At 56.5% G+C, this 40,885-nt stretch carries 36 protein-coding genes, 2 tRNA genes and 1 rRNA gene; 19 read left to right on the top strand and 20 right to left on the bottom strand.

Annotated elements, in window-relative coordinates; all coding sequences use genetic code 11:
* The first annotated feature begins 1 nt into the window (after nucleotide 1).
* Both FS690_RS17600 and rrf read left to right on the top strand, forming a co-directional pair.
* Nucleotides 2-77, top strand: a tRNA-Thr gene (locus FS690_RS17600).
* Nucleotides 78-114: 37 nt separating this feature from the next.
* Nucleotides 115-230, top strand: a 5S ribosomal RNA gene (gene rrf / locus FS690_RS17595).
* 122 nt (nucleotides 231-352) lie between these two features.
* On the opposite strand, the gene FS690_RS17590 is transcribed toward rrf, so the two are convergent.
* The 4 genes from FS690_RS17590 to FS690_RS17575 all read right to left on the bottom strand — a co-directional run bounded on the left by FS690_RS17590 (nucleotide 353) and on the right by FS690_RS17575 (nucleotide 4,510).
* Entirely contained in the window at nucleotides 353-1,114 is a 762-nt protein-coding gene (locus tag FS690_RS17590; protein ID WP_071669154.1) for an amino acid ABC transporter ATP-binding protein, read from the bottom strand.
* A gap of 8 nt (nucleotides 1,115-1,122) precedes the next feature.
* Complete coding sequence (locus FS690_RS17585) at nucleotides 1,123-2,223, bottom strand: amino acid ABC transporter permease (RefSeq protein ID WP_145340018.1); 1,101 nt, start codon at nucleotides 2,221-2,223, stop codon at nucleotides 1,123-1,125.
* 14 nt (nucleotides 2,224-2,237) lie between these two features.
* Entirely contained in the window at nucleotides 2,238-3,416 is a 1,179-nt protein-coding gene (locus tag FS690_RS17580) for an amino acid ABC transporter permease (RefSeq protein WP_071669156.1), read from the bottom strand.
* Nucleotides 3,417-3,484: 68 nt separating this feature from the next.
* Nucleotides 3,485-4,510, bottom strand: coding sequence for an amino acid ABC transporter substrate-binding protein (locus FS690_RS17575; RefSeq protein WP_071669157.1), 1,026 nt, complete (start codon nucleotides 4,508-4,510; stop codon nucleotides 3,485-3,487).
* 377 nt (nucleotides 4,511-4,887) lie between these two features.
* Between FS690_RS17575 and FS690_RS18610 the strand changes: the two genes are divergently transcribed.
* On the top strand, nucleotides 4,888-5,019 hold the full coding sequence (locus FS690_RS18610; RefSeq protein ID WP_255402078.1) for a hypothetical protein: 132 nt from the start codon (nucleotides 4,888-4,890) through the stop codon (nucleotides 5,017-5,019).
* Here the strand turns inward: FS690_RS18610 and fis are convergent.
* The 10 genes from fis to msrP form a co-directional block, all read right to left on the bottom strand.
* Nucleotides 5,016-5,312: a DNA-binding transcriptional regulator Fis gene (gene fis / locus FS690_RS17570; RefSeq protein WP_003855228.1), complete on the bottom strand. Its 297-nt coding sequence runs from the start codon at nucleotides 5,310-5,312 to the stop codon at nucleotides 5,016-5,018. The genes FS690_RS18610 and fis overlap by 4 nt on opposite strands.
* A 24-nt stretch (nucleotides 5,313-5,336) precedes the next feature.
* Nucleotides 5,337-6,302: a tRNA dihydrouridine synthase DusB gene (dusB, locus tag FS690_RS17565; protein WP_039380734.1), complete on the bottom strand. Its 966-nt coding sequence runs from the start codon at nucleotides 6,300-6,302 to the stop codon at nucleotides 5,337-5,339.
* A gap of 371 nt (nucleotides 6,303-6,673) precedes the next feature.
* Complete coding sequence (prmA, locus tag FS690_RS17560; RefSeq protein WP_145340017.1) at nucleotides 6,674-7,555, bottom strand: 50S ribosomal protein L11 methyltransferase; 882 nt, start codon at nucleotides 7,553-7,555, stop codon at nucleotides 6,674-6,676.
* Nucleotides 7,556-7,566: 11 nt separating this feature from the next.
* On the bottom strand, nucleotides 7,567-9,012 hold the full coding sequence (gene panF, locus FS690_RS17555) for a sodium/pantothenate symporter (RefSeq protein WP_104085371.1): 1,446 nt from the start codon (nucleotides 9,010-9,012) through the stop codon (nucleotides 7,567-7,569).
* On the bottom strand, nucleotides 9,002-9,244 hold the full coding sequence (locus FS690_RS17550; protein ID WP_071669160.1) for a YhdT family protein: 243 nt from the start codon (nucleotides 9,242-9,244) through the stop codon (nucleotides 9,002-9,004). Before FS690_RS17550 ends, panF begins: the two co-directional genes overlap by 11 nt.
* Nucleotides 9,245-9,315: 71 nt before the next feature.
* Nucleotides 9,316-10,665 (bottom strand): acetyl-CoA carboxylase biotin carboxylase subunit, encoded by a 1,350-nt coding sequence (gene accC, locus FS690_RS17545; protein ID WP_071669161.1) that lies wholly within the window; start codon nucleotides 10,663-10,665, stop codon nucleotides 9,316-9,318.
* Between the two features lie 11 nt (nucleotides 10,666-10,676).
* Nucleotides 10,677-11,141, bottom strand: coding sequence for an acetyl-CoA carboxylase biotin carboxyl carrier protein (gene accB, locus FS690_RS17540; protein ID WP_039380716.1), 465 nt, complete (start codon nucleotides 11,139-11,141; stop codon nucleotides 10,677-10,679).
* A gap of 21 nt (nucleotides 11,142-11,162) precedes the next feature.
* Complete coding sequence (gene aroQ / locus FS690_RS17535) at nucleotides 11,163-11,615, bottom strand: type II 3-dehydroquinate dehydratase (protein WP_039380711.1); 453 nt, start codon at nucleotides 11,613-11,615, stop codon at nucleotides 11,163-11,165.
* 232 nt (nucleotides 11,616-11,847) lie between these two features.
* Nucleotides 11,848-12,450 carry a protein-methionine-sulfoxide reductase heme-binding subunit MsrQ gene (msrQ, locus tag FS690_RS17530; RefSeq protein ID WP_113655509.1) on the bottom strand — a complete coding sequence of 201 codons (603 nt, stop codon included), beginning with the start codon at nucleotides 12,448-12,450 and terminating at the stop codon, nucleotides 11,848-11,850.
* Nucleotides 12,451-13,455, bottom strand: coding sequence for a protein-methionine-sulfoxide reductase catalytic subunit MsrP (gene msrP, locus FS690_RS17525; RefSeq protein ID WP_071669248.1), 1,005 nt, complete (start codon nucleotides 13,453-13,455; stop codon nucleotides 12,451-12,453).
* 297 nt (nucleotides 13,456-13,752) lie between these two features.
* Here msrP and csrD point away from each other — a divergent pair, with 297 nt between their 5' ends.
* From csrD to FS690_RS17460, 13 genes are all read left to right on the top strand, one after another.
* Entirely contained in the window at nucleotides 13,753-15,699 is a 1,947-nt protein-coding gene (gene csrD / locus FS690_RS17520; RefSeq protein ID WP_094111842.1) for an RNase E specificity factor CsrD, read from the top strand.
* 309 nt (nucleotides 15,700-16,008) lie between these two features.
* Nucleotides 16,009-17,052: a rod shape-determining protein MreB gene (gene mreB, locus FS690_RS17515; RefSeq protein WP_003855260.1), complete on the top strand. Its 1,044-nt coding sequence runs from the start codon at nucleotides 16,009-16,011 to the stop codon at nucleotides 17,050-17,052.
* Between the two features lie 212 nt (nucleotides 17,053-17,264).
* Complete coding sequence (gene mreC, locus FS690_RS17510) at nucleotides 17,265-18,299, top strand: rod shape-determining protein MreC (protein ID WP_145340016.1); 1,035 nt, start codon at nucleotides 17,265-17,267, stop codon at nucleotides 18,297-18,299.
* Entirely contained in the window at nucleotides 18,296-18,784 is a 489-nt protein-coding gene (gene mreD, locus FS690_RS17505; RefSeq protein ID WP_039380697.1) for a rod shape-determining protein MreD, read from the top strand. The genes mreC and mreD overlap by 4 nt, the downstream gene beginning before the upstream one ends.
* 8 nt (nucleotides 18,785-18,792) lie before the next feature.
* Entirely contained in the window at nucleotides 18,793-19,386 is a 594-nt protein-coding gene (locus FS690_RS17500) for a nucleoside triphosphate pyrophosphatase (RefSeq protein ID WP_039380695.1), read from the top strand.
* Nucleotides 19,376-20,845, top strand: a complete 1,470-nt coding sequence (gene rng, locus FS690_RS17495; protein WP_071669165.1) for a ribonuclease G — start codon at nucleotides 19,376-19,378, stop codon at nucleotides 20,843-20,845. Before FS690_RS17500 ends, rng begins: the two co-directional genes overlap by 11 nt.
* 47 nt (nucleotides 20,846-20,892) lie before the next feature.
* Complete coding sequence (yhdP, locus tag FS690_RS17490; RefSeq protein ID WP_145340015.1) at nucleotides 20,893-24,687, top strand: AsmA2 domain-containing protein YhdP; 3,795 nt, start codon at nucleotides 20,893-20,895, stop codon at nucleotides 24,685-24,687.
* 64 nt (nucleotides 24,688-24,751) lie between these two features.
* The gene (gene tldD / locus FS690_RS17485) at nucleotides 24,752-26,197 is read left to right on the top strand and encodes a metalloprotease TldD (RefSeq protein WP_039380688.1); all 1,446 of its coding nucleotides are present in this window, start codon (nucleotides 24,752-24,754) and stop codon (nucleotides 26,195-26,197) included.
* 377 nt (nucleotides 26,198-26,574) lie between these two features.
* Complete coding sequence (aaeX, locus tag FS690_RS17480) at nucleotides 26,575-26,778, top strand: p-hydroxybenzoic acid efflux pump operon protein AaeX (protein ID WP_065648072.1); 204 nt, start codon at nucleotides 26,575-26,577, stop codon at nucleotides 26,776-26,778.
* A gap of 8 nt (nucleotides 26,779-26,786) precedes the next feature.
* Complete coding sequence (aaeA, locus tag FS690_RS17475) at nucleotides 26,787-27,716, top strand: p-hydroxybenzoic acid efflux pump subunit AaeA (protein WP_039380683.1); 930 nt, start codon at nucleotides 26,787-26,789, stop codon at nucleotides 27,714-27,716.
* Nucleotides 27,717-27,727: 11 nt separating this feature from the next.
* Nucleotides 27,728-29,680 (top strand): p-hydroxybenzoic acid efflux pump subunit AaeB, encoded by a 1,953-nt coding sequence (gene aaeB, locus FS690_RS17470; RefSeq protein WP_094111847.1) that lies wholly within the window; start codon nucleotides 27,728-27,730, stop codon nucleotides 29,678-29,680.
* Nucleotides 29,681-29,785: 105 nt separating this feature from the next.
* Nucleotides 29,786-31,240: an NAD-dependent succinate-semialdehyde dehydrogenase gene (locus FS690_RS17465; RefSeq protein WP_104085375.1), complete on the top strand. Its 1,455-nt coding sequence runs from the start codon at nucleotides 29,786-29,788 to the stop codon at nucleotides 31,238-31,240.
* A 14-nt stretch (nucleotides 31,241-31,254) separates the two neighbouring features.
* Complete coding sequence (locus FS690_RS17460; RefSeq protein WP_094111849.1) at nucleotides 31,255-31,524, top strand: hypothetical protein; 270 nt, start codon at nucleotides 31,255-31,257, stop codon at nucleotides 31,522-31,524.
* A gap of 60 nt (nucleotides 31,525-31,584) precedes the next feature.
* On the opposite strand, the gene yhcN (FS690_RS17455) is transcribed toward FS690_RS17460, so the two are convergent.
* The 3 genes from yhcN (FS690_RS17455) to argR form a co-directional block, all read right to left on the bottom strand.
* A complete protein-coding gene (gene yhcN / locus FS690_RS17455) occupies nucleotides 31,585-31,851 on the bottom strand; it encodes a peroxide/acid stress response protein YhcN (RefSeq protein WP_039380672.1) in 267 nt (88 codons plus the stop codon).
* A gap of 93 nt (nucleotides 31,852-31,944) precedes the next feature.
* Nucleotides 31,945-32,208, bottom strand: coding sequence for a peroxide/acid stress response protein YhcN (yhcN, locus tag FS690_RS17450; protein ID WP_039380669.1), 264 nt, complete (start codon nucleotides 32,206-32,208; stop codon nucleotides 31,945-31,947).
* A 465-nt stretch (nucleotides 32,209-32,673) separates the two neighbouring features.
* On the bottom strand, nucleotides 32,674-33,144 hold the full coding sequence (gene argR, locus FS690_RS17445) for a transcriptional regulator ArgR (protein WP_039380667.1): 471 nt from the start codon (nucleotides 33,142-33,144) through the stop codon (nucleotides 32,674-32,676).
* 419 nt (nucleotides 33,145-33,563) lie between these two features.
* Between argR and mdh the strand changes: the two genes are divergently transcribed.
* Nucleotides 33,564-34,502: a malate dehydrogenase gene (gene mdh / locus FS690_RS17440; protein ID WP_039380662.1), complete on the top strand. Its 939-nt coding sequence runs from the start codon at nucleotides 33,564-33,566 to the stop codon at nucleotides 34,500-34,502.
* A gap of 47 nt (nucleotides 34,503-34,549) precedes the next feature.
* Here mdh and mscM read toward each other — a convergent pair whose 3' ends face one another.
* From mscM to rsgA, 3 genes are all read right to left on the bottom strand, one after another.
* Entirely contained in the window at nucleotides 34,550-37,885 is a 3,336-nt protein-coding gene (gene mscM, locus FS690_RS17435; protein ID WP_071669169.1) for a miniconductance mechanosensitive channel MscM, read from the bottom strand.
* Between the two features lie 16 nt (nucleotides 37,886-37,901).
* On the bottom strand, nucleotides 37,902-38,798 hold the full coding sequence (gene asd / locus FS690_RS17430) for an archaetidylserine decarboxylase (RefSeq protein ID WP_071669170.1): 897 nt from the start codon (nucleotides 38,796-38,798) through the stop codon (nucleotides 37,902-37,904).
* 95 nt (nucleotides 38,799-38,893) lie between these two features.
* Nucleotides 38,894-39,943: a small ribosomal subunit biogenesis GTPase RsgA gene (gene rsgA / locus FS690_RS17425; RefSeq protein WP_039380655.1), complete on the bottom strand. Its 1,050-nt coding sequence runs from the start codon at nucleotides 39,941-39,943 to the stop codon at nucleotides 38,894-38,896.
* 102 nt (nucleotides 39,944-40,045) lie between these two features.
* Here rsgA and orn point away from each other — a divergent pair, with 102 nt between their 5' ends.
* Nucleotides 40,046-40,594, top strand: coding sequence for an oligoribonuclease (gene orn / locus FS690_RS17420; RefSeq protein ID WP_039380653.1), 549 nt, complete (start codon nucleotides 40,046-40,048; stop codon nucleotides 40,592-40,594).
* A gap of 216 nt (nucleotides 40,595-40,810) precedes the next feature.
* Nucleotides 40,811-40,883: transfer RNA gene (locus tag FS690_RS17415), tRNA-Gly, on the top strand.
* The last annotated feature ends 2 nt before the right edge of the window (nucleotides 40,884-40,885 follow it).

The raw sequence follows: 40,885 nt of genomic DNA, 5'->3' as shown, positions 1-40,885 counted from the left end.
TGCTGATATGGCTCAGTTGGTAGAGCGCACCCTTGGTAAGGGTGAGGTCCCCAGTTCGACTCTGGGTATCAGCACCAGTTTTAAAAAAAGCATGAGTTCGGGTAAAAGAATTTGCCTGGCGGCACTAGCGCGGTGGTCCCACCTGACCCCATGCCGAACTCAGAAGTGAAACACCGTAGCGCCGATGGTAGTGTGGGGCCTCCCCATGCGAGAGTAGGGAACTGCCAGGCACCAAACACAGAAGCCCTGAACGAAAGTTCAGGGCTTTTTTGTTTTTGCCTGGCAGGATAAAAACGCGCAGCCATAAAAAAGCCCCTGCTGCATGGCAGGGGCAGAGCTAAGGGCGCTGAGATCAGTGAATAACCTGCGACAGAAACGCGCGGGTACGCTCTGAGCGTGGATTAGCGAAGAACTCCTCTGGCGGCGCCATCTCTACGATCTCTCCCCGATCCATAAAGATCACCCGGTCAGCCACCGTACGTGCAAATCCCATTTCATGCGTCACACACAGCATGGTCATGCCATCTTCTGCCAGGCCAATCATGGTATCCAGCACCTCTTTTACCATCTCAGGATCAAGGGCTGAAGTCGGCTCGTCAAACAGCATAATTTTGGGTTTCATACAGAGCGAACGGGCTATCGCCACACGTTGCTGCTGACCACCAGAGAGCTGTCCCGGAAACTTATGTGCATGTTCGGCGATGCGCACCCGCTCAAGGTAGTGCATCGCCAGCGCTTCCGCCTCCTTCTTCGGCATCTTTCTCACCCAGACAGGGGCCAGCGTGCAGTTCTGCAGAACGGTAAGATGCGGGAACAGATTAAAGTGCTGAAACACCATGCCGACTTCGGTGCGTACCCGTTCGATGTTACGCACGTCATCGTTAAGATGAATACCGTCCACGACGATACGTCCCTGCTGATGCTCTTCCAGATGGTTGATACAGCGAATAGTGGTCGATTTTCCTGAGCCTGACGGGCCGCAGAGTACAATGCGCTCACGCGGTTTAACCTGCAGATTAATATCCTTAAGCACGTGAAACTGTCCGTACCACTTGTTCACGTTTTCGAGCGTAATCATCATAGCGTTAGCCGCCGTCGTTATTGTGGATGTCATAGTAAACCTCAGTGCGCTTTACGCCCGGTGTGAAAACGCTTCTCCAGATACTGGCTATAGCGCGACATGCTAAAACAGAAAATCCAGTAGACCAGTGCAGCAAAGACATAGCCTTCTGTGGACATGCCCAGCCATGCAGGATCGACCGTGGCCTGCTGCACGCTGCTGAACAGATCAAACAGGCCGATAATGATCACCAGACTGGTATCTTTGAAGAGTGCGATAATGGTATTCACCAGTCCGGGGATCGTGAGCTTAAGCGCCTGCGGCAGGATCACCAGCGCCTGCGTCCGCCAGTATCCCAGTGCCAGCGATTCAGCCGCTTCATACTGGCCTTTTGGCAGTGCCTGCAGACCGCCGCGCACCACTTCCGCCACATAGGCGGACTGAAACAGAATCACGCCAACCAGCGCCCGAACCAGTTTGTCGATAGTCGTGCCTTCCGCCATAAACAGCGGCAGCATGACAGAGGACATAAACAGCACGGTGATCAGCGGTACGCCACGCCAGAACTCAATAAAAATAACGGATAGCGTACGCACCACAGGCAGGTTTGAGCGCCGGCCCAGTGCCAGCAGAATACCCAGCGGTAATGCGCCGGCGATACCAACGGATGCGATAATCAGCGTCAGCGTCAGGCCGCCCCACTGACGGGTTTCCACCCGCTCCAGACCAAAATAGCCGCCATAAAGCAGTAGCCACACCGCGATCGGATAGAGCACCGCCCAGCAGGCCAGATAGCGGCCACGGCACGGCATGGCGCGGATAAAGAGCGGAATGACTGACAGTAAACCGATAACCAGAGCCAGGTTGATTCGCCAGCGCAGTTCGTGCGGATAGAGTCCATACATAAACTGACCAAAGCGCGCATGGATAAACACCCAGCAGGCCCCCGCTTTAGTGCAGTCAGCACGGGTTTCACCCAGCCAGTTTGCCTGAAATATCAGCCAGTTCAGTGCCGGTGGAATAACACTCCAGATGAGCCACAGACTGACCAGCGTAAGCAGGGTATTCAGCCAGCCGGAAAAGAGATTTTTGCGCGCCCAGCTCCAGCTCTTCTGCAGCAGATTACTGCTTACCGGCGGCGTTTCATGCGTTGTCACAGACATAGTGTTTCGTTCTCTTAACGCTCAACCAGCGCAATTTTGCGGTTATAGAGGTTCATCAGCAGGGAAATGGTCAGGCTGATGATGAGATAAACCGCCATGGTAATCGCAATGGTTTCTATTGCCTGGCCGGTCTGATTAAGCACCGTACCGGCAAAAAGCGACACCATATCGGGGTAGCCGATAGCGGCGGCCAGCGACGAGTTTTTGACTACGTTTAAATACTGACTGGTCAGCGGAGGAATAATGACGCGCATCGCCTGAGGAATAATGACCTGACGTAGCGTCACGGGATTCGGCAGTCCCAGCGAGCGCGCTGCTTCACTCTGGCCATGTGGTACTGACTGAATACCGGCGCGGATCACCTCAGCAATAAATGAAGAGGTATAAATAGAGAGCGCCACCGTCAGCGCCGCCAGCTCCGGGATCATCACAAAGCCACCGCGGAAATTGAATCCGCGTAGCTCAGGCACATCCCAGTGCACGCCCGCGCCGAACAGGGTATGAGCAATCAGCGGCAGCAGCACAATGAGCCCGGCTGCAGCGGGCCAGGTACGACGCAGCTGACCGGTTTTCAGCTGATGTTTACGATTAAAGCGAAACAGCGCCAGGCTGGCGATAATGCTTAACGCCAGCGCAACCAGAAACGGCAGCGTACCAGGTGCATACTGGGGCCATGGAATATACAAGCCACGATTGCTGACAAAGGCGAGGTCAAAGGCGTTTAGCGCCTGGCGCGGACCCGGCAGATTACGCAGTACGGCAAAGTACCAGAAGAAAATCTGCAGCAGCGGCGGAATATTACGGAACGTCTCAATATAAATGGCAGAGAGCTTACGCAGCAGCCAGTTATCGGACAGGCGCGCCAGGCCTACCGCAAAGCCAAGCAGGGATGCAAAGACGATGCAAAGTGCAGAGACCAGCAGGGTATTGGTCAGCCCGACCATAAAGACCCGGGCGTAGGTATCTCCCTCGGTGTAGTCAATCAGATGCTGAACAATACCAAAACCGGCACTGCGCTCCAGAAAGCCAAAACCTGACGTAATGCCGCGGTTAGCCAGATTGATAATGGTGTTGTGGATTAAATATCCCACCACGGCCACTACCGCAATAATCGCGACAAACTGGTAAAGCCAGGCGCGAACCGCAGGGTTACCGAATGAAAAATCCCTTTTCACGGTTGGGCGTTGCGACATGTTGAAACCTCAATGATAGATACGCGTGGGCACCGCAGGACGCGGTGCCCGACTGGCACAGCAGTAAATCAGCGCACCGGCGGTGCGTACTGAATACCGCCCTGATTCCAGAGCGCATTCTGTCCGCGTGCGATTTTCAGCGCGCTATCTTTACCGACGTTGCGGTCAAAAATTTCCTGATAGTTGCCCACCTGCTTGATGATGTTATAGGCCCACTTGTTATCAAGTTTCAGGTCTTTACCAAAGTCGCCTTCTGCACCCAGCAGATGCGCCATGTCAGGCGTGGTCGGTTTTGCTGCCATCTGATCGACGTTCTTTGAGCTGATGCCCATCTCTTCGGCATTCAGCATGGCAAACAGCGACCACTTAACAATCGTAAACCAGTCATCGTCACCGCGACGTACCAGCGGCCCGAGCGGCTCTTTGGAGATCACTTCCGGCAGTACAATAAATTCGTCAGGCTTGCCCAGCTTGATACGCAGCGCATAGAGCTGGGATTGATCGGAGGAGAGTGTATCGCAGCGGCCGCTATCAAGTGCTTTGGCTGACTCATCGGAGCGGTCAAAGGTGACCGGGGTGTACTGCATTTTATTCGCTTTGAAATAGTCGGCGACATTGAGTTCGGTATCGGTACCCGCCTGAATACAGACCGTTGCGCCATCCAGCTCTTTGGCACTTTTCAGTCCCGCTTTCTTATGCGTCAGGAAGCCAATGCCGTCATAGTAGTTTACGCCGGCAAACAGAAAGCCCATTCCGCCATCGCGTGAAGAGGTCCAGGTAGTATTACGCGACAGGATATCCACTTCGCCCGACTGCAGCGCAGTGAAGCGCTCTTTAGCCGTCAGCGGGGTATATTTAACTTTGCCGGCATCGCCAAACACGGCAGCGGCGGCGGCGCGGCAGACATCCACATCAATACCCGTGAATTTGCCGCTGGCATCTGCGTACGAGAAACCAGGCAGTCCATCACTGATCCCACACTGCACAAACCCTTTCTTTTTAATTGCGTCCAGAGTGGTACCTGCATGCGCCTGCTGAGTCACGCTCAGCAGCGTGGCAGCGGCAATCAGGGTGGAGAGCATCATCTTTTTCATAAAGCATCCTGTGTGGCGGTTCGTCTGTTGTTATTGTGGTGCGCACTTTGTAGTGCACTGCTGTCTGTCGGTGGCAATTAGCCATCCAGCCTGTTGCAAAGCTGATGCCAGGTTTGCAGCGGGCTGAATTCTTCAGGAAAGAGCGTCAGAAAAGGGCAGGAAGTAACGTGCGGTTACTATCGCGCACCAAAAGGCGGCATGACGAGTCGCCGCGATCACAAATAGTGCAAATAGTTTCACTATTGGAGCGCAGTGTGAGCTACCGCTCATTAGCCGGACCAGTTAATGCCGCTATGGGTAAACGCAGCAGTGACCGGGGATAGTGGCAGGCACGTGTGAACAGCCCGCAGATTTACGCAGGAGAGGGAGCAGGAAAAATGACGCAGGAGATTGCAACGATAGTTACCATTCAGGCGGTAACTGTTTCACCTGAGGTGATGAGCGGAAGCGGCGACAGAAACAAAAACGCCAGCCCGGAGGCTGGCGTTATCGCAGCAACGAACAATTAGTTCATGCCGTATTTTTTCAGCTTCTTACGCAGAGTACCACGGTTGATACCCATCATCAGGGCTGCACGGGTCTGGTTGCCACGGGTATACTGCATTACCATGTCCAACAGAGGCTGCTCAACTTCAGCCAGTACCAGCTCATACAGATCACTAACATCCTGACCATTCAGTTGAGCAAAATAGTTCTTCAGTGCCTGTTTAACCGAATCACGCAGTGGCTTTTGGGTCACCTGATCCTGTGAGTTAACGGTAGAAACGGTCAGTACGTCAGAATTTACGCGTTGTTCGAACATAGTTCTTTCAGCTCTTTATTTCGTTTACGCAAGATTTTCGAAGTATGCCTCCAACGCCTCCAGCTGTTCGCTGGCATCCTCAATGGCGTTGAATGTGCGCCGAAACTGGTCGTCAGGGGCACTTTCCTGCAAATACCAGGAAACGTGTTTTCGGGCAATACGGTATCCCTTGCGCTGACCGTAAAAGTCGTGCAGCTCCCGTATATGTCCAATCAGCATTTGCTTCACCTCTGCCAGCGGCTTTGGTGCAAGCAGCTCCCCTGTGTCCAGATAATGCTGGATTTCCCGGAAGATCCACGGTCTTCCCTGAGCAGCACGTCCTACCATCAGAGCATCTGCCCCGGTGTAGTCGAGCACTGCCCTGGCTTTATGCGGGTCAGTTATGTCCCCATTCGCGATAATCGGAATGGAAACGCTCTGCTTAACTGTCCGAATGCTGTCGTATTCAGCCTGCCCCTCAAACAAACAGGCGCGGGTGCGTCCATGAATGGTGAGAGCCTGAATGCCACAACGTTCAGCCAATTGGGCAATCTCTGTACAATTACGATTTTCTTTGTCCCAGCCGGTGCGAATCTTCAGCGTAACCGGTACGTCTACTGCATTAACGACCGCACGGAGAATCGATTCTACCAGTTGCGGATGCTGCAGCAGCGCGGAGCCAGCCATCTTACGATTCACTTTTTTAGCCGGACAACCCATATTGATATCGATAACCTGCGCGCCAGACGCAACGTTAATTCGCGCGGCGGCAGCCATCTCATCGGGATCGCAGCCAGCAATTTGCACGGCACGAATGCCGGGCTCGTCACTATGCACCATACGCAGCCGGGATTTGTCACTAGCCCAGACTTCCGGGTTAGATGACAGCATCTCGGAGACAGTCATACCGGCGCCGTTCTCGTAACAGAGTGTGCGAAATGGCTTGTCGGTTACTCCGGCCATAGGCGCAGCAATGAGGCGATTACGTAGCTGGTGGTGTCCAATGCGCATGAAAAAAGAAGTGACCCTAACTGTTCGCAAGGCGGCGTATATTACGCATTTTTTCCGGAAGATGAAAGGCCAAACTTTGAACAACAGCCTCTTAACATTAAAGCGTCTGCGCTGCCATCAACCCGCCTCTCATAATAGTCTTTTAAAATCATTAGGTTAAATATTTAAGGCGAAATTGTGAACAAACATTTTTCTGAATTCAGACCGCAAAACGCGATATAAAAGCCGCGATTTTAACGAATTAACCACAGAATTAACGGCTATTTGCGCAAATTTAATACAAAATTATTCTGTCCGAAGGCAGTGCCGGTACCGCATGCTATCTGTTCCGAAGAAACCCCAGGCTTGCGCTTGCAGACCTGGGGTAAAAACTAACGCAGGCGTCCGGTAATACGGCACCACTCTTCTTTCTCCGCGACCGGATCAATTGCGAAGCGCTCAGCATAAGCTTCACAAACGCTTTCTGCCTGACTGGCCAGTACGCCAGAAAGACCAAGGTAGCCGCCTGCTTTTGGCAGAACGCCAATCAGCGGTGCCAGTTCGCGCAGCGGGCCCGCCAGAATGTTGGCGACCACCACGTCAGCCTGCAGGTTTTCAGGCTGCTGATGTGGCAAGTAGAGCGACAGGCGATCTGCCACGCCGTTGCGTTCAGCATTATCACGGCTCGCCTGAATGGCCTGCGGATCGATATCGATCCCAATCGCCTGTGCGGCACCCAGCTTGAGCGCGGCGATCGCCAGAATGCCGGAGCCGCAGCCAAAGTCGATCACCGTTTTGCCCTGCAGATCGAGACCATCCAGCCAGCTCAGGCAGAGTGACGTGGTAGGGTGAGTTCCGGTGCCGAAGGCCAGGCCGGGATCGAGCATGACGTTGACCGCGTCCGGATCGGGAACATCACGCCAGCTTGGACAGATCCACAGGCGCTCACCAAAGCGCATCGGATGGAAGTTGTCCATCCACTCGCGCTCCCAGTCTTTATCTTCGATCTGCTCGATCTTGTAGTGAAAGGTCGATCCCGGCACCGGCTGCAGACGCAGTGCGGCTACCACCTCATCCATATCACTTTCGGCGTCAAACAGGCCAATGACATCAGTATCACCCCACAGTCGGGTTTCACCCGGAAGAGGTTCATACACCGGATTGTCGTGCGTGTCCTGAAACGTCACCGAGACGGCACCCACTTCCATCAGAGCATCGCTCAGCGGCTCAGCCTGTTCTCCGGTGCTGTTAATCTTGATTTGAATCCATGGCATAGCGTTTCTCTTTATTTCAGTGCAGCGTCGTGCGTCGCAGACGCGCTGCCAAACAGGTTACCTGCCAGAAAAGCGAGCAGGCTCAGGGTTAGCGAGGGAACAATAGGGTGGAGTCCCCACCACTCAATATTCAGGCTGGCGAGCAGCGTATAGCTTACGGCGCCGGCGATCATACCGCTGATGGCTCCGGCAGCATTGGCGCGCTCCCAGTAGAGACCCAGCACCAGCGGCCACAGAAAGACCGCTTCCAGCCCGCCAAACGCCAGCAGATTAAGCCAGATGATCATATCCGGCGGATTCCAGGCCGCCAGCAGCAGCAGGATGCCCAGCACAAAAGTAATCGTGCCGGAGAGCATGCGCAGCCGCGCTTCATTTTCACTCTGCCGGGGCGCAAGACGCAGATAGAGATCTTTGATCAGCGTAGCGGATGCCTGCAGGAGCTGCGCGTTAATGGTCGACATAATGGCCGCCATCGGCGCGGCAAGAAAAATGCCGGCTGCCATCGGCGGCAGTACGGTAATCATCAGCGTCGGGATCACCTGGTCAGGTATGGTCAGGTCAGGCAATACCACACGTCCCAGCGCGCCAGCCAGATGCATCCCCAGCATCAGGATCACCACCACGATGGTGCCGAGAATGATCCCGCGATGCATCGCCTTGCTGTCTTTGTAAGAGATGCAGCGTACGGCGGTATGTGGCAAACCGATAACGCCAAAGCAGACCAGTACGGCGAATGAGCTGAGGAAGGCAGGTGTAATCACATTGCCTGCCCCTTCCGGCGACACCAGTTGCGGATCGATAGCGCGCAGCGTGCTGACCGCGTGACTCAGCCCGCCGGCATGATGAATAACAGCAAACAGCAGCAGAAACGTGCCAGCCAGCATTACCAGCCCCTGCATCGCATCGTTCAGCACGCTGGCGCGAAAGCCCCCGAAAGCCGTATAAAGGGCGATAGTTCCGCCAAAAATCAGCAGGCCCGTATCGTAAGGAATGCCCGCCGCCGTTTCCAGCAGGCGAGCGCCGCCGATAAACTGCACGGTCATGGCACCGATAAATGCCACCAGCAGGCTGATACTGGCCAGCCAGATCAGCAGCGGGCTGCGATAGCGACCATAAAGCATATCGTTGAGCGTTACTGCGTTATAGCGCCGGGCCAGAATGGCAAATTTCTTGCCGAGCACGCCCAGTGATAGCCAGACGGCAGGCACCTGAATCATCGCCAGCAGTACCCAGCCCAGACCATATTTATAGGCGGCACCGGGCCCCCCTATAAATGAGCTGGCGCTGATATAGGTTGTGGTCAGCGTCATGGCCAGCACAAACCCGCCCATGGAGCGGCTGCCGAGAAAATATTCGGTCAGAAAACTGCCCTGGCGCTGTTTGCGCATGGCGATTACCGATAGCACGGCGATCAGAACCAGGTAAGCCAGCAGCGGCAGAAGGATCTCACTCTCCATCACGGTCCTCCAGTGACATATCACGGAAAATGACGCGGACCATCAGCGCACAGAGTCCGGTAAACAGTAGCGGTGCAAATATGCAGGAGAGTTCGAACCAGCGGGGCAGGCCAGATATTCCGCTTTGCGTCCCGCCGAGCCAGGCAGACAGGGCCCACACCAGCAGATATGCGAGAGCGAGGCCCAGCGACCAGCGCGCCTCTTTGTTCGCTTGTAGAAAACGCCCATCCATCAGATAACCTCACAGGCGATAACAATAAAAAAGGCCGGATTAACCGGCCTCTGTCGTGCTCTGCGCTGCGATTACTTTTCGTGCAGGCCGAGTTTTTTCTCCAGATAGTGGATGTTGGTGCCACCCTGCTGGAAGTTTTCGTCGGACATGATTTTCATCTGCAGCTCGACGTTGGTTTTGATGCCGTCGATGATCAGCTCAGCCAGAGCATTTTTCATGCGGGCGATCGCCACTTCACGGGTTTCGCCGTAAGTAATGAGTTTGCCAATCATGGAATCGTAGTACGGCGGCACGGTGTAGCCAGCGTAAATGTGCGATTCCCAGCGTACACCAAAGCCACCCGGCGCGTGGAAACGCGTAATTTTACCCGGGCTTGGCAGGAAGGTATTAGGATCTTCGGCGTTGATACGGCATTCCACCGCATGACCACGTACGACCACATCTTCCTGTTTGATCGACAGCGGCTGACCGGCAGCAATACGCAGCTGCTCTTTGATAAGGTCAACGCCGGTGATCATTTCGGTAACCGGATGTTCAACCTGAATACGGGTGTTCATCTCAATAAAGTAGAACTCGCCGTTTTCATACAGGAACTCAAAAGTACCGGCTCCACGATAGCCAATTTCCACGCAGGCGTTAGAGCAGCGCTCGCCGATGAAGCGACGCAGTTCCGGAGTGATGCCTGGCGCAGGTGCTTCTTCCACCACTTTCTGGTGGCGACGCTGCATGGAGCAGTCGCGCTCCGCCAGATAGATGGCGTTGCCCTGGCCATCGGCCAGCACCTGAATTTCGATATGGCGCGGGTTCTCGAGGAATTTTTCCATGTAGACCATGTCGTTATTGAAAGCCGCTTTGGCTTCCGCTTTCGTCATGCCGATGGATTGCTCAAGATCTTTTTCATGGCGTACAACGCGCATACCGCGTCCGCCGCCGCCGCCAGAGGCTTTGATGATAACCGGATAACCGATACGCTTCGCGATAGCGCGGTTTTTATCCATATCATCAGTCAGTGAGCCATCTGAACCCGGAACGGTCGGTACGCCCGCTTTTTTCATCGCGGTAATAGCAGAAACTTTGTCGCCCATCAGGCGGATCGTATCCGCTTTCGGACCCACAAAGATAAAGCCTGAACGTTCAACCTGCTCAGCAAAATCAGCGTTCTCAGACAGAAAGCCGTATCCCGGATGGATCGCAACTGCGCCGGTAATTTCAGCGGCAGAGATCAGAGCCGGAATATTCAGGTAACTTTTGACCGACTGCGCCGGGCCGATGCAGACAGTTTCATCTGCCAGCAGCACGTGCTTGAGGTCGCGATCTGCCGTGGAGTGGACCGCTACGGTTTTGATGCCCAGCTCTTTGCAGGCACGCAGAATGCGCAGCGCGATTTCACCACGGTTAGCAATGACAATTTTATCCAGCATGCTTCGCCTCGTTATTCGATGACGACCAGCGGCTCGTCAAATTCAACCGGCTGGCCGCTTTCTACCAGGATCGCCTTCACAACGCCGGATTTATCGGCTTCGATCTGGTTCATCATTTTCATCGCTTCAACGATGCACAGGGTATCGCCAGCGTTCACTTTCTGACCCACTTCCACAAACGCTTTTGCGTCCGGGCTTGGGGTGCGGTAGAAGGTGCCGACCATCGGTGAACGGACAATGTGACCGCTGACTTCAGGCTTAGCGGCTTCAACCGGAGCGGCAGCAACCGGTGCAACGGCAGCGGCCAGTGCAGGCTGCGGAGCAGGTGCAGCATAAGCCTGCTGCATCATAGGATAACCGACATTGGCAGGTGAACGGCTGATGCGAACTGACTCTTCGCCTTCAGAGATTTCCAGCTCAGCAATGCCGGACTCTTCAACCAGTTCGATCAGTTTCTTAATTTTACGAATATCCATGAGTGTGGTTCCGTACTCTGTTTAATTGGAATGTGACAGGCGTTTTATCGCCGTTTGTAAAGCCCACGCGTACCCATCCGCGCCAAGTCCACAAATGACGCCGGCAGATACATCGGAAAGATAGGAGTGGTGCCGGAACGGCTCGCGTGCATGCACGTTGGAGAGATGCACCTCGATAAAAGGTATGCTTACCGCCAGCAAAGCATCACGCAGCGCAACGCTGGTGTGCGTGAACGCAGCCGGATTGATGATGATGTAATCCACATCGCTGCGCGCGGCGTGAATACGATCGATCAGCTGATATTCTGCGTTCGATTGCAAATGACTCAATTTCACATGGTGCTGGTCAGCCTGCTGCACCAGATCGCTGACGATATCAGCCAGCGTGGCGTGACCATACTTGTCAGGCTCGCGCGTTCCCAGCAAATTCAGGTTGGGACCGTTCAACAACAGTATGTGAAATTTATGCGCCATCTTGCGGCTATCTCCTGCAATCATTAGGGCATCGCGTAAAATACCGCGACATCCTTCATTTGTCACCCTTGAGAGTGAAAAAGAAGGGTTTGCTTGCAATAAAGCCGGGCATTATATCCGTTTCGGGACAATTCGCAGCAAAATACTGGTCTTATCTGCGAAGTTGATCCGGTGCGGCCCGAAGGCCACACGTTTTAACAGAAAGCGGGGGGAGAAAACAACCTCAGGAAAATCAGCGGCTGAAGCTTTTGCGTAACTTTTTGTAGCGCCACGCCAGCAGCAGCGCGGCTGCCAGCGCATAGAGCCACGGCTGTGGTGACAGGACTTTGACTGACCAGAGATAGTGAATGGGAACGAGGATCGCTACCAGATAGATAGCGTTATGCAGCGTTTGCCAGCGTCTGCCCAGCTTGCGCTGCGCGCGCTGAAATGAGGTTATCGCCAGCGCAAATAGCACCACCCAGCTGATCATACCCAGCAGCAGATAGGGGCGGGCGAAAATTTCACTGCCGAGCAGGCGCAGATGCGTAAAGCCCAGCTCCAGCAGCCAGTAGCTGATCAGATGTAGCGTGGCCCAGGCAAAGCACCAGAGACCCAGCATCCGGCGGGTGCGGATCAGCAGTGGCTGTTTGAGATAGCGCGTCAGCGGAGTGACCAGCAGCGTTGCCAGCAACAGCTTCAGCGCCATTCTGCCGGTAAAGTGCTGAATATCTTTGGCCGGATCGGCGCTCAGCCAGCCCTGAGCAGCCGAAAGCACCAGATAGATCAGCGGCAGCAGGGCGGCCAGGTGCAGCACCACTTTGAGCCAGGTAACCTGTCGCAGGGTCAGTCGCATTTAAAAATTCTCCCGCAGATCGAGCCCGCGATAGAGTGACGCAACCTCACGTGCATAACCGTTAAACAGCAGCGTAGGCTGCCGCTCTACGTTGAGCAGGCCGCCCGCGCCGATAAAACGCTCTGTCGCCTGTGACCAGCGCGGGTGGTCAACGTGCGGATTCACATTGGCGTAAAACCCATATTCGCTGGCGGCAATCTGGCTCCAGGTGGTCGGCGGCTGTTCAGCGGTCAGCGTGATTTTCACAATCGATTTAATGCCTTTAAATCCATATTTCCACGGCACCGTCAGGCGTATCGGGGCACCATTCTGCGGCGGCAGCGCTTTGCCGTAGACACCGGTGCTGAGCAGCGTCAGCGGATGCATCGCTTCATCCAGCCGCAATCCTTCAACATAGGGATAGTCGAGCCCGCCGCCAATAAAGCGATCTTTCTGACCTGGCATCTGTTCAGGGTCGTAGAGCGTCTGAAACGCCACATAGCGTGCGCGGCTGGTGGGTTCAGCCAGCTTCAGCAGCTTACTGAGTTCAAAGCCCACCCAGGGCACGACCATTGACCAGGCTTCAACGCAGCGCATACGGTAGATACGCTGCTCCATGGCAAAGCGTTTAAAAATGTCATCCATATCCAGCGTCATGGGCTTAGCCACTTCGCCATCAATACGCAGCTGCCAGGGTTCAGTCTTTAGTGAGCCGGCGTTAGCTGCGGGATCGGCCTTATCCAGGCCAAACTCATAAAAGTTGTTGTAGCCCGCAACCTTATCGTAAGGCGTCAGGGGCAAATCCGCCTGCCACTGTGCGGGTTTAGTGAACGTCAAATCGCGTCCTGCGGGTGCCGGCGGTCGATCATTTCCTTTAAACCAGCTCAGAATGTCCGCCCGCGCGCTACCCGGCAGCGTCGCAGCGGCAGCGCCAATCCCCAGCGCCTTCAGCACCTGACGCCGGCGCAGCGCAAAGATGTTTTCCGGGGTAACATCAGCTTCAGTGAGAGTGTGCTTGAACTTCATGGTGTTCTCCGGCAGATAAGCAGTGATCATTAAGATGCGTAAACCCCATCGGCGATGCCACTTTGCCGGGGAAAATATGAAATTTCCTGGCAGACAGCCTCTGTTGAGAATAGGACGAAAAAGTCCGCCCGGCAGTCAGGCGCTGTGACTTTACCGTTATACTCGCGCGACAGCGTGCTTGCCGGAGCATTGGCGCTGATTCAGACAGCTATTTATGGTACTTTGCTCAGGATTGCGTCAGCTGAATGACGCACAGGCTGGCTGCCCGTTTATAACCGCAGTGGTACAGGCACAGGGATGCGATTAACAACGAAGTTTTCTGCGTTTATTACATTATTAAGCTTACTGGCAATGTTACTGATGCTGGTAGGCTGCGCTTTTAGTTTTATCTGGCTGTCGCAGGAGCGCGTTGAGAGCCGTATCGATACGCTGGCGACCGAAGTTGACAAAGCGCTGATGACTCAGTCGCCGCAGGAGGTTGAACAGTGGCTGACGCGGCTGATGCCGGTGATCAACGCTGAGCAGGTCACGCTGCTCAATGACGAAGGCGAAGTATTCCGTCTTACCCGCCATGAGAATCCGATGCTGGAAGATGAGCCTAACCGGTTTATTCAGCTTGAGCTGCCCCTGGTGCATGCGCCCGAAATGCAGCTGCGCGTCGTGGTTCTCGATCCGGCAAAAACCTGGTTCCGCTCCTTTACCGGCGCCTATACGCTGGTGGTGCTGCTGAGCGTGGTTGCCATTATGGCGGCGCTGCTGGCGATGACGCACCACTGGCTTAATCGCCGCTGGCGCAATATGGATCGGCTGGAGGCGCGCGCGGAACGCATTATTGCCGGCGAGCGCATTGCCCGCGTTCCGGGCACCACTGAATGGCCGGCTAAAGCCAGCCGCGCGCTGGATACGCTGCTCAGCGATCTGCAGGAAGCAGGAGAGCAGCGTCTGCGAATCGATACGCTGATCCGCACGTTTGCGGCTCAGGATGCGCGCACAGGTCTCAATAATCGCCTCTTTTTTGATAACCAGCTGGCGACGCTGCTGGAAGATCAGGAGGATGTCGGTACGCATGGCGTGGTAATGATGATCCGCCTGCCTGACTTCGACAATCTGCATGAGATAATTGGTCCGACGCTGGCCGAAGAGTACCTGTTTGATATCATCAATATGTTTTCTACGTTTGTGCTGCGCTATCCGGGGGCGCTGCTGGCCCGCTATTTTCGCAGCGATTTTGCCGTGCTGCTGCCGCACCGGACGCTGAAAGAGGCGAACAGCATCGCCGAGCAGCTTATCAATGCGGTGGACTCGCTGCCGCCGATGCGCAGGGTGGATCGTGATGATTTAATCCATATCGGCATCAACGCCTGGTGCAGCGGACAGAGCGCACTGCAGGTGATGGAGAGCGTAGAGCTGGCCACGCGGCGCGCCGTGCTGCAGGGAGGCAACACCTGGTCAGTGGGCGAGGGTAATCCGCTGGAGATGGGCCGCGGCAGCGTGCGCTGGCGTACGCTGCTGGAGAATACGCTCAATCGCGGTGGTCCCCGTCTTTATCAAAAGCCTGCGGTACTGCTGGATGGTAAAGTGCACCACCGTGAGATGCTGGCGCGCATATTTGATGGTGATAAAGAAGTGGTTGCCGCCGAGTTTATGCCGCTGGTCATGCAGCTGGGGCTGACCGACAGCTGGGATCGCCAGCTGGTGACGCGCATCGCCGCGCTGACAGAAGTGTGGCCGGATGAGACGCTGGCGCTGCCGGTAAGTATCGATTCACTGCTGCAGCGCCCGTTCCAGCGCTGGCTGCAAAAATTGCTGCTGCAGTGTAATAAATCCCAGCGCCGGCGATTTTTATTTGAACTTGCCGAGGCGGATGTGTGTCAACACATCAATCGTTTGCTGCCGGTCTTTCACATGCTCACCACGTTTGGCTGCCGTATCGCAGTCGATCAGGCGGGAATGACGGTGGTCAGCAGCGCCTATATCCGCCAGCTTCCTGTTGATGTGATTAAGCTGGATCCGGGGCTGGTACGGAATATTGACCGCCGCACAGAGAATCAGCTTTTTGTGCAAAGCCTGCTGGAGGTGTGTAAATCCACCTCCAGCTATGTTTTTGCTGCTGGCGTGCGTACCCGGGCTGAATGGCAAACCCTGACTGCACTTGGGGTAGCGGGCGGGCAGGGCGATCTGTTTGCGCCTTCCTTACCGGTTAACAGTAACGTTAAAAAACACTCGCAACGTTACCGCATTTGATGCGCTGGCAGGGTTTGTCCCGGCAATCGATGTTTTTCTGGCGTTAACCAGCGGGAGCGGGCAGAGCCAGAGGCATGAAATGTTAAATTTTATGTCGATAACCCCGCCGCAGGTCCGGGCAATTTGCGTTAAAGAGGGCCGTTTAGCGCTATCTGGCGCTGCCAGTAGCGAACAGTACCGGCCGGAAAAATTATATGGTCTATTTTTTCACCTTAGCCGAACGTTTTTGCGCCTTGTAGCGGCTTCGTGTGGTTGGTAAAGTAAGCGGATTTTATTTTCCGCCCCCAGCTTGCAGGATTATCCCTTAGTATGTTTAAAAAATTTCGCGGCATGTTTTCCAATGACTTGTCCATTGACCTGGGTACTGCGAATACCCTGATTTATGTAAAAGGACAGGGCATCGTGCTGAACGAGCCTTCAGTGGTTGCTATCCGTCAGGACCGCGCCGGCTCCCCAAAGAGCGTAGCGGCTGTTGGTCATGACGCAAAGCAGATGCTTGGCCGTACGCCGGGCAACATTGCCGCTATTCGTCCGATGAAAGATGGCGTGATTGCCGACTTCTTCGTGACTGAAAAAATGCTCCAGCACTTTATTAAGCAGGTACACAGCAACAGCTTTATGCGCCCGAGTCCGCGCGTACTGGTGTGTGTACCGGTCGGCGCGACCCAGGTTGAGCGTCGCGCTATCCGTGAATCTGCGCAGGGCGCAGGGGCACGCGAAGTCTTCCTGATTGAAGAGCCGATGGCTGCGGCTATCGGTGCCGGCCTGCCGGTCTCTGAAGCAACCGGTTCTATGGTCGTGGATATCGGTGGCGGTACGACTGAAGTCGCCGTGATCTCCCTGAACGGCGTGGTCTACTCCTCTTCTGTACGTATCGGTGGCGATCGCTTTGATGAAGCTATCATCAATTACGTGCGCCGCAATTACGGTTCACTGATTGGTGAAGCCACCGCAGAACGTATCAAGCATGAAATCGGTTCAGCCTATCCGGGCGACGAAGTGCGCGAAATCGAAGTGCGCGGCCGTAACCTTGCAGAAGGCGTGCCGCGTGGCTTTACGCTGAACTCAAATGAAATTCTTGAAGCGCTGCAGGAGCCGCTGACCGGCATCGTCAGCGCGGTTATGGTTGCGCTGGAGCAGTGTCCGCCAGAGCTCGCTTCTGATATTTCAGAGCGTGGCATGGTGCTGACCGGCGGTGGCGCACTGCTGCGTAATCTGGATCGCCTGCTGATGGAAGAGACAGGTATTCCGGTCGTGGTAGCGGAAGATCCGCTGACCTGCGTAGCGCGTGGCGGCGGTAAAGCGCTGGAGATGATCGACATGCATGGTGGCGATCTGTTCAGCGAGGAGTAATTCCTCACTGGCTGCGACCATGGTCATATTGCGCAGGGAATCGCGACAATACTCATCATAAACTGAACCGCACGCAGCGTTGTATTATGCAGCGGCGGTTCAGGCATGGGTAAATGGCGCGGCTGCGTATGACGGCATAGTGCGTCCAGCCCTGGAGGCGCGGGTCTGCGGACTGGTGCTTCTTCCCTGATGTCGAGGAATTCGCAGAATTTATGAAGCCGATTTTTAGCAGGGGGCCTTCCCTGCAGTTGCGTCTCTTTCTGGCCGTTATCGTGGCAATTGCGATTATCATCGCCGACAGCCGCGTAAGTACTTTCTCCCGGATCCGCAACTATCTGGACACGTCAGTCAGCCCATTTTATTTTCTGGCCAACGGCCCGCGACAGCTGCTTGACGGCGTGTCGGATACGCTGGCATCCCGTCAGCAGCTGGAGCTGGAGAACAAAGCGCTGCGCCGCGAGCTTTTCCTGAAAAACAGCGATCTGCTGATGCTGGGGCAATATAAGCAGGAAAATGCCCGCCTGCGCGAGCTGCTTGGATCGCCGCTGCGTCAGGATGAGCACAAAATGGTGACGCAGGTGATCTCAACCGGCACCGATCCTTATACCGATCAGGTGGTGATCGATAAGGGCAGCGTAAACGGCGTTTACGAAGGTCAGCCGGTGATCAGCGATAAAGGCGTTGTCGGGCAGGTGGTGGCCGTTGGCCAGCTGACCAGCCGCGTGCTGCTGATCTGCGACGCCTCTCACGCGCTGCCGATTCAGGTGCTGCGTAACGATATTCGCGTTATTGCTGCCGGTAACGGCTGCAGCGAAGATCTGCAGCTGGAGCATCTGCCAGGCAATACTGATATTCGCGTCGGCGACGTGCTGGTGACATCCGGCCTCGGCGGCCGGTTCCCGGAAGGTTATCCGGTCGGCGTCGTGTCGTCAGTCAAGGTTGATACCCAGCGCGCCTATACGGTCATTCAGGCGCGTCCGACTGCCGGGCTGCAGCGTCTGCGCTACCTGCTGCTGCTGTGGGGAGCAGATAAAAATGGCGATATGCCGATGGCACCGGATGAGGTACATCGCGTAGCGAACGAGCGTCTGATGCAGATGATGCCTCAGGTGCTGCCACCGGCGGGCGAAATGGGGCCGCCGGCGCCCGCGGGGATGCAGCAGAGTCAGCAGATAGGACCGCCATCCTCTGCGGCCAGCGGAAGTTCACAGAGCACGCCGGCGAACACGCGTGGGGGCCAGCCTTGAGCCGATATCGCAGTCAGGGACGGTGGGTAATCTGGCTCTCTTTTCTGCTGGCATTAATTCTGCAAATCATGCCGTGGCCGGAGCAGTTCTATATGTTCCGGCCGTCGTGGCTGCTGCTTATTCTGATCTACTGGGTGCTGGCGCTGCCGCATCGGGTCAACGTCGGCACCGGGTTTTTTCTCGGTGCCGTTATGGATCTGATTGCCGGCTCCACGCTGGGCGTACGCGCGCTGGCTTTCAGTATCATCGCCTACCTGGTCGCCTTTAAATTCCAGCTGTTCCGCAACCTCGCATTGTGGCAGCAGGCGTTAATGGTTATGGTTCTTTCACTGGCAGTAGATGTCATTGTTTTTTGGGCTGAATTCCTGGTCATAGACGTCTCATTCCGGCCAGAAATTTTCTGGAGTAGCGTGGTCGACGGCATCCTCTGGCCCTGGCTATTCTTATTGATGAGAAAGATCCGCCGGCAGTTTGCCGTTCAGTAAGGAACACAATGATTACCCTGTATCTGGCTTCCGGCTCGCCCCGCCGGCGCGAGCTGCTTACGCAGCTTGGGCTGCAGTTTGAGCGTCTGTTAACCCATACCGAAGAGCAGCGTCAGCCCGACGAAGCGGCTGAACATTACGTTCGCCGACTGGCGGCGGATAAAGCCCGCGCCGGTGTCGCTATGGCGCCCCGGGATCTGCCGGTACTGGGCGCGGACACGATTGTGGTGCTGAATGGTGACGTACTGGAAAAACCGCGTGATGCGGAACACGCCGCAGAGATGCTGGCAAGGCTCTCCGGACAGACGCATCAGGTGATGACCGCGATAGCGCTGGCTGACAGCGAGACGCTGCTGGATTGCCTGGTGCTTACCGATGTGACCTTCCGCAACGTGACCGCTGATGAAATCGCGCACTATATCGCCAGTGGCGAACCGATGGATAAGGCGGGCGCCTATGGCATTCAGGGTCTGGGCGGTAATTTCGTGCGCACGATTAATGGCAGCTACTACGCCGTAGTGGGACTACCGCTGGTGGAAACCACAGAGCTGCTGAGCCATTTTCAGTCGCTGCGTGCATTAAGGGGACAGAATGACGGCTGAACTGCTGGTAAATGTGACACCTTCGGAAACGCGCGTTGCCTATATTGATGGCGGCATTTTGCAGGAAATTCATATTGAGCGCGAAGCGCGACGCGGCATTGTTGGCAACATCTACAAAGGCCGGGTCAGCCGCGTGCTGCCGGGTATGCAGGCCGCCTTTGTCGATATTGGCATGGATAAAGCCGCCTTTCTGCACGCCTCCGACATCATGCCGCACACCGAGTGTGTTGCCGGCGATGAAAAGAAAAATTTTGTTGTACGCGACATCGCCGAGCTGGTACGCCAGGGGCAGGATCTGATGGTGCAGGTAGTGAAAGATCCGCTCGGCACCAAGGGCGCACGCCTGACCACCGATATCACGCTGCCGTCCCGCTATCTGGTTTTTATGCCCGGCGCATCACACGTGGGTGTTTCACAGCGTATTGAAAGTGAGGCGGAGCGCGAACGGCTGAAAGCGGTGGTTGCTGCCTACTGTGACGATCTGGGCGGTTTTATTATTCGTACCGCTGCGGAAGGCATCGGCGCAGAAGAGCTGGCGCAGGATGCGGCGTTTCTCAAACGCCTGTGGACCAAAGTCAGCGAGCGCAAAAAGCGTAACCAGACGCGCTGCCTGCTCTATGGCGAACTGGCGCTGGCGCAGCGTGTGCTGCGCGATTTTGCCGGCGCCGCGCTGGATCGCATTCGCGTCGATTCGCGTCTGACCTGCGATCTGCTGGTGGAATTTACCAGCGAATATATTCCTGAAATGGCGGGCAAAATAGAGCATTACAGCGGCAAGCAGCCTATTTTCGATCTCTATGATGTAGAAAATGAGATTCAGCGTTCGCTGGAGCGCAAGGTCGAGCTTAAATCGGGTGGCTACCTGATTATCGATCAGACGGAGGCGATGACCACGGTAGATATCAACACCGGAGCGTTTGTTGGCCACCGTAACCTGGATGAAACCATATTTAATACGAATATCGAAGCGACGCAAGCTATTGCCCGTCAGCTGCGGTTACGTAACCTCGGCGGTATTATCATTATCGACTTTATCGACATGAGTAATGACGATCACCGCCGTCGCGTGCTGCATTCGCTGGAGAGTGCGCTGAGTAAAGATCGGGTCAAAACCGGGATCCATGGCTTTTCAGCGCTGGGCCTGGTGGAGATGACCCGTAAAAGAACGCGTGAAAGCATTGAGCATGTGCTCTGTGCCGACTGCCCGGTGTGTAAAGGACGCGGCTCGCTGAAAACCGTAGAGACCGTCTGCTATGAAATCATGCGTGAAATTGTACGCGTGCATCACGCCTATGACTCCGACCGCTTTCTGGTTTACGTCTCGCCGGCGGTAGGCGAGGCGCTGAAAACAGATGAGTCGCATGCGCTGGCCGAAGTCGAAATCTTTGTCGGCAAACAGGTCAAAGTTCAGGTTGAACCGCTCTATACTCAGGAGCAGTTTGACGTCGTCATGATGTAAGGCCTGCGGCCAGACGTTATTATCCAGTGACCAGCAAGGAGAGATGTGTGAGGCGGTTGCCAGGGATTTTGTTACTGCTGATCGCCACAGTGATTGTCATTGTGGCGCTGCTGGTGAGCGGGCTGCGTCTGGTGATGCCGCATCTCAACAGCTATCGCAGCGACATTCTGCAGACGGTTTCACGCATCAGCGGCGTCAACGCAGACGCCAGCGAACTGCAGGGAACGTGGCAGAATTTTGGCCCGACGCTGCAGGTACGCGATCTGCGCATTGATATGAAGCAGGATGGCGAACTGCACATTGGCCGCGTCACTCTTGCGCTGGATGTCTGGCAGTCGCTGCTGCACTGGCGCTGGCAGTTCCGCGATCTCACCTTCTGGCAGCTGCGTCTGGCGACGGAGCGGCCGCTGTTTACCCGCGACAGCGATACTACCAGCATCAAGCCTGCTCAGATCAACGACCTCTTCCTGCGCCAGTTCGATCACTTCGATTTGCGCGACAGCACTATCCGCTTTCTGACGCCTTCAGGCCAGCATGCCGAGCTGGCGATACCGCGCCTTACCTGGCTGAATGAAGCCAGCCGGCATCGCGCTGAAGGCGAGGTCAGCCTCAGCAGCTTTACCGGCCAGCATGGCGTGGTGCAGGTCAGGCTGGATTTAAAGGATACCCGTGGCCTGCTGAACGACGGTCGCATCTGGATGCAGGCAGACGATGTGGATGTGCGTCCCTGGATTGGCCGCTGGCTGCGTGATAACACCAGTCTGGAGAGCGCGCGTATCAGCCTGGCGGCGTGGGCCAGCCTGCGCGATGGCGAACTCTATGCGGGCGATGTGCTGATCAAACAGGGTGGGGCGCGCTGGCGCGGCGAGCAGCGCGATCATCAGCTGCAGATTGACGGACTGACCGCACACCTGGCGCGCTTCCGCGACGGCTGGAGCCTGAATATACCGCAGACCCGGCTCAGCACCGATGGCGTGGCCTGGGCGCCCGGCCGGATTGCGCTGCTGTGGCAACCTCAGGATAAAGCGGCAGCGGAGATCCGCGTGCGTGCTACCCGGCTGGACCTGCAGCGGTTTGCGCCGCTGGTGCCGCTGATTGGCCCGCTCTCGCCGACGCTGCTGGATACCTGGCGTGCACTGCAGCCGCGCGGTTATATCGATACGCTGGCACTGGATATTCCTCTGGCGCAGCCGGAGCAGACGCGACTGCAGGCGACGTGGCGCGATCTGGCGTGGCATAACTGGAAGCTGCTGCCAGGCATCAGCAATCTCAGCGGGCGCGCCAGCGGCAGCGTCAGCAATGGTCAGGTTGATCTCCGCATGGGACAGGCTGAAGTGCCCTATGGTGATATGTTCCAGGCGCCGCTGGATATTCATCAGCTGAGTGGCCAGCTGAGCTGGCTGCGTGACCGTCATGGCCTGACGCTGGCCGGACACCAGCTGGATGTGCAGGCGCGGTCGCTGTGGGCGCGCGGTGATTTCCGCTATCAGCAAAACAGTGACACTGCACCACGGCTCGATATTCTGGCCGGCATTCGCGTAACCGATGCAGGCGATGCGTGGCGCTATCTGCCGGAACCGCTGATGGGGCATAACCTGACGCGCTACCTGAGCGAAGCGATAAAAGGCGGGGAGACGGATAACGCCACGCTGCTGTTCGCCGGCGATCCGCGCCTGTTCCCGTTTAAGCATAACGACGGCATGTTTGAAGTTCAGGTGCCGCTGCGTAATGCCGCGTTTCGCTTTCAGCCGGGCTGGCCAGCTCTGCAGGATCTGGATATCGATCTCGATTTTGTGAATGACGGCCTGTGGATGCGCGCCGATAACGCGCGCCTGGGCAAGGTCGAAGCGCGTAACGTCACGGCCGTTATTCCGGATTATCTTAAAGAGAAACTGCTGATCGCCGGCGATCTGAGCGGGCAGGGGGCGGATATCGGCGCCTACTTTAATGAGACGCCGCTGAAATCGTCGCTCGGCGCGGCGCTGCAGCAGCTGCAGGTTGGGGGCAACGTCAAAAGCACGCTCAACCTGGAGATCCCGCTGGATGGCGAACAGGTACACGCCAGCGGCAACGTGGTGATGAATAACAACACGCTGCATATTAAACCGCTGAAGAGCACGCTGACGCAGCTGACAGGGCGTTTCCGCTATAACAACGGCAACCTTGAAAGCGAAGAGATGCAGGCAAACTGGTTTGGTCAGCCGCTGGGCGTGACCTTCAGCACGCAGGAGAATCCGCAGGATTTTGGCGTTAACGTCCACCTGCTGGGCGACTGGCAGCCCGCGCGTCTCAGCGTGATGCCAGCGGCGGTAGCGCGTCAGCTCAGCGGTTCACTCGCCTGGCAGGGCGATGTGGCTATTACGCTGCCGCATAGCGGAGGTGCGAACTACAGCGTCGATCTCAGAGGCGATGGCAAAGCAGTAAGCAGTCACTTACCTGCGCCGCTGACCAAATCTGCCGGTGAGGCGCTGCCGGTGACGGTTAAGGCTAAAGGCGATCTGAACGGCTTTATGCTCAGCGGCAGCGTGGGCGAGATGCACCGCTTTAACAGCCGCTGGCTGCTGGAGCCGCAGCTGCGCGTCGAACGCGGCATCTGGCAGAACCAGACCACGGCAACGCCTGCGCTCCCGGCGCAGCGCGGTATGGTATTAAACCTGCCGCCGCTGGATGGAGAAGCCTGGCTCGGTGTTCTGGCCGGAGCGGGCGGCAGCGGAGAGGGCGCCACGCAGGTGGGCGGGGTCGGCTTACCTGGCGATGTCACGTTGCATACGCCAGCCCTGACGCTGGGCGGGCAGCAGTGGCACGATCTCAGCGCCACTCTGCTGCAGGGCGCGGGCGGTGATGCGCAGCTGAAGCTGGAGAGTCGTGAAGCGCGCGGCACGCTGACAACAGCGCAGCGTGCACCGTGGCGCATCAATCTGAACTACCTTTATTACAATCCGCAATGGAAAGAGACCGGCAGCAAACAGGCGTCATCACCGTTCAGCGGCGACAGCGGGATCGATTTCAGCCAGTGGCCTGCGCTGCAGCTTAACTGCGATGAGTGCTGGCTGCGCGGACAGAAGTTCGGACAGATGGCTGCGACGCTGACGCCGCGCGGAGAGACGTTAGCACTCACTAACGGAATTGTGGACAGCGGCAGCGCCCGGCTCAGCATCAGTGGCGAATGGGTTAACTCGCCGGGCAATCCGCGCACCTCGCTGAAGGGACGCCTGAGCGGCAGCAATATCAATGACGCCACTAACTGGTTCGGTATGAACACGCCGCTGCGCGACGCGCCGTTTAACGTGGATTATGACCTGCACTGGCGCGCCGCGCCCTGGCAGCCTGCTGAGGCGTCGCTGAGCGGCACGCTGAAAACGCACTTTGGCAAAGGAGAGATTGCCGACGTTAATACCGGACGGGCAGGACAGCTGCTGCGTCTGGTCAGTTTTGATGCGCTGCTGCGCAAGCTGCGTCTGGATTTCAGCGACACCTTCAGCGATGGCTTCTATTTTGATTCAATCAACGGCACCGCCTGGATCGAAAACGGCGTCATGCGCACCGATAACCTGCTGGTAGATGGGCTGGAAGCGGATATCGCGATGCAGGGCCGGATCGATCTGGTACAGCGGAAAATTGATATGGAAGCGGTCGTGGCGCCGGAGATCTCCGCGTCGGTCGGTGTGGCAACGGCGTTTGCAATCAATCCGGTGGTTGGCGCCGCCGTTTTTGCCGCCAGCAAGGTACTGGGACCGCTCTGGAACAAGATTTCCCTGCTGCGCTATCACATCAGCGGCCCGCTGGATAAACCGGAAATCAGTGAAGTGCTGCGCAAAGCGCGCGACGCCGGCAGCAAGTGAATTTGACGCCGTCGGGGAATTGCCGCAGGCTATGACTATCTGAGCACATAATGAGTGAGAAACGATGACTCTGAATCTGGTAAGTGAGCAGTTACTAGCTGCGAACAGCATTAATCAGCAGGACCTCCATTCCCTGTTAGGGCAGCTTTCAGAACGTCGTCTGGATTATGCCGATCTCTATTTTCAGTCCAGCTTCCATGAATCCTGGGTGCTGGAAGATAAAATTATTAAAGATGGCTCCTACCATATCGATCAGGGCGTTGGCGTACGTGCCGTAAGCGGTGAAAAAACCGGCTTCGCTTATGCAGACCAGATCACCCTGAATGCGCTACGGCAGTCTTCGGAAGCCGCGCGCAGTATCGTACGCGAGCAGGGCAATGGCACCGCACATACGCTGCAGGCAGTAATGCAACGTTCGCTCTATGCGCCGGTTAACCCGCTCGACAGCCTGACGCGCGAAGATAAAATCGCCCTGCTGCATCGCGTAGACCGCGTGGCGCGCGCGGCCGACCCGCGCGTACAGGAGGTCAATGCCAGCCTGAGCGGCGTTTATGAACAGGTGCTGGTTGCGGCAACCGATGGGACGCTGGCAGCCGATATTCGTCCGCTGGTGCGTCTGTCAATCAGCGTGCAGGTGGAAGATCAGGGCAAGCGCGAGCGCGGCTCAAGCGGCGGCGGCGCGCGTACCGGCTATGAATTTTTCCTCGCCGATGAGAGCGGTGACGTCCGGGCTGACGCCTGGGCGCGCGAAGCGGTGCGTATGGCGCTGGTTAACCTCTCTGCAGTTGCAGCCCCAGCTGGCGCGCTGCCGGTCGTGCTGGGCGCTGGCTGGCCGGGTGTGCTGCTGCACGAAGCGGTAGGACATGGCCTTGAGGGCGACTTTAACCGTCGTGAAACGTCGGTATTCAGCGGCAAGATGGGGCAGCTGGTTGCTTCGGAACTCTGCACCGTGGTGGATGATGGCACGCTGGAGGGGCTGCGTGGCTCGCTGGCGGTGGATGATGAGGGCGTTCCGGGTCAGTACAACATGCTGATCGAAAATGGCGTCCTGAAGGGCTATATCCAGGATAAGCTTAACGCCCGCCTGATGGGTGTGCCGCCAACCGGTAACGGCCGGCGCGAATCGTATGCGCATCTGCCGATGCCGCGCATGACTAATACCTACATGCTGGCGGGCAAGTCCACGCCGCAGGAGATCATCGAAAGCGTGGAATATGGCCTCTATGCGCCTAACTTTGGCGGTGGTCAGGTCGATATCACCTCGGGCAAATTTGTCTTCTCTACCTCAGAGGCGTATCTGATTGAGAAGGGTAAAGTTACCCGGCCGGTCAAAGGCGCTACGCTGATTGGCTCCGGCATTGAAGCGATGCAGCAAATCTCAATGGTCGGTAACGATCTGGCGCTGGATAAAGGCGTCGGCGTATGCGGTAAAGAGGGACAGAGCGTCCCGGTTGGCGTGGGCCAGCCGACGCTGAAGCTGGACAAAATCACCGTAGGCGGCACCGCCTGAGGTGCTGAACCTCTGTCACTATAAGGGCTGCCTGCGGGCAGCCTTTTTTGTGGCTGCGTCAGCTATAAATGCCTCCGATTCAGCCACTTTGGCAAAAACAGACATCGTGCTAAGTCGTGCGATTATTTATTCGGATTAAAAAGTGATTTATGTCACGATTTGTAGAAAACATATAGTCAGGCACGTTATTATACGCGCGCTGGGTTTATGCACTGCATTCCGTTACGGACCAGACAGGCTGATGATACGCTATGATTAGCGCAGGGCGGCCTGAAGGTTACTGCCATTTTTCTGCTGCCTGCTTAACCATTCCCGGTGCGGCACAGCGTGGGGGTAAAAGCGGTGCGATCCCGGCAAGGTCGAACTAAGGAACCGAAATGAGTGTGCTTCCGGTATTTGTCGTATTCGGGCTATCTTTCCCGCCCATCTTCATTGAACTACTGGTTTCGCTGGCGCTGTTCTGGCTGGTGAAACGTGTGCTGACGCCAAGCGGGATCTACGATCTGGTCTGGCATCCGGCCCTGTTTAACACGGCCCTGTATTGCTGTGTGTTTTATCTTGTATCCCGTCTATTCATCTGAGGTTTTAAGTGAAAGCGCTCATAAGAAAAATCGCGCGTTACGCGATTACGCTCCTGCTGGTTATCATCGCCGTCGTGATTGTCTTCCGCGCCTGGGTGTTCTACACCGAATCCCCGTGGACACGCGATGCTAAATTCTCTGCGGATGTGGTGGCTATCGCACCTGATGTCACCGGTCTGATCACCGACGTGCCGGTACATGATAACCAGCTGGTGAAAAAGGGCGATACGCTGTTTATCGTCGACCGGCCGCGCTATCAGAAAGCGCTGGCGCAGGCGCAGGCAGACGTGGACTACTATCAGGCGCTGGTGAGTGAAAAACGCCGCGAGGCGGGACGCCGTAATCAGCTCGGTACCAGCGCGATGTCGCGTGAGGCGATTGAACAGGCTAACAGCGATCTGCAGACCAGTGAACATCAGCTGGCGAAATCGATCGCTACCCGCGATCTGGCGGTTATCGATCTCGACCGTACCACGATCAAAGCCCCCTCTGATGGCTGGGTGACCAACCTCAATGTCTATGAGGGTGAGTTCATTACGCGCGGCTCCGTGGCGGTCGCGCTGGTACAGCAGCACTCTTTCTACGTGCTGGCTTATATGGAAGAGACCAAACTCAGCGGCGTGCGTCCGGGCTTTCGCGCTGAAGTCACGCCGCTGGGCAGCAATACCGTGTTACGCGGCACGGTGGACAGCGTGGCTGCCGGGGTGACCAACAGCAGCAGCAGCATTGATAATAAAGGTATGGCAACGGTGGACTCTAATCTGGAGTGGGTGCGCCTGGCGCAGCGCGTGCCGGTGCGTATCCGTCTTGATGCCCAGCCTGGCAACCGCTTCCCGGCAGGCACAACCGCGACCGTGGTGATCACCGGTGAGCAGGATCGGCAGACCAACGCCTCGCCGCTGGCGCAATTCTTCAATCGCCTGCGTGAGTTTGGTTAAGCGGGGGCGTGATGATTGAGTTTTTGCGTTTCCCGATCAAGCTGACGTTTGCGCTGGTAGCCGCGCTGATGATTGGCTTTCACTTTCATCTGGAAACGCCGCGCTGGGCGGTGATGACGGCCGGTATTGTCGCTGGCGGTACCGCCTTTGCGGCCGGCGGCGATCCCTACTCCGGCGCGCTGCGCTATCGCGGCGTGTTGCGCATTATCGGCACCTTTATCGGCTGTATCGCTGCGCTGACTATCATGATCACCACCGTGCGTGCGCCGGTCGTGATGTTGCTGCTGTGCTGCATGTGGGCCGGTTTCTGCGTCTGGCTCTCTTCGCTGATCAAAGTCGAAAACTCCTATGCGCTTGGGCTGGCAGGCTACACGGCGCTGATTATCGTCGTAACCGCTGACGCAACCGGCGGGCTGACGCTCGCCCCCCAGTTTGCCGTTGAGCGCTGCAGCGAAATTGTGCTCGGGATCCTCTGTGCGATTCTGGCAGATATGCTGTTTTCACCGCGTTCCATTAAAAAAGTCATCGATGCCGAAGTGGATGCGCTGCTGGTGGCGCATTATAAACTGCTGCAGCTCTGCGTTGCGCATGAAGATAAAGATGAGGTGGACAAAGCCTGGAGCGCGCTGGTACGCCGCACCACTGCCCTGAACGGCATGCGCAGCCAGCTGATGATGGAGTCGTCTCGCTGGCAGAACAGCAGTCGCCGGCTAAAGATGCTTAATACGCTGTCGCTGACGCTGATTACGCAGGCCGCTGAGACGTTTCTTATCCAGAACTCCCGGCCCGACTATATTCCGCCGCAGTTCCGGCTGCTGCTGGAAAAAGAGGCAAACAGCGCCGGTGAGGTGCATAAGCGCATGAAAGTGCTGCGTCGCGTTATCAGCGACAGCAGCAAAACGGTTCCGGTCACGCTGGCGAGCTGGACCGGAGCAGCGACTGAATATCTGCTGCTGATCAAAGGGATTAAATGCAACAGCCGTATCAGCGCCCTTGAAGAGAACATCCTGCAGCGGGAGATTATCGTTCAGGCCCGTTCGGCTGAAACTCACCATGCGATGATCAACGGTATTCGCACCTTTGTCGCCACCGCGCTGGGGGCCCTGTTCTGGCTCTATACCGGCTGGACCTCCGGCAGCGGCTGCATGGTCATGCTGGGGGTGATCACCGCACTGGCGATGCGCATGCCCAATCCGCTGATGATGGCCAAAGATTTCTTTTACGGTATGGCGGTCGCCGTGCCGCTCGGGTTGTTCTACTTCACCTGGGTTCTGCCTGCCACGCAGCAGAGTGCGCTGCTGCTTTGCATCGCCATCGGCCTGCTCGGCTTTGTCGGCGGTATCTTTGTGCAGCGGCGGCAGATTGGCACGCTGGGCGCGCTGATCGGCACAATCAATGTGCTGGTGCTGGATAACCCGATGAAGTTTGAATTCAACGTGTTTCTGGATAACGCGCTGGGGCAGTGGATCGGCAGCTTTGTCGCCATGATGGTGATTTTGCTGATTCGCGATAAATCCAAAGCGCGTACCGGCCGCAAACTGCTGAATCGCCTGATGTATGCTGCTGTTGCAGCGCTGACGACGAATCAGGCCCGGCGCCGGGAAAACCATCTGCCGGCGCTTTATCAGCAGCTTTTTCTGCTGCTCAATCTGTTTCCGGGCGATATCGATAAATACCGTATCGCCCTGACGCTGATTATTGGTCATCAGCGGCTGCGTAATGCAGAAGTGCCGGTCAATGCGGAGCTCTCCGCCTATCACCGGCAGCTGCGACACACCGCGGATCGGGTTATCTCAGCCAGCAGCGATGATAAGCGACGCGACGCGTTCAAAACGCTGTTGCAGGAGCTGGCTGGCTATCAGGAGAAGCTGGCGCATTATAGTGCCCCTGCCAGCGTCACGGAGCCGGTCGCCCGCCTGACGCAGATGCTGGACAAATATCAGAACACCCTCATCCAGATTTAAGCCTGCCGCCCCGGGCGGCGGCGGGTTTATGCCACGCTGACACAAATCGGCTGCGCGTTGCCATCTATACTTTCCTGACGGATGCATACTGACAGGAGAATACTGATGTCCGCTTCTTTGCAGCAACATGAACTCTTCAAAACCGGCTTCTTCGCTGCGGGTCAATGGCATGCCGCCTCCGCGACGTTTGACGTAACCAATCCGGCGACCGGCGAGGTGATTGCCCGCGTCGCCAAAGCGGGTAAAGCGGAAACCGAACAGGCGATCGCTGCCGCGCAGCGCGCTTTCCCCGGCTGGCGGGATAAAACGGCCAAAGAGCGATCCGGGATCCTGATGCGCTGGTATCAGCTGATCGTGGAAAACAAACGCTGGCTTGCAGAGCTGATGACCGCCGAGCAGGGTAAGCCGGTCAAAGAGGCGGAAGGCGAAGTAGAGTATGCCGCGAGCTTTATTCAGTGGTTTGCAGAAGAGGCAAAGCGCGCTAACGGCGAGATTATTCCGCCCGCTAAACCCGGCTCGCGTATTCTGGCCACGCGTGAACCGGTTGGCGTGGTCGCGGCGATTACCCCCTGGAATTTCCCGATGGCGATGCTGACCCGTAAGCTTGGGCCGGCGCTGGCCGCAGGCTGCACCGGGATTATTAAACCGGCGAACAATACACCGCTCAGCGCCTTTGCCCTGATAGCCCTGGCGCAGCAGGCTGGCGTGCCGGACGGCGTGCTCAATGCCGTCGCGGGCGATACCCAGGCGATCAGCGACGCTATCATGGCCTCACGCGCGGTGCGCAAAATCTCGTTTACCGGTTCCACTGCCGTGGGCAAAACGCTGATGCGCAATGCGGCTGAGACGATGAAAAAGGTCTCCATGGAGCTGGGCGGCAACGCGCCATATATCGTCTTTGAAGATGCGGATATTGACGCTGCGGTACAGGGTGCGATTGCCAATAAATTCCGCAATGCCGGTCAGGTCTGCGTGAGCGTGAATCGTTTTTATATCCATGAGCAGATTTACGATCGCTTTGTTACGCAGCTGGCAGAAGCGGTTAAGCAGCTCAAAGTCGGGAACGGTATGGATGAAGGCGTAATCGTCGGCCCGCTGATCGCTGCCTCCGCGCTGGAAAAAGTTGAAGAGCATGTGCAGGATGCGGTGCGTAAAGGTGGCCGAATTGTCACCGGTGGCGAACGGCATGCGCTGGGCGGCAATTTCTGGCAGCCCACGGTCATTGCCGGGGCGCAGGAGAGCATGATGCTGGCGCAGGAGGAGACATTTGGTCCGGTTGCGGCCTGCTTCCGCTTCAGCAGCGAAGAGGAGGTAATCGGGCGGGCGAATGATACCGAATATGGTCTGGCTGCCTACTTCTATACGCAGAATCTGCAGCGGGTGTTCCGCGTCGCTGCCGCGCTGGAAGCGGGGATGATCGGTATTAATGAGTGCGCGGTCTCTACTGAGGTAGCGCCGTTTGGCGGGATTAAAGAATCAGGTCTGGGACGCGAAGGCTCAGTGCTGGGTATTGAAGAGTACCTGGAAGTCAAAGCGCTGCATCTGGGCGGTCTCTCTTAGCAGGAGGATACAGCATGCGAACCGAGCGTTTCGATTTTGATGAAATCGTCGATCAGGCCCACTTCTACAGTCAGTTTGGCGAGCGCTTTATGCTGAACGAGGCCGCTATTCGCGATCCGGACGATCTCTGGCGGGTGATGACCGGTGAACAGCTTCCGCTGCCGCTGGAAATTGTCTTCGTTAATCTGGGGAGAGGGCAGAAACGCCGGTATAGCGCACTGATCCTGCTATTTGAAAAGGCAGAAGAGGAGCTGGAGGGCCAGCTCCGCTTTACCGCTCAGTAATACAACCCAAAAAGGGCCCCGCAAAGCGGGGCCAAAGGGTTCGTCAGGGGTGACGAGGAATTACTTATAGAGTTCGGCGGTCACGTGATAGCTGTCGCCGGTACGCGCTTCGATGACGCGGTAAGCGCTGGCGCCCTGCGCATCAGCTTTCTGAGAAAGCTGTTCGCGATAATCCATTGGTGAACCGCCGGTACCGCTGATTGAGATGGTGCTGCCAGCAGGCTGCAGATTTTGTGCTGATTCACTGGTAACCAGTTGAGCCGCAGAGGCGCCAAAGGCAAACAGAGAGAGCAGGCCAGCCGTTGCAAGAGTTGTTTTGATTTTCATGATGTATCTCCTCGTTAGCATCAACAACCTGCAGCTACACCAGAGTAAGCGGGTCGTCGATTAGCATCGGCGTTGTATCACGCCGGTTGACAGTTATTTATAGAGTTCAGCTGTAGCGTGGTATGTGTTGTCGTTATAAGCCTCGATAACACGATACGCTTTTGCGCCCTGCGCATCAGCTTTCGCATTCAGCTGCTGGTGGATATCCATTGGCGAGCCGCCCACGCCGCTGACGCTGATGGTGCCGGCAGACTGCAGGTTCGCTGCCTGATCGGCAGAAATAGAATCTGCTGCAGAAGCGCCAAATGAGAGTGCAGAAAGAATGCTTAGGGTGGCGATAGCCGCTTTAACGTTCATGGTATTTTCCTCGTCTGTGATTTTTATCTTTTTAGTTAGTGTGATTTGCGTCACGAAAAGAAGTATAGATCTAATCACGCGGGAAATTAATACTTCGCTAATAATGTTTCGTTGTTATCCTTTATCCTTATGCCACCTTTTTATAACGTTAAGTTATTAAAATTGGCTATTTTTCATCCGTTAAGCGCTTTTTTTTCGCAAAAACAGTGATCTGCGTCAAATTAACTTTTCGTGCCAAAGTTTATGGTCAATGCCGCTGCACGCTGGCGAGAAAATTAGTTAAAACGGGCGAAAGAGCGGTTACAGGCAGGAGAATATATGGCTGAGAGTAACAGGAGCTTAAAGGTCTGACCTATATCAGCCAGCCTGATAACCTTTAGCGATAAAGGCGGGGCGAAGTAACAGAGGACATCAGGTATCTGAACGCCAGAAGGTGCCGGCAGACTGGCCACCGGCAAAGAAGTGTTACAGCTCCTGCTCAAACAGCACCAGTACCGCGTCATAGAGCTGCTTAACGGTAAAAGCACGCGCCGGCGTGATGAAAATGGTGTCATCACCGGCAATAGTACCCAGAATTCCTTCTGCTTTGCCGAGAGAATCGAGCAGGCGGGCAATCAGCTGCGCGGCGCCCGGGCTGGTATGAATCACAACCAGCGCTTCATTGTAATCGATATCCAGCACCAGGTTTTTCAGCGGGCTGGTAGCGGTAGGGACGCCCAGTTCAGCGGGCAGGCAGTAAACCATCTCCATTTTCGCGTTGCGCGTACGCACCGCGCCAAACTTTGTCAGCATGCGGGAGACTTTTGACTGATTGATATTTTCAAAGCCATCTTCCTGCAGCGCCTGCACGATTTCGCCCTGAGAGCTGAATTTTTCTTCTTTAAGCAAGGCTTTAAATGCCTTGATAAGGTCGTCTTGTTTTGAAGGATTACGCATAAGCTACCAATGAATGAGAGGCGCAGCAGGCAACAAGCCTGCAGCTGATAAATTATTATGCATTTAGATGAATTTTTATGCAATGCGTCAGCAGCGACTTTCGCCATACGTCCGCGCGGGACGGGCATTCTAGCAGAAACTGGCTACGCACCAAAATCGCGCGCTGACGCGCAAAGCAGAGGTTGCAAAGTTGTTATACTATTGACGTGGTAACAACCAGATCGACGATCAAAGCCGTATATCTCTGCTGGCTGCGATAAGATCATTCAGGCGCTTCTGAAACAGAGCGGTATCGGAAGCAGATAGCAGCAGGCTGCCTGTGCGCAACGGCTATGTCGCTATCGCCTGAGATGTTGACTAAACTCGTAAGCTGATGGATTTCTGGCATATCTTTGCCCCATCTTAATAAGGAGTTCAGGATGAAAGTTGCCGTTCTCGGAGCCGCTGGCGGTATTGGCCAGGCGCTGGCTCTGCTGCTCAAAACGCAGTTACCCGCGGGTTCCGCCCTCTCTCTCTATGATATTGCACCGGTCACGCCTGGCGTGGCGGTCGATCTCAGCCATATCCCTACCGCTGTGACGGTTGAAGGTTTCAGCGGTGAAGATGCCACCCCTGCGCTGAAGGGGGCCGACGTGGTCCTGATTTCTGCCGGGGTAGCGCGTAAGCCCGGCATGGATCGCGCGGATTTGTTTAACGTTAACGCGGGCATTGTCCGAAACCTGATCGCGCAGGTAGCCAGCACGGCGCCCAAAGCGCTGATTGGCGTCATTACTAATCCGGTTAATACCACCGTGGCGATCGCCGCAGAGGTGCTGAAAAAAGCCGGCGTTTACGATAAAAACCGACTGTTTGGCGTCTCCACGCTGGATGTCATTCGTGCTAATACCTTTGTCGCTGCGCTCAAGGGTAAACAGCCAGGAGAAGTAGAGGTGCCGGTCGTGGGCGGCCACTCTGGCGTGACCATTCTGCCGCTGCTGTCGCAGGTGCCGGGCGTCAGCTTCAGCGAGCAGGAGATCGCCGATCTTACAAAGCGTATTCAGAACGCCGGCACCGAAGTGGTAGAAGCCAAAGCGGGTGGCGGATCGGCGACTCTCTCAATGGGGCAGGCCGCCGCACGCTTTGGTCTGTCGCTGATCCGTGCGCTGCAGGGTGAGGCCAATGTAGTTGAATGCGCCTATGTCGAAGGCGACGGTGAATATGCGCGCTTCTTCTCTCAGCCGCTGCTGCTGGGAAAAAACGGGATTGCCGAACGTCGCCCGCTGGGCACGCTGAGCGAATTTGAACAGCAGGCGCTGAACGGCATGCTGGAGACGCTGAAAAAAGATATTGCGCAGGGTGAAGAGTTTGTGAAGCAGTAACTCCTGTTACGCAGTGTGAAACGCCCGGCTGAAGCCGGGCGTTTTTGTTACAGTCCGCCAGATTTGAAGGTCTGCGTCGCCGCCGTGCCATTGCCGGCAGGCGTTTTGCGTCCCAGCGTTTCCATACGCACCTGGAAGGGCGGGAAAGGCATCTCAATATTGTGCTCCGCGAAGCCCCGCAGAATGAGCTGATGCAGCTCATGCCGCAGCGGCATGCGATGGCCCATCTCTGCCGCATGCACGCGCAGCTCAAACAGCTGAATACCCTGCTGCAGGTCCACCAGGTAAACTTCCGGCGGCGGCATATCCAGCACGTAGGTGCAGCGCTCGGCCGCCTGTTTGAGTATGGTGGTGGCTTCTTCACTGTTTACGCGCGCCGGCGCCGGTATCGTCAGCACCACACGCGTAACGGAATCTGACAAAGACCAGTTCACAAACTGCTCGGTAATAAACGCTTTATTGGGCACGATAATCTCTTTCCGGTCCCAGTCGGTAATGGTGGTCGCGCGGGTGTTAATACGCGTAATGCTGCCGGTAAGATCGCGAATGGTGACGGTATCGCCGATGCGGATCGGTTTCTCAAACAGGATAATCAGGCCGGAGATAAAGTTGGCAAAAATCTCCTGCAGGCCAAATCCGAGCCCAAGACCCAGTGCAGCGACCAGCCACTGCAGCTTTGACCACTCCACGCCAATCATTGAGAAGCCTATCAGGCCCCCCATCAGCATCAGCGCATATTTGGTCAGCGTTGTAATGGCGTAGCCGGTACCCGGCGCGAGGCTGAGATGCTGCAGCAGCGCCAGCTCCAGCAGCGCAGGCATATTGCGGACCAGCTGCGTGGTGATGATCAGCACCAGAATGGCGATAAGCACCGCACCCAGCGTGATAGGCTGCACGCTCTCAACGCCCTGAACCGTGGTACTGGCATCCCAGAGCGGAATGTTATCGAGGAAGCTAAACGCGGAGTGGATTTCCGACCAGAGCAGGATCACCGATACCAGTGCAATCAGCGTCAGGATAGAGCGCACCAGCCGCAGCGACTGCGCACTGATGGCATCGAGGTCAATCACCGGCTCATCAATTTCAATGGTGTCAGTATTGGTGGCGCTCTGCTGCTCTTTTTCTTCTTCACTGCGGGCGCGATTGGCCAGCATATCAGCGCGACGCTGGCGGGCGCGATCGAACGCAATGCGTCGGCGCTGAATCAGCATCCAGCGGCGAATAATGTGATAAATCACCAGCAGGAAGAACCAGATACAGACTGAGGTTTCCAGGCGAGCCAGCAGCGCCTGGGCGGTTGCCAGATAGCCGATGCAGGATGCAAAAGCGGCCACCAGCGGAATGGCGATCATCAGGTTCCACAGGATGCGATTGACAAAATTATCACCGCTGCCCTCTTTATCAAGATAAAGCGGAATACCGGCGCGCTTCAGGCTGACCGTGACAATGCTCAGTGCACCGCAAATCAGCACAAAACAGAGTCGTCCCAGCGTCGCGGAAAACTGCGGATCTTCCAGATTGCCAAAGGCGATCAGCAGCATGATCAGCGGTACAATCAGCCCAACCGTCAGCGAATAGTAGCGCATGGCGCGCGCCACCCGCGTCTGCGGCCAGCGAAAATGCACGACAAACAGGCCGTCGTGACGGGCAAAGGCGGCGCTGATCATAAACGCCCACAGCAGAGGCAGCGTGGCGGTAATGCCATCCCCTATCGCCACGGCAAACGGATAGGGCCACGCATGCTGCAGGCCATACCCCAGTGCCGCCCAGAGCACCGGCAGCGGCAGCGCCACCAGAATGGACCAGAATACCGTCCGCAGCGTCAGGCTGAAGCGATCCTGTGTCACTTTGCCCACGCGGCTGGCGGCGCGCGCCATAAACGCGTTGTAGTGGCGGCGTGAGCTGATGCTGAAACCCACCAGCAGCACGGCACCCATAATCGGCAGCACCGTTTCGCGACTGGTAAACATCATGGCCAGCGCTTTGCCCATCTGACCCAGCGTATCCAGCGACAGCAGGCGGGTGAGGGCGCTTGCTACCTCAAGGGGATACTTCAGGCCCACCGGACTGACATCTGCCGTCCAGAAGAGGTAACGATGCGTCGCCTCTTTAACTTCGCTGAGCGCATCCTGCAGCTGCGTGTTTGACACCCGCAGCTTAGTGATCTCCAGAATCAGCGTATCGCAGCCGGAGATCAGCGAATTAAGCAGTTCACGCTGGGTGCGCAGCTGCGCGTCCAGGATCCGGCTCTGTTCGCTGGTATAAGGCGTGCCATCTTCCTGCTTCTCTTTACGCAATGTCTGCTGACGCTCGAGCAGTGACTCATAGTGCAGCCGCTGTACCCGCAGCTCGCCCATTTCGCTATCGATCTGCTGTGCTTTTGGCATATCGGGCAGACGGGCTACCTGCGCGCGCAGCGCTTCACCCAGCAAATTAGAGGCGCCCAGCCACTGTGACTGCTCGCGCAGCGTGCTCAGCGCCTGGCGCACCTGCAGCGTCTGATTAGTTGCCAGACGCTGCTGGGAGGCGACCAGATCCATACGCTGCGCCTGCTGATTCAGATCGGCAGAGAGCTGACGATTAATACGCAGCTGCTCGCTAATGGTGGGCGGCAGATCGCCGCTGTTTTCCGCCAGCTGCTCCGTGCGCTCCAGCGCCAGTTCCGCCTCGCGCTGACGCTGATTGTTCAGCTGGCTGCGCAGCGCCTGCAGATAGTTATCCAGCTGCGTGGCTTTCCGCTGATGCACTTCTGCCCGCATGCGGGCCAGCTCCTGACGGTTATTGGCTGAAAGCTGCGCCAGCTCCAGCTCATCCACCCGGGCTTTGCTCGCTGCGCTTTCCGCCTGACGGGCATACACCTGCGCCTGGGCAAGGGGTGACGCGTTGTTTGAAATGCCCTGCGCGCGACGCTCATTCTCCGTCATGGCACGGCGCGCATCAGTCTGCTGCTGCGGCAGCTGCGCCAGCGAGTCGCTGATTTCACGTGCGCGGTCCTGCTCCTGCTGCGCCTGCCGTCCCTCTTCCAGCAGCTGGCTGCTGACCTGGAGTATTTCCTGATCCAGTTCCGCATTGCTCATGTTGCTGCGTACGGGTTTGCTGGTCTCGTTCAGCGTGGCGATCTGCTGGCGCAGTTCGCGTGCCAGCCGGGGAAAATCGTCGATCACCTGCTGATACTGCTTCGCCCGCTCCAGCGAGTCGCTGCGTTCAGAGAGAAAATTGATGGCCGCTTCCAGCGCCTGCACCTGTTCGGTTTGTGCAGGACTGTTTTTAGCGGATTTCGCCTCATCCAGCTCCTGCTGCAGTTGCGTAGTGGAGGGGAGGGAGGCGGCACAGAGAGGGCTGCTGAGCACGAGGCTCAGCAGTAGAACAAGGAAAGCGCGCACGGGAGCAGGTCTCTGATTATTGAGTCAGCGGGGCGCTGTCGCCAGACTGCGGCAGTGCAATAGCCAGCGGCTGGCCGAGACGCGTTTTACTTTCCGCCTCCAGGCTTTCCGCCAGTTTTATCCGGTCAGGAGCGAACAGGTTGATCACGGTTGAACCCAGCTTGAAACGGCCCATTTCCTGACCTTTCAGCAGTACGACCGCACCATCATGTTCGGCAGAAGGATAGCGCCAGCGTTTGATCACACCTTCACGCGGCGGCGTCACGGTTCCTGCCCAGACAGTTTCAATACTGCCGACGATAGTGGCACCCACCAGAATCTGCACCATCGGGCCGTGATCGGTATCAAATACGCAGATAACGCGCTCATTACGCGCAAACAGATTAGGAATATTGCGCGCCGTGAGCGGGTTAACGGAGTAGAGGTCGCCCGGCACGTAGATCATTTCACGCAGAATGCCGTTGCAGGGCATATGCACGCGGTGGTAGTCGCGCGGGGCAAGATAAGTGGTAACGAACTCCCCATCAATAAACTTCTCTGCCAGCTCGTCGTTACCTGCCAGCAGCGCCTGCAGCGTATAGTAGTGTCCTTTCGCCTGAAAAATCTGATCGCCGGTGATGCGGCCCAGCTGGCTGATCGCGCCATCACACGGCAGCGCCAGCAGCGAGGCGTCAGGATCGACAGGGCGCGCACCCTCTTTCAGCGGGCGGACAAAGAAATCGTTGAACGTGCGATAGCTGCCGGTATGTGGCTTACTGGCTTCCGCCATATCAACTTTATAGAACCAGACGAAAGCATCAATGACCGCTTTGGTCAGCCAGCCACCGCGGCGACTGGCGCCCCAGCCGGCGAGTTCGGTCAGCGCCTTCTTGGGCAGAATATGATTCAGGCCGAGTTTAAAACGATCAAACACCGTTGCCTCCTGGCTTAATACCTGTGGTTTACGTAAAAAAGGGGGGCGGATTGTAGCAGCGCCCCGGTGAGTTAGCGACTATGTCGTTTTACCGATCAATCTTCATCGGCAGAAAAGTTTTTACGCGTTTTTACCTGCGCCATACTCTCAAGAATACGGTGGTAATTATCAAAGCGCGACGCGTTGATCAGGCCATTCTCTACCGCTTCACGGATTGCGCAGCCGGGATCGGTATCGTGCTTGCAGTCGCGGAACTTACAGCTGCCGAGAAATTCGCGGAATTCGATAAATCCGCGGGTAACCTGTTCCGGCTCAAGGTGCCACAGGCCAAATTCACGCACTCCGGGCGAGTCGATCACATCGCCGCCGTGCGGGCAGTGGTAAAGACGTGAGGCGGTCGTGGTGTGCTGACCCAGTCCGGACACATCCGACACATCATTGGTCAGAATCTCACTGCCGGCAACATCCAGTCCCAGCAGCCGGTTCAGCAGGCTCGATTTACCCACGCCTGACTGGCCGGCAAAAATGCTGACGCGCCCGGTCAGTGCCGCTTCCAGATCTTTCAGGCCATCCTGTGCGTAGCTGGAGACCATCAGCACGCGATAGCCGATATGGCGATAGATATCCATCTGCTCATCAACAAACGCACGCGCGTCACTATCCAGCAGATCGATCTTGTTGAGTACCAGTAACGGCTCAATACCCAGCGTTTCGCTGGCGACCAGATAGCGGTCGATAATATTGAGCGAAAGCTCCGGCAAAATAGCTGACACGATCATGATCTGATCGATATTGGCCGCGATAGGCTTTACGCCGTCATAAAAATCGGGGCGGGTCAGCACGGTTTTACGCTCGTGTACCGCTTCAACGATACCTTTACCGCCATTTTCATTCGCTGCACGCCATACAACGCGATCGCCGGTAACCAGCGAGCGGATAGTGCGGCGGATATTACAGCGATGCACTTCGCCCGCCTGGTCTTCGACATCTGCGTGCATGCCAAAGCGGCTGATCACCACGCCCTCAGACGCATCGCCAAACAGGCTATCATCAGGCTCCGGTTTTTCACTCCGTTGCTGCAGACGACGCTGATGGTTTGCGCTTACGCGACGTTGTTGACCCTTCGACAGTTTATTTTTGCTCACGCATCCTCTCACGCTTTCGCCAGGCTTCGCCCCGCTGGGCAAAACGTCTATGATACACCTTAACGCGGTCGAATGACGACACTGGCAATGGATGGAAAATAGATGACAGCTGGAAACGAAAATAACCTGATCTGGATCGACCTTGAAATGACCGGACTCGATCCGCTTCGCGATCGCATTATTGAGATCGCGACGATCGTTACAGACGCAAACTTAAATGTGCTCGCAGAGGGGCCGGTACTGGCGGTGCATCAGTCTGATGAGCAGCTGGCTCTGATGGATGAGTGGAACGTGCGCACCCATACCGGCAGTGGCCTGGTGGAGCGGGTCAAAACGAGTCAGTATGACGATCGGGCGGCAGAACAAGCCACGCTGGCGTTTCTGCAGCAGTGGGTGCCTGCCAACACTTCACCGATTTGCGGCAACAGCATCGGTCAGGATCGCCGTTTTCTGTTTAACTATATGCCAGAGCTGGAAGCCTACTTCCATTACCGCTATCTGGATGTCAGCACGCTGAAAGAGCTGGCGCGACGCTGGAAACCGCAGATCCTGCCGGGCTTTAAAAAAGCGGGTACGCACCAGGCGCTGGATGATATTCGCGAGTCAATCGCGGAGCTGGCGTACTATCGCGAGCATTTTTTACAGCTTTAACGGCATGAAATGCACAGTAAAGCATCATTTTGTCGATTAAAGCAGCAAACGCGCTGAAAGCGCAAAATTTTGCGATAAGAGGCTTGCGGCAAAAACGAATTCTCGTATAATGCGCACCCCGTACCGATGAAGAATTTCGTGTGGTGCGCAGCAGTAAAGCATCAGCGTTTATCCCCGCGTGAAGGTTACGCCGGTTCAGGTAGTCGCGATGATGATGCGGGAATAGCTCAGTTGGTAGAGCACGACCTTGCCAAGGTCGGGGTCGCGAGTTCGAGTCTCGTTTCCCGCTCC

It is taken from the genome of Pantoea sp. PSNIH1 (assembly GCF_007680655.1).
Taxonomy (GTDB): domain Bacteria; phylum Pseudomonadota; class Gammaproteobacteria; order Enterobacterales; family Enterobacteriaceae; genus Pantoea; species Pantoea eucrina.
This window is presented reverse-complemented; position numbering and strand designations above follow the sequence as displayed.

What these genes read in the sequence shown, in the direction of transcription:
- FS690_RS17550 (WP_071669160.1), bottom strand. Translation starts at nt 9,244, where the DNA reads ATGGATGGGCGTTTTCTACAAGCGAACAAAGAGGCGCGCTGGTCGCTG.
- mreB (WP_003855260.1), top strand. Translation starts at nt 16,009, where the DNA reads ATGTTTAAAAAATTTCGCGGCATGTTTTCCAATGACTTGTCCATTGAC.
- aaeX (WP_065648072.1), top strand. Translation starts at nt 26,575, where the DNA reads ATGAGTGTGCTTCCGGTATTTGTCGTATTCGGGCTATCTTTCCCGCCC.
- accB (WP_039380716.1), bottom strand. Translation starts at nt 11,141, where the DNA reads ATGGATATTCGTAAAATTAAGAAACTGATCGAACTGGTTGAAGAGTCC.
- prmA (WP_145340017.1), bottom strand. Translation starts at nt 7,555, where the DNA reads ATGCCATGGATTCAAATCAAGATTAACAGCACCGGAGAACAGGCTGAG.
- aroQ (WP_039380711.1), bottom strand. Translation starts at nt 11,615, where the DNA reads ATGGCGCATAAATTTCACATACTGTTGTTGAACGGTCCCAACCTGAAT.
- FS690_RS17500 (WP_039380695.1), top strand. Translation starts at nt 18,793, where the DNA reads ATGATTACCCTGTATCTGGCTTCCGGCTCGCCCCGCCGGCGCGAGCTG.
- fis (WP_003855228.1), bottom strand. Translation starts at nt 5,312, where the DNA reads ATGTTCGAACAACGCGTAAATTCTGACGTACTGACCGTTTCTACCGTT.
- mdh (WP_039380662.1), top strand. Translation starts at nt 33,564, where the DNA reads ATGAAAGTTGCCGTTCTCGGAGCCGCTGGCGGTATTGGCCAGGCGCTG.
- FS690_RS17465 (WP_104085375.1), top strand. Translation starts at nt 29,786, where the DNA reads ATGTCCGCTTCTTTGCAGCAACATGAACTCTTCAAAACCGGCTTCTTC.
- aaeB (WP_094111847.1), top strand. Translation starts at nt 27,728, where the DNA reads ATGATTGAGTTTTTGCGTTTCCCGATCAAGCTGACGTTTGCGCTGGTA.
- csrD (WP_094111842.1), top strand. Translation starts at nt 13,753, where the DNA reads ATGCGATTAACAACGAAGTTTTCTGCGTTTATTACATTATTAAGCTTA.
- argR (WP_039380667.1), bottom strand. Translation starts at nt 33,144, where the DNA reads ATGCGTAATCCTTCAAAACAAGACGACCTTATCAAGGCATTTAAAGCC.
- FS690_RS17460 (WP_094111849.1), top strand. Translation starts at nt 31,255, where the DNA reads ATGCGAACCGAGCGTTTCGATTTTGATGAAATCGTCGATCAGGCCCAC.
- mreC (WP_145340016.1), top strand. Translation starts at nt 17,265, where the DNA reads ATGAAGCCGATTTTTAGCAGGGGGCCTTCCCTGCAGTTGCGTCTCTTT.
- FS690_RS17590 (WP_071669154.1), bottom strand. Translation starts at nt 1,114, where the DNA reads ATGACATCCACAATAACGACGGCGGCTAACGCTATGATGATTACGCTC.
- yhcN (WP_039380669.1), bottom strand. Translation starts at nt 32,208, where the DNA reads ATGAACGTTAAAGCGGCTATCGCCACCCTAAGCATTCTTTCTGCACTC.
- msrQ (WP_113655509.1), bottom strand. Translation starts at nt 12,450, where the DNA reads ATGCGACTGACCCTGCGACAGGTTACCTGGCTCAAAGTGGTGCTGCAC.
- yhcN (WP_039380672.1), bottom strand. Translation starts at nt 31,851, where the DNA reads ATGAAAATCAAAACAACTCTTGCAACGGCTGGCCTGCTCTCTCTGTTT.
- accC (WP_071669161.1), bottom strand. Translation starts at nt 10,665, where the DNA reads ATGCTGGATAAAATTGTCATTGCTAACCGTGGTGAAATCGCGCTGCGC.
- FS690_RS17575 (WP_071669157.1), bottom strand. Translation starts at nt 4,510, where the DNA reads ATGAAAAAGATGATGCTCTCCACCCTGATTGCCGCTGCCACGCTGCTG.
- tldD (WP_039380688.1), top strand. Translation starts at nt 24,752, where the DNA reads ATGACTCTGAATCTGGTAAGTGAGCAGTTACTAGCTGCGAACAGCATT.
- FS690_RS18610 (WP_255402078.1), top strand. Translation starts at nt 4,888, where the DNA reads ATGACGCAGGAGATTGCAACGATAGTTACCATTCAGGCGGTAACTGTT.
- FS690_RS17580 (WP_071669156.1), bottom strand. Translation starts at nt 3,416, where the DNA reads ATGTCGCAACGCCCAACCGTGAAAAGGGATTTTTCATTCGGTAACCCT.
- rng (WP_071669165.1), top strand. Translation starts at nt 19,376, where the DNA reads ATGACGGCTGAACTGCTGGTAAATGTGACACCTTCGGAAACGCGCGTT.
- msrP (WP_071669248.1), bottom strand. Translation starts at nt 13,455, where the DNA reads ATGAAGTTCAAGCACACTCTCACTGAAGCTGATGTTACCCCGGAAAAC.
- FS690_RS17585 (WP_145340018.1), bottom strand. Translation starts at nt 2,223, where the DNA reads ATGTCTGTGACAACGCATGAAACGCCGCCGGTAAGCAGTAATCTGCTG.
- dusB (WP_039380734.1), bottom strand. Translation starts at nt 6,302, where the DNA reads ATGCGCATTGGACACCACCAGCTACGTAATCGCCTCATTGCTGCGCCT.
- panF (WP_104085371.1), bottom strand. Translation starts at nt 9,012, where the DNA reads ATGGAGAGTGAGATCCTTCTGCCGCTGCTGGCTTACCTGGTTCTGATC.
- orn (WP_039380653.1), top strand. Translation starts at nt 40,046, where the DNA reads ATGACAGCTGGAAACGAAAATAACCTGATCTGGATCGACCTTGAAATG.